The following is a 48,376-nucleotide window of genomic DNA, read 5'->3' on the forward strand; positions in this document are numbered from 1 at the left end:
TATGCCTGGCGGCCATAGCGTTGTGGAACCACCTGACTCCATGCCGAACTCAGTAGTGAAACGCAACCGCGCCGATGATAGTGTGGCAGCTGCCATGTGAAAGTAGGTCACTGCCAGGCACCCAATTTAGTACACTGACTATACAGCTTTTGCGGAGCGGTAGTTCAGTTGGTTAGAATACCGGCCTGTCACGCCGGGGGTCGCGGGTTCGAGTCCCGTCCGCTCCGCCATTATTTAAAACCCCAGCAGAAATGCTGGGGTTTTTTCGTTTAGGCTTCATTGCCCTTCAACGCCGGTACGTTTTTCTCCCGTTTAATTGACAAGAAGCCTCGATTTAACGATCGGGGCTTTTCTCAGTATGTCCCCTTATCTGTTCTGATAAAGAAAAACGTGTTGGTATAACACCTGCTGGAAATCCATTCTTTGCATTGCTATTCCTTCTTTAGCTTAAACATTATCTTGCTGCTATGTCTGCATGGCTACCTTCGTTAGCGTCTATTTTTCTAATTTCAGTGTTGATAGAGGCATATTTTATGGTCGCAGATCGAATTTAAGATCGGCATTCCACGCCATATTATAAGTACTACTTATTAAATATTGGGGTAACTTGATAGTGGGTGATGGAAGGGTACAAACAGGGTATATATCTGTGATTGGCAATTTGTATGGAGCTTTAATATGTCAATTATCCTTCCTCGTGATGACGGGCGCTGTGGCTGGTTTAAGTTGTTGAATACGGCTCGGCCAAGTCGGCAGATCCATGGTAAACAAAAGGCGGACATGGTAATTGTCGGTAGCGGGTTTGTCGGACTAGCTGCTGCTCGTGCCTATGCCGAGCTGCGACCGGATCACAGGGTAATACTACTTGAAGCTCTGAAAGTCGGTCAGGGAGCCTCGGGGCGAAACTCTGGCTTTCTTATTGATCTCCCTCACAAGCGAGATCTGGAATTTGGCAGCCTGGACAGAAAGCAAAAAATTTATCGTCTGAATCTGGAAGCAATTGCCGATCTGAAGAAAAGTGTTCACCAGCATGGTATTAATTGTGGCTGGGAAGAAGCTGGGAAATATCAGGTTGCGGTAGGTGATAGAGGAATAGGCTTCCTGCGAAATTACGCCACTCTGCTCGATAACTTCGATTATCCTTATCAATTGATTGAGGGGGATCCGCTTTCGGAGGCCCTTGGTACCCACTATTACAGCCAAGCTATTTATACCGATAAGTGTGTCTTAGTTCAGCCGGCGGCTCTGGTGAATGGGCTTGCCGATACTTTGCCGGCAAATGTCGAACTTTACGAAGAACATCCGGTACTGGATATTAAAAAGCAGGCTGCTCAGTTCTCGGTTCGTACTCAAGATGCAGTCTTCTCGACTCCGAAAGTCATCCTGGCAACAAACATCTTTGCCAAGGAGTTCGGCTACCTGCGCTCCCGAATGATCCCAACCATGACCTATGCCAGCATGACCAGACCGCTGACCGCTGAGGAAATGATGGTATTTCGTCATGAGAAGTCCTGGGGGGCAACCCCGGCTGATCACGGTGGAACCACCTTACGCTTGACCCAGGATCGTCGTCTGGTGATCCGCAATCGTTATCAGTTCGTGCCTCGTTATCACGATAACCTTGATGCTCGCCGGGCTGTACGGCAAGGTCACCTGGATGGATTACAGGCCCGGTACCCGCAATTTGACAACCTTACCCTTGAATATACCTGGGGTGGAGCCTGCGCGTTATCCCGAAATTATCAGGCGTTCTTTGGCGAGCTGGCTCCAAACCTGCTTTTTTCCGGTATTCACCAGAGTGTTGGAGCTACCCGCGGGAGTATCACTGGTAAGTTGCTGGCTCAATTGGCTCTAGGACAGGATTCTGAAAGTCTGGCTCATATGCTGGAAATTAGCCAAACGCCAGCTGTTAACCCTCCCGAACCATTCCTCAGTATGGGAGTTAAGACACGGATGGCCTACGCCCGGTATGAATCGGCCAGTGAGCTGTAAAGTTCTCACAAGGAAACTAAAAAGGAGTTTATGTTATGAATATCTGGGATTTTACTATTGATTTCGGTATTGCCAGCGGTTTGATCCTTCTGTGCAAGCTGATCCGGACTAATGTGGTTTTGGTACAGAAACTGTTTATGCCTGTGGCCTTGCTGGCCGGTCTGCTCGGCCTTGCACTGGGACCTCAAGGCGTTGATATTCTGCCCTTCTCTGAAGCATTTGGTGGCTATGGCGGTGTACTGATTGCCATCATTTTTGCCGGGGTTGGCTTGTCTACCGAGTTTCCCGCTCCCTCCGTGTTACTGTCACGCTCCGGCAAGCTGTGGGCCTTTAACCAAACAGCAACTGCGTCTCAGTGGCTGGTAGGTCTGGTGGCCGGCGCGCTTATTTTCACCCTATTCTGGCCTGAACTGTCACCAGCATTTGGTTTGATTATGCCTGCCGGCTTTATGGGCGGGCATGGTACTGCTGTGGCAATGGGGAATTCCTTTGCCGAGTTGGGCTGGGAAGATGCCACCACGCTGGCGATGACCTCTGCTACTGTGGGCGTATTTGCCGCTGTACTGATGGGGTTGGCCATTATTCGCTACGGTGTTAGGAAAGGGTACATCAGTGGTCTGACCCCTTTTGAGCAAATGGAAACACACCACCGCAAGGGACTTATCAATGCACCGGATCGGGTCGCCATCGGCAAGGAGACAGTATCTGCTTCTTCCATTGATGTGCTGTCCATGCACATAGCGCTGGTTTTACTTATTACTGTTGCCGCTTATTATCTGGGTTCTTACCTGTCCAGCTTCAATGATTTTATTTCAGTCCCTACCTTTGCCAGTGCTTTCCTGTTGGGCACATTGAGCCGTACGTTGCTCAAGCGTTTTGGTTTGCTGAAGCACTTCGATATCAAAATATTTACTCACATAGCCAGTACCGCGACTGATTATTTGATTGTATTTGGTATCGCCTCAATTAAGGTCATGGTGCTGATGGCTTACGCCGCTCCTCTGGTGGTGTTGATGTTGCTTGGGTTATTACTGTGTTTGGTGATGGTATTTTATGTGGCCCCGCGCATGCTTGGTGACCAATGGTTTGAGAAAGGTGTATTTTCATGGGGTTGGATGACAGGGACTGTCGCCATGGGAATCCTGTTGCTGCGTATTGCCGATCCGGATCGTAAAACTACAATTCTCGATGACTATGCGATTGCGTATGTGCCGGGAGCTGTGTTTGATATCATCCTGATTTCGTTTATGCCGGGGTTGATCATGCAAGGCTTCATATTTGAAGCGATTGCTGGATTGGTAGCCTATCTTGTGGTTGTCGGATTGATCAGCAGGACGTTGACAGCCAAAGCGGGTTACAAGAGGGTGGCTCAGTCCTGAATACATGCCGGCATGTGTGTGGGTGATAAGGAAGCATGGCAAAGGTTGACTTTGAATTAAAACAGATACAGGTGTTTACTGCTGTAGCAAAGACGCTAAGTTTTTCTGCTGCAGCTAAACAGCTTAATGTAAGTCAGTCCGCTATTTCTCAGCATATTGCCAAGCTGGAGTCCAGCTACGGAGTGCCGCTGATCCAGCGGCACTGCCGTCCGGTAACTCTGACGGATGCCGGTAAGAAACTGTTCAGGTTCGGTGAAGCCTGGCTGTCCCAGGCCATGAATATGCACAATGAACTGCAATTAAGTCACTCTTCGCATATGAGAGTGTTAAGGCTGGGAGTCATTGATTCACTGACTCCAGTCATGGCTCCGCTTGCCGTTGAACATTTCTCCGACAAAGTTCAGAGCCTGAGTGTACAGTCTGGGGTGATCACCGGCTTGAACTCGGCCTTCCAGGCTGGTGAACTGGATATGCTTATTACTGCCAGTATTGCGCCTGAATCAAATACACAGAATACATTTCTGCTGGCCAGAGATCCTTATGTGCTGATTGCTCCGTCCGACAAAGCCCGTCTTACGTTCAGTGAAATGGTTCAGCAATTAAGTTACATCGGTTACGACAAACGCTCTCAGATTGGTAAGAGCATCCAGTCGATCTTTCAGCAACATGACATCCAGGTGTCAAGTACGGTTTCTGTGGATTCGTTTGATACTCTTTCCAAGTTGGTCTCGTCAGGCCTTGGATGGGGGCTCGTGTCTGCTTTCAGTCTGCAGAGCATCACGGCGCTCTCTCCTTACCTCATCGTCAGAAATGTGCTCGAAGGTAATTATTCTCGGGATGTCTATCTTGTTACCAGCAGCACGTTGCCAAAAGACTTTGTAGATTACGCCCGAAAGCGGTTTCAAGGGCTCTTGACCAAGACGGTTAAAGGGGCAATACAGAAGCATTTTCCTCTTATTAGTTTCTTGGACTAGCGTGCCATCTCTCTGGACTTTACCTGGTTAGACACTGAAACAGTCGAAAGCGGCATCTCTACTGACCTCCATGAAGCACTCTTCTTCGTTTGAGCCAGTGTGACACTGAAATGACCTAATGTGTCGTTACTGCTGCACAGTACCGATAAAATTACTTACAATACCCCTCATGTTAAGGGGGACTTATGTCTATCAATTACAACAAGCTGGTGTTCTGGAATCTGGCAGCGTTTGCCGTGTTGGGGAGCTGGTTCTGGCTGCCGAATCATGGTTTCTGGTTTGAACTCGACAAAGCGGTCTTTTACTTTTTTAACCAGAAGCTGGGAGAAAGTCAGTTGTGGGTCAACCTGATCGCCGCACTGAATAACCGGGCCTTTGATGGTGTTGCTCTGCTGGCCATGGGAACCGTATATTACAGCGTGTATCGCCAAGCCGATGCCGGGCAGCGCCGGCAGCTGGTGATCGTTGGTGTCTTTATGCTGCTGACTGCCGTGGGACTGAATCAGCTGGGACGCGCAATTCCGGTAGAGCGACCGAGTCCGACCCTGACCTTTGACAATGTACTCAGGCTGACCGAGCTGGCACCGTTCAAGACCAAAGATGCTTCCGGTGACAGCTTTCCCGGGGATCACGGGCTGATGCTGATGATCTTTACCGCTTTTGCCTGGCGTTATCTGTCCTGGCGGGCGGGGCTCTGGGGCTGCCTGTTTGTCGTGGTGTTTTCTGCTCCGCGCGTCATGGGAGGAGCCCACTGGTTTACCGATATTTATGTGGGCGCGTTTGCTGTGGCCGCTTTTGGCCTGGCCTGGTTGTTGCAGACCGGGCTGATGGATGCCATGATTGCGCGGGTACAGGCCGCTCTGCCATCACGGATTTACTGAGTTTTTCCCTTGTTCCAGCAGGGCCGGCAGCTGGCGGATCAGCCAGCTCTTGGCCTTGCCCATGGCATCCCGGCGCCATGCCAGAACTACATCGGCGCTCTGGTATTCTGCTCCAGCTATTTTTTTCAGCTCTCCCCGTTCAAGCATTTCTCCCAGCCACGCTTGGGGCAGGGTGGAAATTCCCAGGCCTGCCTTGAGGGCATCCACTTTATCCTGCATGGTGCTGACCGTCAGCCGTGACTGCTTATTGAACAGGTGGTAGGTCAGTGGCGGTTTGCTACGAGCGGTGTCTGCCACGGCGATAGCCCGGTACTTTTGCAGTATTTCCGGAGTAATGGGGGCTGTTTCATGATGGATGGGATGATCGGGGTGAGCCACATAAACGAAGGTTTCCCGGTACAGCTGCTTGGTTTTGATGCTGGCATGCACCGGCAGGTCTTCCTGCAGAGCAGTAATAGCCAGGTCGGCCCGGCCGGTTTCCAGTGCTTCCCAGCTGCCGGCCAGGATTTCGTGAAACAGCCGGATGTCGGTATCGGTCTGACCCAGCAGGGCTTCAATGGCGGGAAACAGGTATTTGCATGGCAGAATTCCATCCACTGCCAGCGTAAGGTTGGTTTCCCAGCCTCGTTCCAGAGCGCGGGCAGACTCGACCAGCTGATTTGACGCCTGAAGCAAATGTCGCCCCTGATCCAGCAGCAGCCGGCCCACCGGAGTGAACCGGGTTTTGTGGCCGGAGCGATCAAAGAGTGTCAAGTCCAGCTCGTCTTCCAGTTTTTGAATGGTGTAGCTGAGTGCTGAAGGGACCTTCCCCAGCTCATCGGCGGCAGCGGCAAAGCTGCCTCGGCGTTCAATGGCATCGAGCACCCGCAGGGCATCCAGCGTCAGGGCTTTTTCCCGGGACATTATTATCTCGTGCAATAGGTCATACCAATACCATACGTGACTCTGGCGTGGCCCGCATCAAAACTTGCCCAGCGCCCCCAGCAGGGTGGCACCCAAGCTGGCAGTAAGCAGAGAGCCCAGTGTGGTGATGGCGATAATATTGGCAGCCAGCACGGCATTGCCTCCCATGGCCCGCACCATCACATAACTGGCGGCCGCAGTAGGTGAAGCGTTAATAAGAAAGAGCATCACCAGCTCTGCATCTCTGAAGCCCACTGCCCAGCCTCCCAGGGTAATCAGCCCCGGCACCAGTATCAGGCGCAGCAGCGTGATGACGGGCAACAGCCCGGTATCTTCCTTGCCGGATTTCAGGCTGAGACTGGCACCAGTGCACAGCAGGGCAAGCGGCAACGTCATCTGTGCCAGTGATGCCCCGGTTTTCATTAATATGTCAGGCAGCTGCCAGTCATTAAGGGCAAAGGGCAGGGCGGCCACAATGCCGATAATCAGCGGGTTTTTGATAATACCAAGCATGATAGCTTTAGGGCTCACGGTCTCGCCGGTATTCAGGCTGCGGCTAAGAGTGATGACGGCCAGTATATTAAAAAGAATGGTCAGGCAGGCCACGTAAAACGCCATGGCTGCTACTCCCTGGCTGCCATAGGCGTTGTGCACATAAGCCAGGCCAACAATGCCCATATTGGCACGAAAGGCACCTTGTACCAGAATGCCACGCAAGGCCTTTTGTGATGTCAGCCGGGTAGCCAGCAACTCCAGCAGGACATACACTATCAGGGTGGCGGTAATGCCATAAACAATTAATCCGGGGCTGGCCATCTGTGCGATATCGGCACTGACAATGCTGGTAAACAGCAGTACCGGTAGTGTGATATTGAAGACCAGTTTGCTGGCACCGTCGATAAAGCCTTCATTCATCATTTGCGTGCGGCGAAGGAAGAAGCCCAGCAGCAGTAAAAGACAGATAGGCCCGGTAATGGACAATGAAAACAACAGGCTTTCGGCAAGGGCGTTCATGATGTGATACACATGTGATTGAAGGCAGAGGGAAAGCATGCAGTGATGGGGCTGCCGGTGCAAGATGCCGGGGGTGTTTTCGTGACGTCATAAAAGGTAAAAAGGCGCGAGAATGCGCCTTTTTACCTTTTATGACTGATAATCACCGGCCCGCTCGGGCTGATATTCCACGTCGGTAATGGTCACCGTCAGCGGTTTGCCATTGGGGCCGGGCCATTCAATGCTCTGGCCTACTGCCAGACCAAGCAGGGCACTGCCAATAGGAGCCAGTACCGAAATTTTATCTTTGCTGCCGTCCATGTCCCGCGGAAAACACAGGGTTTTGGTAAAGGTTTCATCAGTACGGTTCATACTGAAACGAATGACCGAGTTCATGGTGACAATATTGTCGGGCATGTCCTGAGGGGCGACAACAGTCGCACGTTCCAGCTCATCTTCCAGCCGGCGTACCGCATCGGAGTCGGGTTGCTTTTCAATCAGCGCCTCAAGCCGGGCCAGATCCAGGGTAGAAATAATAACAGGCGGCAACTGGGCCATATTAACCTCCAACCAAAAAAATCAGGCAACGCCAAAAAAGCGCTGCCTGTATCCAATCCCTAAAGATATACCCCAAGCCGCAGGGTTTGACCAGTGGTTGCCGAGGCTATTTTTCATCCGGTGTAAACGCGCCCCGCTATTTGAAAAAGCAGCCTTAGTTTGCGTTAAATCAAAAAAGTTCCGCCTTTATTAAGGCACACTGGCCCCAGCTGAAAATTTCCTGATTAAAACGTTAAGGACAGAATATGAAAAAAGTTGCTCTTCTGGTTGCTGCTTCCCTGATGGCCCCTGCCGCTGCTTTCGCTCACCAGGCCGGTGATATTCTGGTCCGAGGTGGTGCTGTAATGGTTAGCCCGACTACCGGTACCGAGGACACTCTGGACGTGCAGTCCAACACACAGTTAGGCCTGACCCTTTCTTATATGGTGACCGATAACTGGGGTGTGGAGCTGCTGGCCGCCACTCCGTTCTCACACAGTGTAGAGCTGGGTGGTACCGAAGTTGCCAAAGTAAAACACCTGCCCCCGTCACTGATGGCGCAGTATTATTTCGGCAATGCGCAAAGCAAGGTACGTCCGTATATCGGTGCCGGTGTAAACTATACCTTCTTCTTTGATGAAGACGGCAAAGGGCCGCTCAGTGGCACCAATGTGAGTGCGGATGATTCCTGGGGATTAGCTGCACAGGCCGGCGTGGATATGGCTGTGACTGAAAATCTGTTTGTGAATGGTTCTGTCTGGTATATGGATATCGATACCGATGTAACGGTAAACGGTGTTCATGTAGACAACACCAATATTGATCCTATTGGTCTGATGGTTGGTCTGGGTTACCGTTTCTGATTGATTTGTAATATGGGTTGAGGGATGAAACCCCGGCAGTGTTTTTTTGGGCAGACCTTTGGTCTGCCCTTTTTTATTACTGAAAATAGAGGTTCAGACTTCGGCAACAGGCAGTTCAACCTGCTCTTTAATTTTATCGACGATGTAACCACCGATGGGAATAGCGGACGTCGCTGCCGGTGATGGTGCATTACACACATTCAGGGTGCGCTTGGTATTTACAAACAAAAAGTCATCGACCAGCTTGCCATCTTTGGATACCGCCTGTGCGCGGATGCCGGCGGGATAGGGGGTGAGATCGTCAACCTTGAGGCTGGGGCAGTACTTGCGTACCAGTTCCAGGTAGCCAGCTTTGTTAAGCGAGTTCTTCATCTCGGTCAGGCCGGGTTTGAGGTTTTTCATCAGTACCTTGAGGATGCCCGGATAGGTGAGCATTTCCAGGGTGTCACTCAGTGAAATATCACGCTTGTTGTAACCTTCGCGCTTGAATGCCAGCACGGCATTGGGGCCCACGGTGACGGTGCCGTCGATCATACGGGTCAGGTGCACCCCGAGGAACGGCATGTTCGGATCCGGGATCGGATAAATCAGGTGATTCACAATCTGATTGTGCTCGGGCTTCAGCAGATAGTACTCGCCGCGGAAGGGGCAAATCTTGAATTCTGGCTCCAGGCCCAGCATGCGTACCACTCTGTCAGCCATCAGGCCGGAGCAGGACACCAGGAACTTGCCCTGGAAGTCGCCCTGGGTGGTCTGCACCACTACCTGCTCCGCTTCCTCTTTAAGGCCGGTCACTTCGGTGCTGAAACGGATTTCACCGCCCAGACGCTCAAACTCCTTGCCCATGGCAGCTGTGACTTTTTTGTAGTCCACAATGCCGCTGGAGGGCACAAAAATACCGCCCAGGCCGGTGATGTTGGGCTCTCGCTCTTTCAGCTCGTCGGCATTGAGCCAGTAGCGCTCCAGGCCGTTGGCTTCACTTCGGTCCCACAGTGCCTTCATGCGATCCATTTCCAGCTCGTTGGTGGCAACCAGCAGCTTGCCGCATTCGTCAAAGGGTATATCGTGTTCGCGGCAAAAGGCCTTGGTGGCGAGGTTGCCTTCCAGGCAGAACTTGGCCTTCAGACTGCCGGGGGTGTAATACACACCGGCATGGATGACGCCACTGTTATGACCGGTCTGGTGACGGGCCGGGCCGCTTTCCTTTTCCAGCAACAGCATTTTGCTGTCGGGGTAGTTTTTTTTAAGCTGCCAGGCGGTAGACATGCCGACGATGCCGCCGCCGATAATAATAAAATCAAACACTGTGCTGCTCACTCTTTAGTAGAGAAGACAACGCCGGGCTGTCCCCGGCGGTCTTATATGGTTGCTTTGAATATCCGGGTGCCAGCGGCACCTTGTCAATGTTTTCAGCCCTGGTTAGGGTTTTTCAGGGTTTTGGCATGAGTGAAGTAACCGCGTTGGCGCATCAGCTCACGGCGCAGGCCATCGTGGGCGATAAACTTATCACGGCCGTGCAGCCAGAAGTGGTTGTTGATCAACAGGAAAGATCCGGTAGGCACCGGTACCGACAGGCGGTGGGCACTGGTTTCCAGGGCATCGGACAGGTCTGCCAGCCAGACACCTTCTTCATAGTTTTTCGGCTGCACAAACTGGTCGATGTAAGACATGATGGGCTTGCCACTGCGATCGGTGTCGAACACGGCATGATACACGTCTTTGGTGGTGTTCTTGCTGGGCGGTGCAGCCCAGCGCATTACCCGGCGGGCCATCGGATCGGCATAGAAACGCTCCAGATGCTCCCAGTCGTCCAGGTGCAGCAGCAGAGAGTTACCGCCTTCCATGTTTTGCTCGTCAATCTTCAGCATCAGCACATAGTCGGTGTCCTGCTCTACAAAGGTACCGTCGTTATGCAGTTCCATCACTCTGTGGGCCTGGCGCAGGTAGCTGTCGGAAGTGTCTTTGTTCTGCACAACAAAGCGGGCGTAATACTGGCCGCTCATGGCATCAAAATTAGAACGGCCAAAGAGGTGAGCCACGGCGGTGGTGAACTTGACCATGTCTTCGGCCTGCTCTACCTGGTTGAGTCCTTCCGGAGTGATCAACAGGCCGCCGGTGTTGCGATCCACCAGGGTGTTAATTAACAGCGGCTGCAGTGCCTGACCGCACAGATCATTGAGGATCTGGGCGACCCGGAAGCGCAGAAAGGATTTGTACTCCAGTGCCTGTACCGGCCACTCGGCAGTTGCTTCCAGATACGCTTTTACGGTTTTTTCATCAAAGCGCAGTTCCAGCAGACGTTCAGACTGGGTGGACGGAGCCAGGGTGAAACCCTGGTACTGATGGTTGGCGAAATCGGCGGTGGCGATATTAGACATGGGAGCTTCCTTGTATCGATACTTTGTTGACGAATGCGACCAATGTCGCTGTATATATAAAATGTCGACATTTTTGATTTATGTCAATCATTAGTGGTGATTTTATGATCTCCGTTACAATTTCGTTATAATGCGCGCATTCATTCCGAACGAGACACCACCATGAGCAACCTCGAGGCCCCGCGGGAAAATCTGGCCCGTACTGCCTATCAACAACTGAAACAGGACATCATTGAAAGTTACTTCAGCCCTGGCGAAAAGCTACTGATGAGTGGCTTGAAAACCCGTTATGGCCTGGGGGTAAGCCCGCTGCGGGAAGCGTTGTCGCAGTTGGTGTCGGAACGGTTGGTGACCGCCGAGAGTCAGCGAGGTTTTCGCGTCAGTCCGATGTCGGTGGCAGAGCTGCAGGATATTTATGATGCCCGCGCTCAGCTGGAAGGTCTGATTGTGGAGCTGGCCATGGCGCGGGGAGACGATCTGTGGGAGGCCGGAGTGGTGGCGGCTCATCATGCGCTGGCCAAGGTAACGCACCTGGATTCAGTGGAAGATCAGCTGAACCAGTGGGATGGCCGCCATCAGGCGTTTCATGAAGCGGTTGCGGCCGGCTGTAACTCGCCTCAGTTACTGGTGGTACGTCAGATGCTGATGGATCAGGCCGCCCGTTACCGGCATCTGTGGCTGAAACGCACGGTGTTCAGTGAACAGGCCCTGGCCGACAAGCAGCAGGAGCACCAGAGTCTGCTGCACGCTATTCTTGCGCGGGACCCTCAGGCGGCAGCCATGATGCGTGAACATCTGCAAAGTCCGGTGGCCATTATCACCCGGGTGCTGGCTGAACAGGGGATGGGCTGACACGTCCTTCTTGCTTCCTGTTATTCTTTCTCCTGATAAAACGGGCTTCCATGCGGAAGCCCGTTTACGTTGTGAGCATGTTCTTCCCTGGCTATTTCGGACATGTTTGGCCATAGACCCCGCCGGTTGTCGCTTTCTTTTATAGTTTTATCTCGATACAAATTAAGGATTTATTATTTTTTAAATGATGCTCTTGCACCTGCAAGTTCAGATGTGTAAACATTCGGATGCGTAGGTGTCTAGATGTCTATTTCTCAAAGGGAGTATGGAGAGCATATAATGGTCTTGTCACATAACCTGGGGTTTCCCAACATCGGTAACCGCCAACAATTGCAACTTTCGCTGGCGCCTTACTGGAAAGGGCAGTCCGGCTCCGATGAGCTGAGCACGATGGCCCTGCGAACCCGTCATGCCGCTGCGTAAGGCACAGCAACCTGCCTATCTGAACTGGGCCGAAAAAGCATTTCGCCTGAGTGCCTCTGCGGTAGCGAACACTACTCAGATCCACACTCATATGTGTTATTCTGAATTCAACGAAATTATCGAGTCCATTGCCCGCCTGGATGCGGATGTGATTACCATTGAAACGTCACGCTCAGACATGGAATTGCTGGATGTGTTCCGGGATTTTGCCTATCCCAACGAGATTGGCCCCGGTGTCTACGACATCCATTCTCCGCGTATTCCCACCGTGCAGGATATGGTCAAGCTGATCGAAAAAGCCGTGGCGCGTTTACCCAAGGAGCGTATCTGGGGTAATCCCGACTGCGGTTTGAAGACCCGTAACAGGGAAGAGACTCGTGCCGCCCTGGCCAACATGGTTGCCGCGACGTTTGAGCTGCGCCGTGCTTACGCCGACGTCAAGGCATAATGGATTCACTTGAATAAAAAGTAAGTTATCAGGAGACAATCATGGGTTTTCACAGTGCGCGTCATGTTGAAGCGCTGAATCAGTCGCTGTCCGAGCTGAATGGCGATATTAATGTGTCATTTGAGTTCTTTCCGCCCAACAGCGAAGCAATGGAGCAAACCTTGTGGAGCTCCATTGAGCGGCTGAAAACATTGCAGCCCAAGTTTGTCTCCGTGACTTACGGTGCTAACTCCGGCACCCGTGACAGAACCCATAAGGTAATCAAGGACATTCAGGATAAAACCGGCCTGATTGCCGCGCCGCACCTGACCTGTATTGATGCCAGCCGCGATGAATTACGCGGTATCGCCCGGGACTACTGGAACAACGGCATTCGCCAGATTGTGGCACTGCGTGGCGATCTTCCTCAGGGTATGGAAAAGCCCGACATGTATGCTGCCGACCTGGTGAGCCTGCTGAAGGAAGAGGCCGACTTCGACATCTCGGTGGCCGCCTATCCGGAAGTGCATCCTGAGGCGAAAAGTGCCCAGGCTGATCTGCTCAGCCTGAAGCGCAAGATCGATGCCGGTGCCAACCGGGCCATCACTCAGTTCTTTTTTGATGTGGAGTCTTACCTGAGGTTCCGGGATCGCTGTGCGACCGTCGGTATCGACGCGGAAATTGTGCCGGGTATCTTGCCGGTGTCCAACTACAGGACTCTGCTGAAGTTTGCTGGCTTTTCCAATGTCCGCATTCCGGCCTGGATGCATCAGCGCTTCGAAGGGCTGGATGACGATCAGAACACCCGGAATCTGGTCGGTGCCAGTATCGCCATGGATCAGGTGCGGGTACTGAGCCGGGAAGGCGTGAAGGATTTCCATTTCTACACCCTGAACCGCTCCGAGCTGACGTATGCCATCTGTCATAGTCTGGGTGTGCGTCCTCAAGAGCTGGTGAAGTAACCAGCAGGCCATAAAAATCCCCCGCCGGTGATGACGCCAGCGGGGGATTTTTTATCGTCAGTGTCAGCGTTGCAGGGCCATTAACGGGTCGGCCGCGCCCAGCAGATAGATAGCAGCCATGCCGAGCAGCCCCAGGACCGTCAGGTAGTACAGGGTCGGCAGTGCTGTTTTGCGCAGAGTGGTGCCTTCCCGTCCCAGCAGGCCCACGGTTGCCGAGGCCGCCACAACGTTGTGGATGGCCACCATGTTACCGGCGGCGGCCCCCACGGCCTGCAGGGCCACCATCATAGCGGTAGACAGACCCAGAGCCTGGGCAGTTTCGAACTGGAACTGGGCCAGCATCAGGTTGGAGACGGTGTTGGAGCCGGCGATAAAAGCTCCGAACGCTCCGATCACGCCACTGACGGCCGGGAAGAAGCCTCCCATCAGATCGGCGGCAAAGGTGGCGGTGGTCACAGGCATACTGGCGATGTCGGCCGCATTCACGCCCGAGTTGATGAAGATGCGCACCATGGGGACGGTGAACAGCAGCACGAAGCCGGCACCGACCAGGGTTTTACCCGACTCACCGATGGCTTTGCCCAGGGGAACCAGTGAGCGGGACTGGAGTAACGCCGCGATAATGGCGACCAGCAGCAGCAGGCCACCGGGCAGGTAGAGCGGCTGGATGCCGGCGCTGATACCCGACTCACCCAGGATGTTGCTGAAGCTGAAACTCAGGCTGGTCAGCCAGCCCTTGACGGTATCGTTAGTCCGGCTGAGAACCAGCAGGGCCGGCAGTAGTATATAGGGCAGCCAGGCCAGCACCAGGCTCATGGGTCGGCCCTTCCTTCTCTTCCGGAAAATCCCAGCGGCTGGCTGGGATAAAAAATCCCTTGCGTGCTGCCGTTACCACGATAGCCAGGCCAACGAGTCCGCCGAGCAAAGAAGGAAACTCCGGGCCGAGTAGTACGCCTGTCAGCGCGTAGGGGATGGTAAAGGCCAGGCCGGCAAAAAGTGCGAAAGGGGCTATTTCCAGACCTTCTTTCCAGCTTCTGTTCTTGCCGAAGAAGCGGGTCAGCATCATCGTCATCAGCACCGGCATCAGGGTGCCGGTAATGGCATGAAGAATGGCGACATTGCCGGTGACCAGTTGCAGATAGGCCGGCCAGTCGGAACCGACGCTGGCCAGCCCCGGAGCCATGGCCTGAGTGTCAAGGCCGCCGGTCACTCCCACTACGATAGGGGTCCCCACGGCACCGAAGGAAACGGGTGTACTCTGGATCATCATGCCCATCAGTACTGCTGCCAGGGCGGGAAAACCCAGTGCGACCATCAGAGGGGCGGCAACGGCCGCCGGAGTACCGAAGCCGGACGCACCCTCAATAAAAGAGCCGAAACACCAGGCGGCGATGATGGCCTGAACCCGGCGATCAGGGGAAATGGCGGTAAAGCCGTTACGGATGGCAGTGATGGCACCGGTGTGCTTCAGGGTGTTGAGCAGCAGGATGGCGCCAAAAATAATCCACAGCAGGGACACCGACATGGCGATGCCCTGCAGGCTGGAGGCGATGACGCGGGTGGCCGACATGTCCCATACAAACAGGGCGATGACCACCGTCAGCCCGAAGGCGAAGGGCATCGCCTTTTTGGCCGGCCATTGCAGCACCAGCAGCAAGATGGCGGCCAGCAATATCGGCGAAAACGCGAGTAGTGCTAACAGGGTGTTAGATATCATTCTTCAATTCCTTTTCAAGATGAAATGCAATGGCAGTGAAAGTCACTGCTGTGTCGACGGGGCTGAGAGCGGGCTGTTCCGTTGCCTGGCCGATAGCCTGGGGGTGAAACGTCCGGATAATTCCACCTGTCGATGGTTGTTATTATCCGGTTAATTTTTTGTTTTTATCTATGGTTTTGAGGGCTGGTGTAACCAGTTTCTAGAAGCAGCCTGATTTCTTTCTTATTAAAAGATATTTAAATACATGGGGTTATGTTGAAACCTGGCTAAGGTTTCAACATATTGCGTTGCTGGTAGTACCAGTTAGTCGGTCGTGGGCTTCTTACCCATCAAAGTGCGTTCCCAGCCACCGGAACGATCCAATCGCTGCTCTTCCTGCTCTATTTCCAGCAGTCGCTCACGGATATTGCGAATATGGGCGATGGCGGCCTTGCGCGCCCATTCCGGCCGCCGGCCGATCACTGCGTGGTAAATCTGGCGATGGTGGCGGTCTATCTGCTCCTTGTAGGGACCGCGATGGTAGAGGTTATTCACGGAGGCCAGTACGGTATTCAGCATCAGCTGCATCAGGCTTTGCAGGGTATGTACCAGCACCGGGTTATGGGAGGCTTCGCAGATCGACTGATGAAAGGCGTGATCAAGCCGGGCCGCCGCCATGGGATTGGCCTGAGCGGGCGGGGCCTGGTCAATGGCATTGAAGGCGTGGGTGATACGGTGGAAATCCTGTTCGGTACCACGGGTGGCAGCCATATAAGCCGCTTGTCCTTCAAGCAGCTCCCGTACCTCCAGCAGATCATAAAGTGTACGCGGATGATCGTTGAACAGGTAGGCCAGGGGGCTGTCGGTATCTTGCCTGGGCACCAGGCCGGTTACCACGGAACCCTGACCCTGGCGGGTTTCAATCAGTCCTCTTCCCCTTAACTCTTTCAGCGCTTCTCGTAATATGGTGCGGGAAACACCCAGTCGTTCCGACAGCTGGCGCTCGGAAGGAATTTTCTTGCCTGGCAGCAGGGTGCCGTCGAGGATCAATTGTTCCAGTCGTCGGGCGATGGCGCTGGAGATGGGTTCTCCAGCCGTTGAGATTGGTTCTACCACTTTAAGATCCTTCTCAAGTTACAATCTTTGTTAACATTTAACTTATTAATAAATATATCTTTTATTTTTTGTGTTAACAATTTTTAAAATAAAAAACTGGTATAACCACTGCAGATAACGTTGGACTGGCCGTCAGCGCGAATGTCACCCTTGCTCCACTTTCGGGGGATCCCGACACCTTGCTAACTTACAGGGAACGCAGAACGATGAGCAACACAGTGCACAAGGGGGATCTGCAGATCGCCGCCAATCTCTATCATCTGGTGCAGGATGAAATTCTGCCGGGAACCGGCATCGAGGCAGAGGCATTCTGGGCAGGCTTCGGTCGCCTGGTGCATGAGCTGGCTCCGCTGAACCGGGCTCTGCTGCAACGGCGTGACCAGCTGCAGGCCGAGCTGGACGAATGGTACCAGTCTCATCCCGAACGACCCTGGTCCCAGGTGGAATACCAGGCGTTTCTGGAGCGGACAGGTTATCTGGTACCGGAAGGAGATGACTTCACCATCGGTACCAGCAATGTCGATGATGAAATTGCCCGGGTGGCGGGGCCGCAGCTGGTGGTGCCGGTGAGCAATGCCCGATTTGCACTGAATGCTGCCAATGCCCGTTGGGGCAGTCTGTACGATGCGCTTTACGGCACGGATGCCATCGACGAGCAGCACGGTTGTGAGCGGAGTGGTGCCTTTAATCCCTTGCGTGCCGGCCGGGTGATTGAATGGACTCAGTCTTTGCTCGATCAATCCGTGCCACTGGCGGCAGGATCACATGCCTCTGTCAGTGCCTATCGGGTGGTGGAGAGCAATGGGCAGCGCCGGCTGGAGGCCTTATTGTCCAATGGTGACTGTACGGGCCTGCAGCAGCCTGAGCAATTTGCCGGTGTGGGTGGTGAGCAGGATGACATTATTCTGCTGCGTCATCACGATCTGCATATCGAGCTGCACATTGATCGCGAACATACCATCGGCCAGCTGAGCCCGGCCGGGGTCAAGGACGTGGTGCTGGAGTCGGCTCTGTCCACCATTCAGGATTGCGAAGACTCGGTAGCAGCGGTGGATGCCGACGACAAGGTCGGGGTTTATCGCAACTGGCTGGGACTGATGAAGGGAGATCTGAGCGAAACCTTTACCAAGAACGGTCGTCAGCATACCCGCACCCTGGCACCTGATCGCAGCTACCGGGATCCGGACGGTAACCCCTTCATCTTGCCAGGCCGGAGTTTACTGCTGGTGCGGAATGTGGGGCATCTGATGACCACAGATGCCATTCTGGACAATCAGGGCAACGAAATCCCTGAAGGCATCATGGATGGCGTAATTACCAGTCTGTGCGCCTTGCACGATCTGCAAAGCGGGCAACCACGCAATAGTCGTTGTGGCAGCGTTTACATCGTTAAACCGAAAATGCACGGCCCGGAGGAAGTCGCTTTTACCAACCGCCTGTTCGACCGGGTGGAGGATTTGCTGGGACTGGCACGCCACACGCTCAAGGTGGGAGTGATGGATGAAGAGCGGCGTACCACCGTTAACCTTAAGGAATGTATCCGGGCGGTGAAGGACCGGCTAGTCTTCATCAATACCGGATTTCTTGACCGGACCGGTGATGAAATTCATACCAGCATGGCGGCAGGTCCGGTCATGCCGAAGGAATGGAACAAAGATCAACCCTGGCTCAATGCCTACGAAGACGGCAACCTGGATATCGGGCTGGCGTGCGGGCTGCAGGGCAAGGCGCAGGTCGGCAAGGGCATGTGGGCCAAGCCTGATGAGATGGCACAGATGCTGGCCACCAAACAGGTTCACCCGCTGGCCGGTGCCAGTTGTGCCTGGGTTCCGTCGCCTACTGCTGCCACTCTGCATGCCACCCACTATCATCAGGTCTCGGTGCCGGTGCGTCAGCAGCAGCTGCGGCAACGTGAGCGTGCCCGGCTGGAAGAAGTACTGACGCCGCCTTTACTGGCAACCTCGCTGTCGGTGGAGCAGGTCCAGGCAGAGCTGGACAATAACGCCCAGGGCCTGCTCGGTTATGTGGTGCGCTGGGTGGACCAGGGCGTGGGCTGCTCCAAAGTGCTGGATATCAGCGGCACCGGACTGATGGAAGATCGTGCCACGCTGCGGATTTCCAGTCAGTTACTGGCCAACTGGCTGCAGCACGGCGTTTGTACGCAGGAACAACTGATGGAGACCCTGCAACGGATGGCGGCGGTGGTAGATGTTCAGAACGCGGCTGATCCGGCCTACCGCCCTATGGCTCCCGGTTTCGACGGGCCGGCTTTTCAGGCGGCCTGTGATCTGGTGTTCCATGGTGCCGAGCAACCTAACGGCTATACCGAGCCGGTATTACACGCCCGCCGGCGGCAGCGCAAGGCGATGGATGCCGTGCGGTGAAGACCCGGACATCACTGGCGTTGTATCAATCACTGAAAGGAATCAAAGAACATCATGCTTACCATTAACCGTTTAAGTCACGAAGATGCGTTGCTGCTGATCGAAGGCGCACGTTACAAGGCCATTGAGATAGGGGTGCCCATGTGCATTTCTGTGGTGGATGAGTCCGGTAACCCGATTGCGTTCGAGCGGATGGACGGCGGCAAGGTGACCAGTATTACCGTGGCGCAGGACAAGGCGTTTACTGCCGCCGCCGCGCGCAAGGCAACCCACGACTATAATGCCGCCTGCGTGCCGGGCAATCTGGTATTTGGCATCCATACTGCCCTGGGCGGCCGGCTGAGCGTGGTCGGTGGCGGTCTGCCGGTGCTCGTGGATGGCCAGGTGGTTGGGGGAATAGGACTGAGCTCGGGGACCCCCCAGCAGGATATGGAATGCGCCGAGGCCGGTATCCGCTATTTGCTGGCCCGGCTCGGTTAACTGACCAAGGAGATGGCCATGAGCAGCCAGACAATGGACAAAGATGCCCTGGCCCGGGCTTTTCGGGCCTTTATCGAGCCGGAATATGTGATTTCCGACGCGGAAACCCAAAAGCCCTATGAGTGTGACGGGCTTTCCATGTATTGCGAGATGCCGCTGCTGGTTGTGCTGCCGGCGACGGTGGAGCAGGTGCAGAAGGTGCTGCGTCTGTGCCACCAGCATGGGATCCCGGTGGTGGCACGGGGAGCGGGCACCGGCCTGTGCGCCGGTGCCATGCCCAGCGCCGACGGCGTACTGCTGTCCCTGGCACGGTTCAAGCACATTCTGGAGATTGATCCGCTGGCCCGCACCGCCCGGCTACAGCCGGGAGTACGTAACCTAGCCATCAGTGAAGCGGCGGCGGCCCATGGTCTTTATTACGGACCGGATCCGTCCTCCCAGATCGCTTGCACCATAGGTGGCAATGTGGCGGAAAACTCCGGCGGTGTGCACTGTCTCAAATACGGCCTTACCGTACATAACCTGCTCAAGGTGGAAGTGCTGACGGTCGAAGGGGAAAAGCTGGTGCTGGGTGGTGACGGGCTGGATAACCATGGCCCGGATCTGCTGGCATTATTCACTGGCTCTGAAGGGTTGCTGGGAGTGGTGACCGAAGTGACCGTGAAACTGCTGCCGTTACCGGAGCAGGCTCAGGTGGTCATGGCCGGTTTCGACAAGGTGCAGCAGGCCGGTGATGCGGTAGGGGCGGTGATTGCCGGCGGTATTATTCCGGCGGGGCTGGAAATGATGGACTCCCATGCCATTGTTGCCGCCGAGGCTTTTGCCAGAGCCGGTTACCCGACCGAAGCCGAGGCACTTCTTCTGTGCGAGCTGGACGGCACAGAGGAAGAGGTGCGGGAATATATTGAACGGGTAGAAGCTATTTTCCGCGAGCAGGGAGCAACCACGGTGCGGGTGTCCCGGAGTGAAGCGGAACGGGCCCTGCTGTGGAAGGGGCGTAAATCGGCTTTTCCCGCCGTGGGACGGATCTCGCCTGATTATTACTGTATGGACGGTACGATTCCCCGCAGCCAACTGGCTCATGTACTGACAGAGATGCAGCGGATGTCGGCGCATTACGGCCTGCGGGTGGCCAATGTGTTTCACGCCGGCGACGGCAATTTGCACCCGCTGATCCTGTTCGACGCCAATGTGCCCGGCGAGTTTGAGAAAACAGAAGAATTTGGCGGCAAAATCCTGGAGCTGTGTGTGGAAGTGGGTGGTTGTATCACCGGTGAGCACGGCGTCGGCATTGAAAAAATTCGCCAGATGACGGTGCAGTTCAGCGAGCAGGAGCTGGCTCAGTTCCATGCCATTAAAGCGGCGTTTGATCCGCGTGGCACGCTTAATCCGGGCAAGGGGATCCCCTTGCTCAAGCACTGTCAGGAATATCGCTCGCTGGATCACAAGGAGGCGCACTGATGCAGGATTTGACTTCGCAACTTACCGAACGGGTACTCCAGGCCCGGGCCGATGGCGGCAAGCTGAACATCGTGGGCGGTAACAGCAAGGCATTTATGGGACGTGTTGCCGAAGGCGAGCCGGTAGCGCTGGCCGGTCATACAGGCATTGTCAGCTACCAGCCGGTTGAGCTGGTGCTGACCGCCCGTGCCGGCACCTCGCTGGCCGACATCAATGCGGCCCTTGCCGAACACGGCCAGATGCTGGCCTGCGATCCGCCTCTGTTTGATGGCAAGGCTACCCTGGGCGGCACCCTGGCCAGTCACCTGTCCGGACCGGGCCGGCCCTGGTGTGGTTCTATCCGGGATCATGTGCTGGGCCTCAGGTTGATCAATGGCCGGGGAGAGCTGCTGCGTTTCGGCGGTCAGGTGATGAAAAACGTGGCCGGCTATGACGTCTCCCGGCTGCAGGCGGGTGCCATGGGGACACTTGGGATCATGACCGAAGTGAGCCTTAAGGTGATGCCCAGACCCGCGCTCAGCCTCACCCTGGTACGTGAAATGGGGGCTGATGAAGCCATCACCGAAATGAACCGGCTGGCAGGGCAGCCGCGGCCACTCACTGCCGCCTGCTGGCTCGACAACCGGCTGTACCTGCGTTTATCCGGTGCTGCCAGTGCGGTACAGGGCACAGCAAGCCAGTGGCCGGGCGAGGTGCTGGAGCAAGGTGACGACTTCTGGTATGACCTGCGTGAACAGCGTCTGGCTTTTTTCGCCGGAGACAAGCCGCTGTGGCGTTGCTCGGTGGCCTCCACCGCCAAGCATTTTCTGCCCGCTGCCGACTGGTTACTGGACTGGGGTGGCAGTCAGCGCTGGTTGCGCGGTGAGTTCGGGCAGGCCGAACTGGAGCAGCAGGCCGAGCGGGCCGGGGGGCAGGTCGGCCTGTACCGGGGCGGTAACCGCCAGGGTGAAGTGTATCACCGTCAGTCAGAGCCGCTCAGGCAGCTGCAGCTCAGGCTGAAGCACGCCCTGGACCCGGACCGGATATTTAATCCGGGCCGTCTTTACAGCTGGATGTAACAGGAAGAATTTATGCGTACTCAGATCAACGTCAAATACCTGGACCATCCGGAAGTCCAGGAAGCCGAATCCATACTGCGCAGTTGTGTGCACTGCGGTTTCTGTACGGCTACCTGCCCTACTTATCAGGAGCTGGGGGATGAGCGGGACGGCCCGCGCGGGCGGATTTACCTGATCAAGCAGATGCTGGAAAGCGGGGAAGTCAGTGACAAGTCCCGTCACCACCTGGATCGCTGCCTGAGCTGCCGTAGTTGCGAAACCACCTGCCCCTCCGGGGTGCAATATGGCCGCCTGGCCGAGATTGGGCGCGGTATGGTGGAAGAAGAGCTGGAACGCCCCGCCGGGCAACAGCTGGTGCGCTGGCTGTTGCGCAAGGTGCTGCCTTATCCGTCCCGGTTCGGCCCGTTGCTGGCCCTGGGCCGGTTCGCCCGGCCGCTGTTGCCTGCGGCGCTGGCCGCCAAGGTGCCGCCGGCACAACCGGCTGGTCCCTGGCCTGAGGCCCGTCATCCCAGAGTGATGCTGGCGCTGGGTGGCTGTGCCCAGGCGGTGGCCACGCCCGATACCAACGCTACCGCAGCGCGGGTACTGGATCGACTCGGGGTCAGCCTGGTGCAGGCTCCTGGCGCAGGTTGCTGTGGTGCGGTGAGTTATCACCTTTCTGCTCATGAGGAAGGACTCGGCTTTATGCGGCGTAATATCGATGCCTGGTGGCCGTATATAGAAGCCGGTGCTGAATCCATTGTGATCAGTGCGTCCGGCTGTGGCGCCATGGTACAGGAGTATGGTGACAAGCTCAGGGATGATCCTGTCTACGCCGACAAGGCGAAACGGGTGAGCGAGCTGGCGAAGGACTTGAGTGAGGTCCTGGATGGGGAAGAGTTGTCACGGCTGAATCTGGCCGGCAGCGGCCGGAAGACGGCGGTACATTGCCCCTGTACCTTGCAGCATGCGCTCAAGCTGGGCGGCCGGGTGGAGGACATTCTGCGCAAGGCGGGAGTGGAGCTGACGTCGGTCAAGGACGGTCATTTGTGCTGTGGTTCGGCCGGTACCTACTCGGTGCTGCAGCCCGAACTCAGCCAGAGCCTGCTGACCAATAAGCTGGCGGCGTTGACGGCAGATCAGCCCGAGCAGATTGTGACTGCCAATGTCGGCTGTCAGCTGCACCTAGCCAGCAAGGCGGAGGTGCCGGTGAAACACTGGATAGAGCTGCTCGATCCCCGGAATTAAACAGGACAGGATTTTTGTCTGTTTGCCCGGGCCCGACAGGGCCCGGGCAGTTATGGCGAACTGTATCAGGTATCAACCGGGTTGAGCGGGCTTCCTTGCTGGTAAGGAGTCTTCCGGCTCCGGTTTGTGGTTGACTTTTCAAAGCTCTTCACTCCACTATGGCAGACCGTCGTGTCGCCTGACTTTCAGCAGAATTTTCTTCTGTCAGCCACGACAGGAATGATTAATACAATAACGACAGAAAGGATCTCTTATGCGAGTTAAACAGGCCGCTGTGGCCATCAGCGCTGCCCTCAGCTTGACGCTGGCTGTTCCTGCCTTTGCGCAGGAAAGTCGTGAATTTTCCGTTTCCACCGTGCTGTCCGACGCCTTTCCGTGGGGACAGGCCGCCACCAAGTGGGCGGAGCTGGTCGATGAGCGTTCCGAAGGACGCATTATCCTCAAGGTTTATCCTAATGCCCAGCTGGTGTCAGGCGATCAAACCCGTGAGTTTTCTGCCATGCGCAGTGGTCTGATCGACATGGCGGTTGCCTCCACCATTAACTGGTCACCTCAGGTACCGGAGCTGAACCTGTTTTCTCTGCCGTTCCTGATGCCAGATGAAGCGGCAATTGATGCTATTACTCAGGGCAGTGCCGGTGAGAAAATATTCAATGCCATCGATAAAAAAGGTGTCGTGCCGCTGGCTTGGGGCGAGAACGGGTTTCGTGAACTGTCCAACTCCAAGAAGCAAGTTGATGGTCCTGAAGATCTGAAAGGGCTCAAAGTGAGGGTGGTGGGCTCGCCCCTGTTCCTCGACACCTTTAATACCTTGGGTGCGAATCCTACTCAGATGAGCTGGGCGGATGCTCAGCCGGCGCTGACCACCGGGGCTATCGACGGCCAGGAAAATCCCTTGTCAGTATTTGATGTTGCCCGGGTGGATCAGGTAGGGCAAAAGTACCTGACCCAATGGCATTATATGGCTGATCCGCTGATTTTCGGGGTGAACAAGCGGGTATGGAAATCCCTCTCCGCAGAAGACCGGGAATTGCTGCAGCAGGCGGCTATCGATGCCGGCGCCTGGGAAATAGAAAAATCCCGTCGCGAGCTGTCTGATACTCTGGCTGCCATTCGTGAGCGTGGTGTGGAAGTGACCGAGCTGACTCCCGAGCAGCACCAGGCCTTCGTGGATGCTACCGCTGAAGTGTATGAAAAATGGACCCCGCGCATCGGTGCCGAGCTGGTGGCGGAAGCCAAGGCGGCAATCGAAGCCCGTTGATATATGCTCCGGGTGCCCGGGTGGGCACCCGGGGTTTCTGTTGTTGTTTTCGTGAGTAGTATTCATGTCCCGATCTGCCCCCGATGCCGGCCCTGAGCGCTGGCTGGCGGCGCTTGCCCTGCTGGCTATCTGCGTGATCAGCCTGGGCAATGTGGTGGTACGCTATGCCACTGATGCCTCCTTTGCCTTTACCGAAGAGTTCTCCGTTTTTTTGCTGGTGGTGCTGACCTTTTCCGGTGCAGCCCTGGCGTCCCGTCGCCATACCCATATCCGAATTGAGCTGATAGAAAACAAGCTGCCCCCCAGGCTGCGGGTAGTCTTGTATCTGCTGCAATGGGCTGCCAGTGTGCTGCTGCTGGCGCTGGTCGTCTGGTATGGCGGCCTGCTGACCTGGGAGGAGTACAGCTGGGAGTCGTTGTCTCCCGGTCTGGGCTATCCCACCTGGATTTATATTATCTGGCTGCCGTTGTTGTGCCTGGCCATTATTTGGCGGCTGACCCAGAGCGTGTTGGCGCGCAGCCGGGCCTGTCTTAAGGAGCAGACTCATGAGTCCTGATCTGCTGATGCTGCTGGTGTTTGGAGCGGCCATGTTGCTGGGCGTACCTGTCGCCTTTGCGCTGGGCCTGGGCGGAGCCGCCGGCATTGTCGCCGGGCTGTCACCGGATATGCTGGCCACCCTGGGCACCAATACGTACAACAGCATTGCCAAATACCCCCTGATTGCCATCCCGCTGTTTATTCTTACCGGGCTTATTTTTGAACGGGCTGGGGTGGCGGCGAGCCTGGTGCGCTTTGCCCAAGCGCTGATCGGTCCGCGTCATGGCGGCCTTGGCCTGGTAGTGGTGCTGGTGTGTCTGATTATGGGAGGCATGAGCGGATCCGGCCCGGCCGATGCGGCGGCGGTAGCCATGGTTATGCTGCCCAGCATGACCCGGGCCGGCTACCCCAAGCCTTTTTCAGCAGCCCTGATCGCTTCGGCATCATCGACGGCCATTCTGATCCCGCCCTCCATCGCCCTGATCCTGTATTCGATCGTGGTGCCGGGAGTAGACCTGCGAGCCCTGTTTGCTGCTGGTCTGGTACCCGGGGTGCTGGCCGGTATGTCGTTATTGCTGCCGGTGTGGTGGCTGGCAAGGCGCAATGGCTGGGAAGACCCGTCTCAGGGTGAGCGACCACCGCTGAAGGAGAGTTTTATCCGTGCCTTGCCGGCGTTGTTTGCTCCGGTACTGATCCTAGGCGGGCTGCGCTCCGGCCTGTTTACTCCCACTGAAGCGGCGGTAGTGGCGGTGACTTATGGTCTGCTGGTGGGGGTCTTTGTTTACCGCCAGCTCAGCCTGAAAGATATCTGGGGCCTGCTGGGAGAGGCGGGTATGGTATCCGGGGTGGTGATGATCATTATCTCGCTGGCAGGTATTTTTGCCTGGGCCGGCACCACGCTGGGCACCTTCCAGCATTTGGCCGAGGCGATGTTGTCGTTATCCGACCAGGGCTGGGTGCTGATGATCCTGATTATGGTGCTGGTATTGCTGGCGGGCATGCTGCTCGACGCCATCTCCATTTACCTGATCATCACGCCGATATTGGTCCCGTTGATGCAGCATTTTGGCTGGAACCCCATCTGGTTCGGTATTCTGCTGGCGATGAATATCGCGATCGGACAGTTTACTCCGCCGGTGGCGATTAACCTGATGGTGACCACCCAGATAGCGGGCATCCGGCTGGAGAAGACCTTTGGCTGGGCGCTGTTCTTTATGCTGACCATGCTCAGTGCACTGGTATTGGTGATGGTGTTCCCGGGGCTGGCGCTGTGGCTGCCGGAACGCATGGGCTTTGTGGTGGGCGACTGGTAACCGGCCCTCGCACCGCCATGACAAAATCCGATGATCACTGGTCATCGGATTTTTTATTCTGCTTGCATAGGGATTTGCCTCAAGCGTACCGTGGCAGAACACATACCCACCAGAACGAAAAATGCCGCTCACCTGAGTGAGCGGCATTGCGCAGCTTGCTGCGGCTTTTTACTTTAGGCTTTTTTCAGCGCTTTCTTCAGCTTTTTCAGTTTGCCTTCGTGCTTGGCAATTTTCGCCTTGCGTGATTTGATGGCTTGCTTCAGCTTTTTGGTATCAGCCTTGCTCATTATCGTTCTCCTTATCGATGGCGCGAACGCCCGTTAATGGAACCCCAGGGTTCACTACGTGATTGAACCGCCTGGTTCAATGTTGATTCTGTTCGGCTTCTTGGGCAGGTGAGTGACGCGCCACAAAGTCACGCATAAAGCGACGTATTTCACGTGCGGCGCTGGTATCCAGCGCTTCGCACAGGCTAATAAACGCATCTCTTTCTTCGCCGTTAACGCGCAGAACCAGCTGACTGTCTTTTCTGCTTTTCTTGTTCCGGCCCTGCTTGCTGCGAAGATTACTCACCGTGAGTCCAAATTGTAATGCAATGTATATACACCATACATACACGGAGCCTCTTTTGAAAATGAAACTTTTATGACAGTTTTGTTTCAGTTTAATGAATTTCGCCGTGGTTTCTGGTTTTTTCCTTGCTGGATGGTGGTTGTTTACCGGCGGTAAACCTCAGCAGCCGCAGGGCATTGAGGGTCACCAGAGCGGTGGCGCCGGTGTCTGCCAGTACCGCCAGCCAGAGCCCGGTGACACCTGTAATGCTGGTCACCAGGAAGATAGCCTTCAGTCCCAGCGCCAGGGTGATGTTCTGGCGGATATTGGCGCTGGTGGCTCTGGACAAGTGGATGGCATCGGCCAGTGCGGTGAGCCGGTTGTGGGTCAGAGCGGCGTCAGCGCTGTCCAGTGCCACATCGGTACCCTGTCCCATGGCGATGCCGACACTGGCCTGCCTGAGTGCAGGAGCATCATTAATGCCGTCTCCCACCATGCCAAGGACGTGCTGTTTGCTGAGCCGGGTTATTTCCTGCAGCTTATGTTCGGGTTTGAGTCCTGCGCGGTAATCCATACCCAGTTCGGCGGCAATATGCCGTGCCGTCAGCTCATGATCTCCGGTCAGCATCAGGCTTTTCACTCCCAGGCCGTGCAATGCCGTCAGGGCCGCTCCGGCATCACGACGCAGGGGATCCTGCAGTGCGAACAGGGCGGCGACCCGTTCATCGACCACCAGTACCACCAGGGTGCAGGCAGCGGCCCGTAACCGTTCTATGTCTGCAGCCTGAGCGGGAGTAAACATGCTGTGATTAAGATGATCCGGTGAGCAGATAAGCAGCGGCCGGCCCTGCCATTCGCTTTGGATGCCGGCACCGGGCAGGGTGTGCTTCTCGCCGGTTTCAATGGCCTCAACGTTTTCGGTGGCGGCAGTATTGACCAGTGCTTTGGCCAGTGGATGGTGCGATCCGCTTTCCAGTCCAGCTGCCAGCGCCAGTACCTGGCTGCGCTCGAAGGAATCATACAGGCACATTTCGCGCAGCACCGGTTGCCCTTGGGTCAGGGTGCCGGTTTTGTCAAAGGTCAGCATATCCACCTTACCCAATTGCTCCAGGGCCGCTCCTCCCTTGATCAGCACACCCATGCGGGTGGCGGCAGCCAGGGCGGAGGTGACGGCTGCCGGAGTGCTGATGACCAGAGCGCAGGGGCAGCCGATCAGCAGCAGCACCAGGCCCCGGTAAGTCCAGGTTTCCCAGTCGGCACCCAGCCCTAACGGGGGGAGTACTGCGACCAGGATGGCGATGACGATCATGGCCGGGGTATACCAGCGGCTGAAGCGATCGATAAAACGGGCGATAGGGGCTCGATTTGCATCGGCTTCTTCCATAAGGTGGAGAATCCGGTCCAGCGTGCTGTTACCTGGCTGCGAAGACACTCTGATACGCACTGCTTTGTCCACCACCAGGCTGCCTGCCGCCAGTCTGTCGCCGCTGTCATGCTCGACGGGCATTGACTCGCCGGTAATGGCGCTTTCATCAAAGGATGCCCGGGTATTCAGCAAGATGCCGTCGGCGGGCAGCCGGCCGCCGGGGTGTATTTCTATTTCGTCACCGGGTTTCAGTTCACTGACGGGCACATCTTCGGTGCCATGGGGCATGATCCGCCTGGCTTGCTCCGGTACCAGCGACATCAGGGTTTTGACTCCCTGACGGGCGCGGCCTGCCGCCAGGCTCTCCAGTTTTTCGCCAATGGCAAACAGCAGCAGTACCATGGCGGCCTCGGCGGTTTCTCCGAGAAACAGCGCTCCCGTTGCGGCTACTGTCATCAGCATTTCAATGGAAAAAGGGGAACCGCTGTGTGCCAGTCGCCAGGCCTGGCGCGCAATGGGGATCAGGCCCCAGAGGGTGGCCAGCGTAAACAGCCAGAGTGCGCTCTCGGGTCGCCATAACTGGGTGGCACCGGCCAGCAGCATCAGCAACAGCAGGCTCAGCAAGGCGAAATGATGTTTCCAGAAAGGAGTCTCTGCAGCCAGCGCTGCCTGCTCATTAAAGGGGGTAAAACCGGTGGCGTGAATGGCCCGCACTACCTGTTCCCGGTTACCTTCAGCGGTAAGCTGTACGCTCAGCCGCTCTGTGGCAAAGTGAACATCGGCACGGTAAACACCGGGCAGACGGCGTACGGCGGTTTCTATTTTTCCGGCACAGCTTGGACAGTCCATGCCGTGAATACGCCAGCGGTGCTCTGTGGTGCTGGCGTCCGGCAAGCCGTTGCCGGGGTTCTTGCCAGTGGTAACTGGCTGATGGTGTGTCTGAGGATCACAACAATGACTCATGGTTTGCTCCTTTGGAATGCACTGAACAGAGTGTAAACCCTGGAGTTTGGTCAAGAGTCAATGGCGGTTATAAAAAAAGAAGGCACCGTCGGGTGCCTTCTTTTTTCTTGCCAGGGAGCTTGCTGGCAGCGGCCGTTTCATCAGGAAGTCTGACGCGGACCGGCGGTGTGCGACGACTGAGGCGCGGGATGAATTACGCCTGCAGTGCCTGCTCCAGATCGGCAATGATGTCGTCAGCGTGTTCAATGCCGATGGACAGCCGGATCATTTCCGGTTTCACCCCGGCCTGAGCCTGTTCGGCGGCACTCATCTGACGGTGGGTGGTGGAAGCCGGATGACAGGCCAGAGACTTGGTGTCACCGATGTTGACCAGCCGTTTGATAAGCTGGAGTGCATCATAGAAACGTACGCCGGCTTCGTAGCCGCCCTTGAGGCCGAACGACATGATGGCCGACGGCTTGCCGTTCATGAATTGCTGAGCACGTTCATAATCCGGATGGTTTTCCAGGCCGGCATAGTTCACCCAGTCTACCGCTGCATGGTTCTGCAGGAACTCGGCCACTTTAAAGGTGTTTTCTACATGGCGTTCCATGCGCAGAGGCAGGGTCTCGAGTCCCTGCATCAGCAAAAAGGCGTTGAGCGGTGCCAGAGCGCTGCCGGTGTTACGCAGCGGCACGGTACGGGCGCGGGCAATAAAGGCGGCAGGGCCGAAGGCCTCGTTATAAACCACGCCGTGATAGGCCGCTTCCGGGTTACTGAACTGAGGGAAGCGTGCTTTGTGCTCGGCCCAGGGGAACTTGCCACTGTCCACAATAATGCCGCCGAGGGAGTTGCCGTGGCCGCCGATGTATTTGGTGAGCGAGTGCACGACGATATCGGCACCGTGTTCAATAGGTTTGCACAGCACCGGGGTGGCTACGGTGTTATCCACCACCAGAGGCACGCCTTCGGCATGGGCCACCTCGGCCAGACCGCGGATGTCGGCCACGTTGCCAGCCGGGTTGCCGATGCTTTCGCAGTATACCGCTTTGGTATTGGCATCGATCAGTTTGGCGATGGCCGCCGGGCTGGCATCTTCGGCAAAGCGTACTTCAATGCCCATATCGGGCAGCATGTGTGCCAGCAGGGTGTAAGTGCCGCCATAAAGCTGAGGGGTAGTGACGATGTTATCGCCGCTCTTGGCCAGCGTGATCAGTGCATAATGAATGGCGGCGCTGCCTGCGGATACCACCAGGCCGGCGATGCCGCCTTCCAGCGCGGCCACGCGTTTTTCCAGCACGTCGTTGGTGGGGTTCATAATGCGGGTATAAATGTTGCCCGGCACTTCCAGGTTGAACAGATCGGCACCGTGTTGCGCGCTTTCGAATTCATAGGCCACGGTCTGGTAAATAGGAGTAGCCACCGCTCTGGTGGTGGGGTCGGTGGTGTAGCCGTGGTGTATGGCCAGCGTTGCGTCTTTCATGGGGGGCGTCCTTGTATTTCATTCGAAGCCCATCAATGTAGGCAGTTTGCCGGAGGGTGTAAAGACCGGGTGTGCCGGGTCGGTGCATCGCTGACCCGGCTGACGCCACGGTGCCGGCCGGCAGAAGTGATGATGGTTAATGCGGCAGGATGACGGTGGCCAGCAGGCCGCCGCGGGAGTGGTTGGCCAGGTGCAGTTCACCGCCGTGCTGGTGAATAAGGGTGCGGGCAATGGCCAGGCCCAGGCCGATGCTGCCGTCTTCCAGGTTGCGGGCACTGTCAAGGCGGGTAAAGGGTTTGAATACTTCTTCCAGCTGATCGTCGGCAATGCCCGGGCCGAAATCGCGGATCAGAATGCGGATATGACCGGGTTCATCGAGCAGGCGCACTTCCACTCGCTCGCCATACTTAATGCCGTTTTCCAGCAGATTCTGCAGTGCCCGGCGCAGGGCCTGGCTGCGGCCACGAAACAGAATGGGTTCACGCTCCTCAAGGCTGACCAGGTGGCCGGCATCCTGCAGATCGTCACACAGGCTTTGCACCAGACTGGACAAATCCAGATCGCGCATGGGCTCGTCCTGAGCGTCGTCCCGGGCGAATCGCAAGGTGGCATTAAGCATTTGCTCCATGCGTTTCAGCCCCTGTTGCAGTTTGTGCTTGTCTTCTCCCTCGGGCAAAAACTCGCAGCGCAGTTGCAGGCTGGTCAGGGGCGTACGCAGATCGTGGGAAATGGCCGCCAGCATGCGGGTTCGGTCGGTAACAAAGCGATCCAGTCGTTCCTGCATGCGGTTAAAGGCCGACAGGGTGTCACGGATTTCGCTTGGTCCGGTTTCCGGCAGCGGATTGACCTTGTCACCCCGGCCCAGGCGCTCGGCGCGCCGGGCCAGTTGCTTGAGCGGCTGTGTGGTGCGTTGCAGCAGCCAGATCATCAGGCCCGTCAGCAGGGCTGCCAGCAAGATCAGGGACAATATGGCCTTAACTGACCAGCCCGGGCTGTCGGCATCCACCAGAGAAGTAAAATGCAGCCAGCGGCCGTCGCTCAGTTCAATGCCGCCATAAAGGCGAATATCGGGGCGACGGGTGTGGGGAGGATAGCGATGGCGTCGTTCGGACGGCGGCGGCAGGGCCTGGCCCTGGCCGGTCTCGGCATTAATACGAATGTCCAGTTCCGGCGCATAATCCAGCCGGCTACGTACAATATGTTCAAAAAGACGGCTGCGCTCCCCGTCAGTCGGTACCTGGCGGCTAAGGCTCAGCAGCAGGGTTTCGCTACGGCTGGCCCGCAAAATTTCCCGGTGTAGTTCGGGAGGTGACTGATGCAGCAGCCTGGTGACCGCCATCAGTCGCTGCAGGGTAAAGCGGCTGTTCACCAGCCCCAGTGTTTCTTCCCGTTCCAGCCGGTAGATTTGCAGGCTGACCAGCTGTACTAGTACCAGCGCACACAGGGCCACCAGAATGATTTGTCCGGTCAGACTGCCCAGCCAGTAGCGGAGCCGATCAGTCTTCATGATGCACCTCGGCAGCCAGCATATAGCCACCTCCCCAGATGGTTTTAATCAGTTCGGGGTTTCTGGAGTCGGTTTCCAGCTTGCGCCGCAGCCGGCTGACCAGGGTATCGATAGCCCGGTCAAAAGCCTGCGCTTCCCGGCCCCGGGCCAGATCCAGCAATTGATCCCTGCTCAGCACTCTGTTCGGATGTTGAGTGAACACCCGGAGTAAGTCGAATTCGGCGGTGCTCAGACTGATGGTGACCCCTTGCTGACTGGTCAGCTCACGCCGTGCCGTGTCCAGCAGCCAGTGGCCAAAACGCAGCTTCTGCGGCATGTCGGTGCCGGTGGGCTGCTCACCGCCGGACTGGCGGCGCAGGACGGCCTTGATGCGTGCCAGTAATTCACGGGGGTTGAACGGTTTGGGCAGATAATCGTCGGCACCCATTTCCAGGCCCACAATACGGTCGGTATCTTCGCCCATGGCGGTCAGCATGATGATGGGAACATTGTTGCCTTTGCCCCGCAGCTCCCGGCACAGAGTCAGGCCATCATCACCGGGGAGCATTAAATCCAGAATAATCAGGTCCGGCTGGTGGCGGAGCAGATGCTGGCGCATGGCGTTGCCGTCGCGTACGCCATGTACCTTGTAACCATGCTGCTCCAGAAAGCGGCTGAGCAAATCGCGAATCTCGCCATGATCATCCACCACCAGTAACTCTTTGCCCTTGTTCATTTCGGATCTCCTGCCATGTCCGGCTCAGTATAAGTGCAGGCCACAGAGAAATAATGTCAAAGTGTGTCATGGCGTTGTGCTGTGACACTTTGTTGCAAACGGGTGTGCTGCCGACACACTTTACTGACAGGCAGCTGCTTTAATGACTAGTGTCAACCAACGAGAGGACATCATTATGAAAACGCATCGTCATGCTTTATTGCTGGCTGCCACCCTGCTGGCTGTTCCTGCGCTGGTCAGCGCTCACGGCGGAAGGGGCCCGATGATGGATGAAAACACCGGTGAACGCATGGGGCCCGGACGGGAGCATGTCCAGGAGCATATGGGGCCAGGTCATCATGAATGGGGACATGATGGCAAGCGCCATCATGGCGGCAGACAGATGGAGCCGGCCCGGTTTGAGCAGCGGCTGAAGGCTCGCATGGAAAAACTGGACTCGCCCGAGCTCAAAGCCCAGTATCTTGCCACCCAAAAGGCCCGTCTCGATATGATGGAGCAAAACCTGAAACTGCACCGGCTGATGGCCGAAAACGAGGCCAGCAGTGAAACCAATGCCGAGCTGAAAACGGCCACTCTGGAAAAAATTGCCGCCGACAGCAAACTCAAGCAAGAAAAGCTCAGGCTGATGCGCGAAATGGTCAGCAAAATGGAAAACTGAATCAGGGCGTGACGTCCCGATCAATCGGCTGCTGCAGCGAGATCAGTGTTTCGGTGGACTGAATTTCCTCAATGGGCTGCAGCCGGTGAATCAGTACCTGCTGCAACTCGTCGATGGAGTGGGTCATGACCTTGATAAAGATGTTGTAGTGGCCAGTGGTGTAGTAGGCCTCGACTACTTCTTCCAGCGCCTCCAGCTGAGCCAGCGCCCGCGGATAGTCCCGGGCGCTTTTTAGTATGATGCCGATAAAGCAGCAGACGTCATACCCCAGCTTCTTGGCGTTTACCTGCACCCTGGTACCTTCAATAATTCCTGCCTGTTTCATTTTTTCCACCCGCACGTGGATGGTTCCGGGACTGACACCAAAACGTTTAGCCAGTTCGGCATAGGGTGTGCGTGCATTGTCCATCAGGGCCATCAGGATGGATTTGTCCAGATTGTCGATTCGGTAATGAACGTCGCCTTTTTCCATGTGCATTTGAATATTCCTTAAAAAAAGTGGTTTATTTTGATGAATTTAATTCTGTAATTGAGTTTTTTCCACTAGTTATTGAATTTCATGTTCGAATGCCTGAGTATTCATCAAAACCAATCAGCAACTCCAGGTGGATGAGATGAAAAAAGCCTATATTGAACGCCAACGCCAAATCCGTTTTGTAAAAGAATACTTTTCCGGTCAGCTGGCGCAGCAGCTCAATCTGCTGGAAGTGCAGGCTCCTATTCTCAGCCGTCTGGGCGATGGTATGCAGGACAACCTGTCCGGATCCGAAAAAGCGGTGCAGGTGAAGGTAAAAGCCATTCCTGGTGAGTGCTACGAAGTGGTGCACTCCCTGGCCAAGTGGAAGCGTCATACCCTGGGGCGTTTCGGTTTTGAGCCGGGTGAGGGGATTTACACCCATATGAAGGCGCTGCGTCCCGACGAAGATCGGCTCAGCCCGATTCACTCAGTTTATGTGGATCAGTGGGACTGGGAGCAGGTGATGGGTGCCGAAGACCGCCATGAAGGCTTCCTGGTGCAGACAGTTGAGCGCATCTACGGAGCCATCAAGCGTACCGAGCAGGCCGCGGCAGCCGAGTTTGGTTTCACTCCCTTCCTGCCGGAAAAAATCCAGGTGCTGCACGCCGAAGAGCTGCTGGCCCGTTACCCGGACCTAGATGCCAAAGGTCGTGAACGTGCTATCGCCAAGGAACTGGGTGCGGTGTTCCTGGTCGGCATTGGCGGTAAGTTGAGCCATGGTGACATTCACGATATGCGTGCCCCGGACTACGACGACTGGTCCACCGAGGGGCAGAGCGGTCTGGCTGGTCTGAACGGCGATATTCTGGTGTGGAACCCGGTGCTGGAAGACGCCTTCGAAATCTCTTCCATGGGTATTCGCGTAGACCAGGAAGCACTGCGTCGCCAGCTGGCGCTTACCGGACATGAAGATCGTGCCGGCCAGGAATGGCACCAGGCACTGCTGGCGGGTGAACTGCCCCAGACCATTGGCGGTGGCATTGGTCAGTCCCGCCTTGCCATGCTGTTGCTGCAACTGAGCCATATTGGTCAGGTACAGTGTGGTGTATGGCCGGCAGAACTTAGCGAAACCGTGGATGGCCTGCTGTAAGCAGCCGGGAATCATTGCAAAACAAAGGGGCACGTTCGTGCCCCTTTGTTATTGCATGCTGATGATCAGGTGGCCAGGCAGGTTTTGAGCTGGTTATTCAGAAACGTCATTACCTGATGACGGGTGACCATCCCAATCACCTTGTTGTCTTCTACTACCGGGTAAAGCTTGGGTTTGGGGCCGCCCATGGTGCGGGCCAGTTCAAATACGTCGGTTTCAGCGGTGACACTGAGCGGGTCGTTACGCATCAGGTCGGAGACCACCACCCGGTTATCGCAGTGATAACTGGCACCCAGCAGCTTGGGTATACAGTCCTGTTCTGACAGAAAGCCAATCAGATGACGCTGGCTGTCTACCACCGGCAAGCCGCTCAGGCCGGAGTCCAGCATACGATCCAGCGCCTCCGACATCGACATGCTTGTGGTCAGCATGGGCAGACTGTGCCGCATAATTTCACCAACTGTTGCCATAGCCATTCTCCCTTAAGTGACTGATAAACCGATTGTGGCAGGCATTCTGCTACACGGCCAATAGGCCTTTCCTTTGTTATTGATAGCCGAACAGTGAGTCTGATATCAGCATAGCCCGTTGGCGGATGGGTAATCCAGTACATTCTTTAATCCGTATTTATCGCTAATTTTGCTATTCTGACCCGCTTAATAATCAGCACCAAAGGAATCAGAAGCAGATGACAAAAGCGGCCAGGGGATTCGCACCCCGCTCATTACTGCACTTGGTGTTGATTGCTTTTACTCTGGTATTGCTACCGCTTATTTTGCTGGTTATTCAGAACAGCCGCACCCTGGAAAGGGTGAACCGGCTGGCAGAGGAAGGTATGCAGAGTGCTGTGACCGACACCCGGCGGGCATCCGACATGAATGATCTGGCGCTGGATATGGAGCGGACCATTCGTCGCTATGCCGTGCTGGAGGCACCCGAGTTGCGGCTGCATTATCTGCGTCTGCTGGAACGCTATCGCAAAGAAATGGAACCCTTGCTCCGGGCGGTGGATGCCGGTGAGCTGGATGTCGCACTACGGGACCAGCTGATTGAGCTGGTGGATCTGGCCCAGGCCAGCGGTGCAAAAATTCGCGAACGGGTAGAGATTTTTGATGCCTTCAACCAGGCCAATGTGGAGCTTGATAGGCTGGCCCGGGAACAGATTGATGTGCGTATTAACCGTATTCGTGAGCAGGTGGCCGAGGTACGCCGGCGCATGTGGCTGCTGAGTGGCAGCCTGGGCGGAGCCAGTCTGGTACTGGTATTGTTGTTTACCTATCTGATTATTCGTCCGGTGCGCCAGCTGGAGCGTCGAATCCTGGGGCTGGGGGCCGGCGTTGACCCCGATGAACGGCCGATAAGAGGCCCTGCCGAGCTGGTAGAGTTGGGGGAACGGCTGCACTGGCTGCATCATCGTCTGAGAGAACTGGAAGCACAGAAGCTGCAGTTCTTGCGGCATTTATCTCATGAGCTGAAAACCCCGCTTGCCAGCTTGCGGGAAGGTGCCGATCTGCTGGCGGAAAAAGTGACCGGCCCGCTGACTGTCGAGCAGGAAGAAATTTGTGGACTGCTGGTGGACAACAGTTACCGGCTGCAGGGGCTGATCGAACAACTGCTGGATTACAATCGTATTCAGCAGGTACAGGTATATCATCAGCCGGTGGATTTAAAGCCGTTACTGGATGAAAGCATTGAGGCGCACCGGCTAACCCTCGAAAACAAGGGTATGAGGGTGCTGCTGGAGCTGGACGACAGACAACCACTGGCAGATAACCACCGGCTGCGGTTAGTACTGGAAAACCTGATTTCCAATGCGGTGAACTACGGTGATGAAAGCGGCGAAATTCGCATTTACACCCGTGCCAGTGAGCAGGAATATGTGCTGAGTGTTGCCAATACCGGCCAATCGATTCCAGAGGCGGATCGGGAGCGTATTTTTGAACCTTTTGTCCAGGGCAGTCAGGAACGCAAAGGCGTGCTGAAAGGCTCGGGCATCGGTCTGAGTATCGCTCGCGAATCGGCAATCAGCATGGGCGGCCGGTTGGCGCTGGATTCAACAAAAACAGGGTGGGTTCGCTTTGAGCTGGGCCTGCCTGTCTATGAGAGCAAGGAACAGATAAATGAATAAATTTCTGGCATGTGGCGTGCTGGCACTGCTTTTAACAGGTTGCGGCAGTACGGGGCCGTTTTCATTTGATGAAATACATATGCCCAAGGCGCTGGAAGGCAGCAAGCATGATGATCTGGTGTATTGGCTGGAACTGTCGCATACCATAGTGCAAAGCACGGAAACCGAGCGCCTGAATGAAATCAAACGATTGCAACAGTCGCCGGCGCAGGATGAACTGCTACTGGCGCTGTGGCTCAGTCACCCCAAAGCCAATCTGGCTCAGCGCCAGCAGGCTCAGCAATTGTTTAACAAGGCGGTTCCTGGCGTTAATACCCGGTTGCAGCAGTTCTTTACCATTCATCAGTTGTATAACCAGGAGTTGATTACCTTTAACCGGGTGATCACCGACCGTCAGCAGCAGATCAATGCGCTTAGCCATAAGCTGAATGAGCTGGCCACCATCGATGAGCAAATTAACGAGCGCCGCTATCAGGGGGAAGAGCAATGACGCGCAAAGCCCGCATACTGCTGGTTGACGACGACGTCAGTCTGCTCAAGCTGCTGGGTCTGCGTTTACGCAGTGAAGGCTTTGAGGTGGCCACCGCTACTTCGGGAGCAGAAGCGCTGGAATGGCTGGAGCAGCACCGGCCTGAACTGGTGCTGAGTGATTTGCGGATGGATGGCATGGATGGCCTGGCACTGTTTGAGCGGATCCAGCACAAGCATATTGGCCTGCCTGTGGTGATTATGACGGCCCACGGCTCCATTACCGATGCCGTATCCGCCACCCGTTCCGGCGTATTCGGTTTTCTGACCAAGCCTATCGATAAGGAAGCCCTGCGCAAGACCATTAATGAAGCGCTGGCGGTGTCGCTACCGGCTTTTGAAGGCGACTGGCAACATAATATGCTGACCCGTAGTCCGGCGATGACGGGGGTCCTGGAGCAGGCCCGGCGTATTGCCCCCCTCGATATCAGTGTGTTGATCACCGGCCCGGCAGGAGCGGGTAAGGCGCTGATGGCCCGGACGCTGCATCAGGCCAGCCCGCGCCGGGATCACCCCTTTATGGTGCTTAACTGCGGCTCATTAACCGAGCCCTTGCTGGAATCGGAGCTGTTTGGCCATGTACGCGGTGCCTTTGACGGGGCCGATGCGGACTATTCAGGCGCCCTCATCACTGCCCGTGGCGGTACTCTGTTGCTGGAAGAAGTAGATGAACTGCCGCCACGATTGCAGGCCCGGTTGCTGCGGGCGCTGGAACAGCAGGAAGTGCGTCCTCGTGGCAGTGAACACAGCATAAAAACGGATGTGAGGGTGTTGTCGGCGACCAGCCGGGACATGGTGGGTGCCATGGAGCAGGAACGCTTCCGGGAAGACTTGTTCTACCGGCTGAACGTGGTGAACCTGGCACTTCCGGCATTGAAAGAGCGCCCTGAAGATATTCCGCTGCTGGCCCGTCACTTTCTTGAACAAATTCGTCAGCGCCAGCACACGCAAGTCACCGGTTTTGCACCGGATGCACTGTCTTTGCTGGCGGCGGCACCCTGGCCGGGAAATGTGCGCGAGCTGCTTAATCTGGTTGAACAGGCAGTAGCGATGGCCTCGGCGCCGGTGATCAGTGCCCAGCTGGTGGAAGGTATTCTTTCCGGCAGTAGTGAGCAGTTTCCTACCTTTAATGAAGCCCGGGCCGAATTTGAGCGTATGTATCTCAACAAGGTACTGCGTATGACCGAGGGCAATGTCACTCAGGCGGCGGGGCTGGCAGGGCGTAACCGTACCGACTTTTACAAGTTGCTCAGCCGGCACGGTATTGAAGCCGGTGCCTTTAAAGGCAAAGGTGACTGACGAAAGTTTTTTCCGGCTGTCATGCTCCTGTATACAAAACACGTCTGCAGGAGTATTCATGCTAATCAGGGTTCGAAAAACGTCAGCACTCAGTGAACACCAGGTGACACCGGAACGTGTTTACCTTCAGCGCCGTCGCATTATTCAGGGGCTTGGCCTGGGAGCTGCGGCCCTCAGTCTGCCTGCCGGGGCCAGTGTGTTCGGCAATTTGCTGGGCAAGGAAAAAGCGCCGCCTGTGCCGAACCAAATGACGTTGTCTTATGACCGGCCGGAGGCTTATCAGCCGGCATTCAACCCTACCGCCGAACAGGTGGCCACCAGCTATAACAATTTTTATGAATTCGGTACCGACAAGTCGGATCCTGTGCGTCACGCACAGGGGCTGAAAGTCAGACCCTGGACCATAAAAATTGATGGTGAAGTGGAGAAGCCCCAAACCATCGATGTATGGGCCTGGATGGAACAGCAGCGGCTGGAAGAACGGATTTATCGTCACCGCTGTGTGGAAGCCTGGTCCATGGTTATTCCCTGGCTGGGGGTGCCACTGGCCGGCATTATAAAAGCGGCCAACCCCACCTCAAAGGCGAAGTATGTAGCTTTTGAAACTCTGTATGATCCCGAGCAGATGCGAGGTCAGGCATCCCGCTATGTGGGGGGAGGCATTCAGTATCCCTATGTTGAAGGTCTCCGTATGGACGAAGCCATGCACCCGCTCAGCCTGATGGTGGTGGGAATGTACGGTAAGACCCTGCCCAACCAGAACGGAGCTCCAGTGCGGCTGGTGGTGCCTTGGAAGTACGGCTTTAAAGGTATTAAATCCATCGTGCGCATCAGCCTGACCGAACGTCAGCCACCCTGTACCTGGAATCAGCTGGCCCCTTACGAGTATGGCTTTTATGCCAATGTGAATCCCGGAGTGGATCATCCGCGCTGGAGTCAGGCCAGTGAGCGGGCCATCGGTGAAGGGGGACTGTTTGGCAGTGAACGCAAACCCACCCTGATGTTCAATGGCTACGAAGAAGAAGTGGCTGCGCTCTACGCCGGCATGGATCTGAGGAAGTTCTACTGATGCGGATTGACGCTATTCGTCTGCACCGGCTGCGCATCCTGGTGCACCTGCTGGCGGCCCTGCCATTACTGTGGTTGCCGTGGGGCTTTGCCACTGGCCACTTCAGCGCCGATCCAGTCCCCGAGCTGCTGCACTACCTCGGTATCTGGGCCTTACGTCTGTTATTGCTGACACTGTGTGTCTCGCCTCTGGCCAAGCGCTTCCGGCTTGCTCCTCTGGTGCGGCTGCGCCGGGCGATGGGGCTCTGGTGTTTTGCTTATGCCAGCTTGCACCTGCTGGCCTGGATACTGCTGGATCTGCAGCTGGCCTGGGGGCTGATTGGTGAAGAGGTGCTCAAGCGGGGCTTTATCACCCTGGGCATGGCCGCCTGGATAATACTGTTACTGCTGGCCATCACTTCCACGCAGGGCTGGCAACGCCGGCTGGGCCGGCGCTGGCAAACGCTGCATCACTGGATTTATCCCGCAGTCGTGATTGTGTGTGTGCATTTCTGGTGGTCGGTGAAGTCGGGCTGGATTGAACCATTGGTCTACTTGCTGACCGGACTGCTGCTGCTGTTTTTGCGGCGCGAACGGTTGCTCCGGCTGTTTCGGTGATGATGTCGTTATTTTCCGTTACACTGGCGGCAGTTTAACCTTCTGCCGCCATGGAGTAACCGATGGACGATCAATTATGGGCCCTGTGTTTTCTCGATGAAGGAGTGGCATTGTCTATCATCAGTCGCAAGGAAACCCGCTGCCAGTGGCTGGCAGGTGAAGAGCAGGCCCGGGAATTTGTGCTCACCGACTACCTGCAGCATGTGGCCGAGCTGGGTGAGCTGGACCCGGATCAGCATATCGCCGCCCGGGAGCGCTTTGAGCTGCTGATGGCTCAGTACCCGGATCCCCAGGTGCTCACCGAATACCTCAACGATCTGACCTCCGGCCTGACCCGCATCATCTGGTTTGGCCCGCTGCAGGCGTTGGCCGAGGATTATTCCGACTTTGCCCTGGCCCTGCGTGCCCACTACTGGGACGAATATGGCGAAGGGGATGAAGACCCGGTGACGCCGGTGCCTGAAAGCGACTGGTCCTATCTGGTAGAAGCGATGGACGACTTTTTGCTGAATGAGGATTACTGAGCCGGCTTGCTTTGGCCAACTTTCACAGTAGTTGCAGACAACCAGCATGATTCTTTATATCGCTGAAAAACCCAGCCTGGCCCGGGCCATGGCCGAAGTATTGCCCAAGCCCCAGCAAAAGGGTGAGGGGTTTATTCGTCTGGCCAACGGCGACGTGGTCAGCTGGTGTATCGGCCACCTGCTGGAGCAGGCCGAGCCCGATGCCTACGATCCTGTCTTTAAACAATGGCGGCGCGAGCACCTGCCGATCATTCCCGACGACTGGAAACTGGTGGCCAAGCCGAAGACCAAAAAGCAGCTTGCCGTGCTCAAGAAGCTGCTGAAAGAGGCCGATGCCATTGTCCATGCCGGCGATCCGGACCGCGAAGGTCAATTGCTGGTGGACGAGGTCATCAGCTACTGCAAGGTGCCTGCCACCAAGCGTGAAGCGGTGCAGCGCTGTCTGATCAGCGATCTTAACCCGACGGCGGTCAAGAAATCCCTGGCTGCGCTTAAACCCAACAAGGAATTTGTGCCCTTGTCGGTGTCGGCACTGGCCCGTTCCCGGGCCGACTGGCTCTACGGCATCAACATGACCCGGCTCTGTACCCTGGCCGGGCGCAGCGCCGGCTATAACGGTGTGCTTTCGGTGGGCCGGGTGCAAACCCCGGTGCTGGGACTGGTGGTACGCCGGGACAGGGATATTGCCGACTTTAAGCCCAAGCCGTTTTATGAAGTACAAGCATTGCTGCAAACCGACAGCGAGGAGCAGTTTCGTGCCAAATGGCAGCCCAGTGAAGCCTGCCAGCCGTGGCAGGACGAAGAGGGCAGGGTGCTGTCCCGGGCCCTAGCGGAAAACGTCATCCGCCGCATTACCGGTCAGCCGGGCACAGTACTGGCCGCCGACCGCAAGCGCCAGCGCATCCCACCGCCACTGCCCTATAATCTGTCGGCGCTGCAGATAGACGCCGCCCGTCGTTTCGGGCTCAGCGCCAAGCAGGTGCTGGATGTGTGTCAGGGGCTGTACGAACGGCACAAGCTGATTACCTATCCCCGCTCCGACAACCGTTACCTGCCCGCCGAGCATTTCGGCCAGGGGCCGTCGGTGCTGGCGGCCATCGCCGTTGTCTGCCCGGCACTGGCACCGGCGGTGGCTCAGGCCGATACCGGCATTCGTGGCCGGGCCTGGAACGACAGCAAGGTGGAAGCCCATCACGCGATTATTCCCACCACCCGCAAAACCGACGGTGCACGGCTGTCCGGCACAGAGCGGCAAATTTATGAGCTTGTTGCCCGTCAGTATGCGGCCCAGTTTTATCCCCATCAGGAGCTGGATGAGAAAAAGGTGGAGGTGGAGATCGCCGGTGGCCGGTTTCTGGCCAAGGCCCGCCAGCAGATGGTGCCGGGCTGGAAAGCTCTGTTTAGCCAGAGTAAGGACGAGCAGGAAGAGGACGACGAGCTGCAATCCCGGCTGCCGGCGCTGAAGGCGGGGGATAGGGTGCAGTGCCTACAAGGCGAGCTGCAGGAAAAGCAAACCCAGCCTCCACGGCCCTTCACCGATGCCACCTTGCTGTCGGCCATGACTCATATTGCCCGCTATGTGACTGACGGGGAGCTGAAAAAAATTCTGCGGGACACCGACGGTCTGGGCACAGAGGCGACCCGGGCGGGGATTATTGAGCTGCTGTTTACCCGTGGTTTTCTCGAGCGCCAGGGCCGGCAAATCCACGCCACCGAGGCGGGCTGCCGGCTGATTGCCAGTCTGCCTGAGTCGGCTACCACCCCCGATATGACCGCTCGCTGGGAAGCGGTGCTGGATGCCATCAGTCGCAAGCAGGCGGGCTATCGTCAGTTTATGGAGCAATTACAGGGTCAGCTGCCGATGCTGATTGATAGCGTACGGCCCGAGACGTTTCGTGGTTTGCAGGGGGGAAAGCCTCCGCGCAAACGCAAGAGGGCGGGCAAGCGCCGGGCCTGATACTGCTATGCTTAAGCTTTCCATTCCATTCGTAGCGGAAAGCCCATCATGAAAAGCCGCTTGTCTGTGTTGCTGGTGTTGTTGCTGCTGGCAGGATGTGGCGTGATAGCCGGGGCACAGCAGCAGGCTGATGATACTTCCCGCCTTTCCGGCTATCACCGAAGTACCTTTGATGATGACAACGCTGCAGCTGCCGACGGGCAACCGGACGCCCAGTATCGGCTGGCGCAAAGGTACCTTGAGGGAGAAGGTAAAGCACAGGCCATTATCTGGCTGGAACGGCTGAGCAAGAGCCGGGATCCGCAGTGGCAGGTTCTGGCTCATGCATTGCTGGGGGAGCTGTATGCCGGCGATGACTCTGCCGGCCGCAGCAATAATTTACGGGCAAAGCATCATTTTTCAGTCTGTGCCGCTCTGGGAGATAGTGACTGTGACCGTCGTCTGGCGCTGCTGACCCCTCCCGGACTGCAACAGGTAGCACAAGCCGGAGCAGCCATGTCGGCCGCCAGTTTGTATGAAGCTCGCAGCCCCGCTGTATATAAGGTGGTGGTATACCGGCAACTGAATGCGGGTCTGGAACCCCTTAGTCTGGGCTCAGCGGTGGCCATTGATACGTACCGGGCGGTAACCAGCCGTCATCTGGTGGCGCAAGGCGGGGTGCCGGTGAGTATTAACCGACAAGAGGATAACCTGGTGCGGGAGTCGGATATTCTGATCTGGCAGGTGCTATATACCGATACCCGCCGGGATCTGGCGCTGCTGGCACTGAAAGACGGACAGCGGCTGACGTTCAGCAACCGTGCGCGGTTCAGTGACAGTGTGCAGGTGGGGGGAAAGTGCTGGCGATTGGTGCACCGGCGGGTTTTGATAAAACCCTGACCGAAGGCATTGTGTCTGCCCGGCGCAGCGAGAACGGCGTGGGTTTTGTGCAGACCACGGCCCCCATCAGTTATGGCTCGTCCGGAGGCGGTCTGTTTGATGAAAGCGGCAACCTGGTGGGAATTACCATCAGAGGAGTGAAGGCCTGGGGCAATTTCAACTTTGCCGTCGCTGCTGACGAGGTTCAGGCTTTTCTGGAAGACAGCACCCGCCACTGAGGGTGCCCCGGTTAACCCGGGGGGCGTCTTGGGGTACACTGCACCGGCATTTTCTCAGGATTCAACACCATGCCGAGCAACGCCCGTTCTCTTTTACCTTTTAATACCTTTGGCCTGTCGCAGACGGCCGATGACATCGTGATCCTTGACCACAGAGATCAGCTGACCGGGCTCTCCGGTTATCAAGGGCCCCGGCTGGTGGTGGGAGAAGGTTCCAATCTGCTGTTTACCGTCCCTTTCAGGGGGCAGGCAGTGGTGAACCGGCTGAAAGGTATCGAGGTGACCGGCACCCCTGATGACTGGCTGCTGACGGTGCAGGGTGGGGAAAACTGGCATGAGCTGGTGTGTTATTGCCTGGAACACGATATGCCCGGACTGGAAAACCTGGCACTTATCCCGGGCACCGTCGGGGCCGCTCCGATTCAGAATATTGGTGCCTATGGCGTAGAGTTGTCCCGTTTCTGCGAGCGAGTGGAAAGTTATGACTGGCAGAGCGGTGAAACCCGTTACTGGACGGCGGCCGAGTGCGCGTTTGGCTATCGGGACAGTGTGTTTAAACATCAGGCCCGGGAGCACCTGATTTTGTCGGTCACGCTGCGCTTGCCCAGGGTCTGGCAACCGATGCTGGGTTACGGTCCATTGGCAGAGCTGGGTGAACATGCCACCGCACATCAAGTATTTGAGCAAGTGTGTGCTACCCGCCGGGCCAAGTTACCGGACCCGGCCGAGCTGGGTAATGCCGGCAGTTTTTTCAAAAACCCCAAGGTAATTCCGGCACAGGCTGAAGCACTGAAGCTGGCCTGGCCCGACTTGCCGGTGTATCCGGCGGAAGGAGGTCAGGCCAAGCTGGCCGCCGGTTGGTTGATCGAAAAAGCCGGTCTGAAAGGAACGGCGGTGGGGAGCGCTGCCGTACACGAGCGGCAGGCTCTGGTACTGGTAAACCGGGGGGAGGCCACCAGTGAAGATATTCTGCGGCTGGCGGCGCTGGTACGGGATCGGGTCAGCGGTCAGTTTGGTGTTCAGCTGGAACCAGAGGTACGAATGATTGGTGCCGAGGGTGAAACTCATCTGGACGAGGCGCTGTCATGGCTGAACTGACCCCATTACGTGAGGCACTGTTGCGTTTGCTGGCCGATGGCCAGTTTCATTCTGGTGAGCAACTGGGAGAGGAGCTGCATGTGAGCCGGGCTGCGGTCAGCAAACATGTACAGGCACTCAAGCAACTGGGGCTGGATATCTACAGCGTCAGTGGCAAGGGTTACCGGCTGGCGGTCCCACTGCAATTGCTTGATCCGGTGCGCCTTGCCCGTGAGCTTGCCCCGGCCAGAGTGGAGGTGGTGCCGGTGATTAGCTCGACCAATCAGCGCTGGCTGGAGTCGGTTGAGCAACTGAGCAAGGGAGACCTGTGTCTGGCTGAATGTCAGACCTCGGGACGTGGCCGGCGTGGCCGCAGCTGGGTGTCACCCTTTGGCGGCCAGCTGGTGATGAGCATGTACTGGCGGCTGGAGCAGGGCATGGCGGCAGCCATGGGGCTGAGTCTGGTGGTGGGGATCGCGGTGGTAGAAGCCCTGGAAGCCGCCGGTTTTGCCGGAGTCGCGCTGAAATGGCCCAACGATCTGTACCTTAATGGCCGCAAGCTGGCAGGTATTCTGGTGGAAATGTCCGGCACCGCTGGTGGTCCTTGTCATCTGGTGATTGGCATGGGACTGAATCTGACTCTGCCCGCTACCGAGCAGGACAAGATTACTCAGCCCTGGGCCGAGCTGGCTGAGCTTGGTGACATTACTGATCGCAATGCGCTGGTGATTGAGCTGGCCGTTGCCTTGCAGAATGCGCTGATTCATTTTGAGCAGGAAGGCATTGCCGGCTTCCGCGAGCGCTGGAACCGGCTGGATTATTTCAATGGCAAGCCAGTGCGGATCCTGATGGGGGAGCAGCAGGTGCCCGGTATCGCCCGGGGAATTGATGAACAGGGTGCCTTGCTGCTGGAACTGGAAAACGGTGAAATAAAGCGTTATCTGGGCGGGGAAATTTCGCTGCGGGGCGAACAGCAGCCGTAAGCTGCCAGCTTTAAGTAAAAACACCGGAGTGTGTATCTGCTACTTTAGCCAGTTAACATGATAGGCCTGCATCCATTGACCAAACCCATCTGATCTTAAAGGTGGTTCTAAACAGCCCGCTCCACCATTTATTGCTGATAGCTTACGGCCTAAAGCTATTTCTTGAGCCAGATCTGTTCTATCTGATGATCCTGCCCCTTGGTCAGGATTAACTCGGCCCGATCCCGGGTCGGCAGTATGTTCTGTTTCAGGTTCTTGTAGTTGATTTCCTGCCAGATGCGGCTGGCGGTGGCCACTGCTTCTTCTTCGCTAAGCCGGGCATAGTGGTGAAAATAGGACTCGGGATCCGCAAACGCGCCTGAGCGCAACTTGAGAAAGCGTTCCACATACCAGGTTTTCAGCAGCCGCTCATCGGCGTCCACGTAAATGGAAAAGTCCACGAAGTCGGAGACGAACACCCGGTGGGGGTCGTGCGGGTAGTCCATACCACTTTGCAGTACGTTAAGCCCTTCGATAATCACAATATCTGCCTGCTCCACCACCACTTCCTGGCCGGGCACTATGTCGTAAGTCAGATGGGAATACACCGGTGCTTTTACTCCGGGTTTGCCGGACTTGATGTCGGACACAAATTGCACCAGCCGGCGCATATCGTAGGACTGGGGAAAGCCCTTTTTCTTCATCAGCCCGCGGCGCTCCAGCTCGGCATTAGGGTAAAGAAAGCCGTCGGTAGTTACCAGGGTCACCCGCGGATGCTGGGGCCAGCGCTCCAGCAGGGTTTTCAGAATACGGGCGGTGGTGCTTTTCCCCACCGCGACTGAGCCGGCCACACTGATCACATAGGGCACATGATGATGTTCATTACCCAGAAACTGATCCAGTACCCGGCTGCGCCGTTGCTTGGCTTTGATATACAGGTTCAGCAAGCGGGACAAAGGCAGGTAAATATCCCTGACTTCGGCCAGGGAGATGCGATCGTTCATGCTGCGTAAGCGCATCAGGTCGTCTTCGCTAAGCGGAAGCTGCACGGATTCGCGCAGTTCCGACCAGGTTTGGCGGGAAAAGGCCAGGTAAGGAGAATGGGTGTCTGTCTTCATCAAGGGGTGTCCTGTGAGTTGCCGTCCGACCATACACCAAAGCCGCGGTGTTCAACAAGGCAACAAGGTGACCGCTATTGGTCGTATTGTGCACTGGCTCTCATCAGGGACAGCGGGTAATAGAAGGAGTTCTGGTGTTTTTTTGCCCGAACAGTCTTATCCTTGCAAAAACTTGTCAAAAGGGTATTGCATAGCACCATGCCCATGCCCTATAGTTCGTCCCGCTCGTGTGCCGGCATAGCTCAGTTGGTAGAGCAACTGACTTGTAATCAGTAGGTCGAGGGTTCGACTCCTTCTGCCGGCACCATTTAAAATTTGGAGGGGTTCCCGAGTGGCCAAAGGGATCAGACTGTAAATCTGACGGCTCCGCCTTCGCTGGTTCGAATCCAGCTCCCTCCACCAAGTTTCAGTGTTCGTCCCCGACGGGCATTAAAAAGCGGTTTGAGGTCGTTCAAGTAAAGACCACCGCGGGCATCGTATAATGGCTATTACCTCAGCCTTCCAAGCTGATGATGCGGGTTCGATTCCCGCTGCCCGCTCCAGTGCTGATATAGCTCAGATGGTAGAGCGCACCCTTGGTAAGGGTGAGGTCCCCAGTTCGATTCTGGGTATCAGCACCACTTCTTTACTAAAACACCCTCAGGCCTTTTTTGTTATATACTTCCTGCTTGTGATTCGCGTGGTATAGCTCACCACCCAACCAGTTAGAGGGACGAGCATGTCTAAAGAAAAATTTGAACGTACAAAACCGCACGTTAACGTTGGTACTATCGGTCACGTTGACCACGGTAAAACGACTCTGACCGCTGCCATTACTACTGTACTGGCCAAGAAAATGGGTGGCTCTGCCCGCGGTTACGATCAGATCGACAACGCTCCGGAAGAAAAGGCCCGTGGTATCACCATCGCAGCTTCTCACGTTGAGTACGATACCGAAACTCGTCACTACGCCCACGTTGATTGCCCCGGTCACGCTGACTACGTGAAAAACATGATCACCGGTGCTGCCCAGATGGACGGCGCGATCCTGGTAGTAGCTGCCACCGACGGCCCCATGCCGCAAACCCGTGAGCACATCCTGCTGGCCCGCCAGG

General features: G+C 56.4%; 46 protein-coding genes, 5 tRNA genes, 1 rRNA gene and 1 pseudogene. 37 read left to right on the plus strand and 16 right to left on the minus strand.

Annotated elements, in window-relative coordinates:
• The first annotated feature begins 4 nt into the window (after positions 1–4).
• The 6 genes from rrf to B6S09_RS17135 all read left to right on the plus strand — a co-directional run bounded on the left by rrf (position 5) and on the right by B6S09_RS17135 (position 5,226).
• Positions 5–119 (plus strand): 5S ribosomal RNA (gene rrf / locus B6S09_RS17110).
• A 34-nt stretch (positions 120–153) separates the two neighbouring features.
• A tRNA-Asp gene (locus B6S09_RS17115) sits at positions 154–230 on the plus strand.
• Positions 231–678: 448 nt separating this feature from the next.
• Entirely contained in the window at positions 679–1,992 is a 1,314-nt protein-coding gene (locus B6S09_RS17120) for an NAD(P)/FAD-dependent oxidoreductase (protein ID WP_208321799.1), read from the plus strand.
• Positions 1,993–2,027: 35 nt separating this feature from the next.
• A complete protein-coding gene (locus B6S09_RS17125; RefSeq protein WP_094279705.1) occupies positions 2,028–3,371 on the plus strand; it encodes a sodium/glutamate symporter in 1,344 nt (447 codons plus the stop codon).
• A gap of 35 nt (positions 3,372–3,406) precedes the next feature.
• Positions 3,407–4,345 (plus strand): LysR family transcriptional regulator, encoded by a 939-nt coding sequence (locus tag B6S09_RS17130; protein WP_094279706.1) that lies wholly within the window; start codon positions 3,407–3,409, stop codon positions 4,343–4,345.
• Positions 4,346–4,530: 185 nt separating this feature from the next.
• On the plus strand, positions 4,531–5,226 hold the full coding sequence (locus tag B6S09_RS17135; RefSeq protein ID WP_094279707.1) for a phosphatase PAP2 family protein: 696 nt from the start codon (positions 4,531–4,533) through the stop codon (positions 5,224–5,226).
• On the opposite strand, the gene B6S09_RS17140 is transcribed toward B6S09_RS17135, so the two are convergent.
• The 3 genes from B6S09_RS17140 to rnk all read right to left on the minus strand — a co-directional run bounded on the left by B6S09_RS17140 (position 5,212) and on the right by rnk (position 7,680).
• Positions 5,212–6,129, minus strand: coding sequence for a LysR family transcriptional regulator (locus B6S09_RS17140; protein ID WP_094279708.1), 918 nt, complete (start codon positions 6,127–6,129; stop codon positions 5,212–5,214). The two genes, B6S09_RS17135 and B6S09_RS17140, sit on opposite strands and share 15 nt — an antisense overlap.
• Before the next feature lie 57 nt (positions 6,130–6,186).
• Entirely contained in the window at positions 6,187–7,143 is a 957-nt protein-coding gene (locus B6S09_RS17145) for an AEC family transporter (RefSeq protein ID WP_094279709.1), read from the minus strand.
• A 129-nt stretch (positions 7,144–7,272) separates the two neighbouring features.
• Complete coding sequence (gene rnk, locus B6S09_RS17150; protein WP_094279710.1) at positions 7,273–7,680, minus strand: nucleoside diphosphate kinase regulator; 408 nt, start codon at positions 7,678–7,680, stop codon at positions 7,273–7,275.
• Between the two features lie 245 nt (positions 7,681–7,925).
• Between rnk and B6S09_RS17155 the strand changes: the two genes are divergently transcribed.
• A complete protein-coding gene (locus tag B6S09_RS17155; protein WP_094279711.1) occupies positions 7,926–8,522 on the plus strand; it encodes an OmpW family outer membrane protein in 597 nt (198 codons plus the stop codon).
• A 93-nt stretch (positions 8,523–8,615) separates the two neighbouring features.
• On the opposite strand, the gene lhgD is transcribed toward B6S09_RS17155, so the two are convergent.
• Positions 8,616–9,827 (minus strand): L-2-hydroxyglutarate dehydrogenase, encoded by a 1,212-nt coding sequence (gene lhgD / locus B6S09_RS17160; protein WP_094279712.1) that lies wholly within the window; start codon positions 9,825–9,827, stop codon positions 8,616–8,618.
• A 104-nt stretch (positions 9,828–9,931) separates the two neighbouring features.
• Entirely contained in the window at positions 9,932–10,900 is a 969-nt protein-coding gene (gene glaH / locus B6S09_RS17165) for a glutarate dioxygenase GlaH (protein ID WP_094279713.1), read from the minus strand.
• A gap of 162 nt (positions 10,901–11,062) precedes the next feature.
• Between glaH and csiR the strand changes: the two genes are divergently transcribed.
• The 4 genes and pseudogenes from csiR (at position 11,063) to metF (ending at position 13,564) form a co-directional block, all read left to right on the plus strand.
• Positions 11,063–11,752 carry a DNA-binding transcriptional regulator CsiR gene (gene csiR / locus B6S09_RS17170; RefSeq protein WP_094279714.1) on the plus strand — a complete coding sequence of 230 codons (690 nt, stop codon included), beginning with the start codon at positions 11,063–11,065 and terminating at the stop codon, positions 11,750–11,752.
• Between the two features lie 279 nt (positions 11,753–12,031).
• On the plus strand, positions 12,032–12,175 hold the full coding sequence (locus B6S09_RS18350) for a hypothetical protein (protein WP_166670367.1): 144 nt from the start codon (positions 12,032–12,034) through the stop codon (positions 12,173–12,175).
• A pseudogene (locus B6S09_RS17175) lies at positions 12,162–12,623 on the plus strand (5-methyltetrahydropteroyltriglutamate--homocysteine S-methyltransferase); the annotation flags it as partial. The gene B6S09_RS18350 and the pseudogene B6S09_RS17175, both read left to right, overlap by 14 nt.
• A gap of 41 nt (positions 12,624–12,664) precedes the next feature.
• Entirely contained in the window at positions 12,665–13,564 is a 900-nt protein-coding gene (gene metF / locus B6S09_RS17180) for a methylenetetrahydrofolate reductase (protein ID WP_094279716.1), read from the plus strand.
• 63 nt (positions 13,565–13,627) lie between these two features.
• On the opposite strand, the gene B6S09_RS18770 is transcribed toward metF, so the two are convergent.
• The 3 genes from B6S09_RS18770 to glcC all read right to left on the minus strand — a co-directional run bounded on the left by B6S09_RS18770 (position 13,628) and on the right by glcC (position 16,376).
• Positions 13,628–14,380, minus strand: a complete 753-nt coding sequence (locus B6S09_RS18770) for an L-lactate permease (RefSeq protein ID WP_341802698.1) — start codon at positions 14,378–14,380, stop codon at positions 13,628–13,630.
• Positions 14,313–15,281 carry an L-lactate permease gene (locus B6S09_RS18775; RefSeq protein ID WP_341802697.1) on the minus strand — a complete coding sequence of 323 codons (969 nt, stop codon included), beginning with the start codon at positions 15,279–15,281 and terminating at the stop codon, positions 14,313–14,315. The genes B6S09_RS18770 and B6S09_RS18775 overlap by 68 nt, the downstream gene beginning before the upstream one ends.
• A 303-nt stretch (positions 15,282–15,584) precedes the next feature.
• Positions 15,585–16,376 carry a transcriptional regulator GlcC gene (gene glcC, locus B6S09_RS17190; RefSeq protein ID WP_243832904.1) on the minus strand — a complete coding sequence of 264 codons (792 nt, stop codon included), beginning with the start codon at positions 16,374–16,376 and terminating at the stop codon, positions 15,585–15,587.
• A 206-nt stretch (positions 16,377–16,582) separates the two neighbouring features.
• Here glcC and B6S09_RS17195 point away from each other — a divergent pair, with 206 nt between their 5' ends.
• The 8 genes from B6S09_RS17195 to B6S09_RS17230 all read left to right on the plus strand — a co-directional run bounded on the left by B6S09_RS17195 (position 16,583) and on the right by B6S09_RS17230 (position 26,097).
• Complete coding sequence (locus B6S09_RS17195; protein WP_094279717.1) at positions 16,583–18,760, plus strand: malate synthase G; 2,178 nt, start codon at positions 16,583–16,585, stop codon at positions 18,758–18,760.
• 54 nt (positions 18,761–18,814) lie between these two features.
• Entirely contained in the window at positions 18,815–19,240 is a 426-nt protein-coding gene (locus tag B6S09_RS17200) for a GlcG/HbpS family heme-binding protein (protein WP_094279718.1), read from the plus strand.
• A gap of 18 nt (positions 19,241–19,258) precedes the next feature.
• Entirely contained in the window at positions 19,259–20,701 is a 1,443-nt protein-coding gene (locus B6S09_RS17205) for an FAD-linked oxidase C-terminal domain-containing protein (protein ID WP_094279719.1), read from the plus strand.
• Positions 20,701–21,759, plus strand: a complete 1,059-nt coding sequence (gene glcE, locus B6S09_RS17210) for a glycolate oxidase subunit GlcE (protein ID WP_094279720.1) — start codon at positions 20,701–20,703, stop codon at positions 21,757–21,759. Before B6S09_RS17205 ends, glcE begins: the two co-directional genes overlap by 1 nt.
• Before the next feature lie 12 nt (positions 21,760–21,771).
• On the plus strand, positions 21,772–22,986 hold the full coding sequence (gene glcF, locus B6S09_RS17215; protein WP_094279721.1) for a glycolate oxidase subunit GlcF: 1,215 nt from the start codon (positions 21,772–21,774) through the stop codon (positions 22,984–22,986).
• Positions 22,987–23,239: 253 nt separating this feature from the next.
• Entirely contained in the window at positions 23,240–24,247 is a 1,008-nt protein-coding gene (locus B6S09_RS17220; RefSeq protein ID WP_094279722.1) for a DctP family TRAP transporter solute-binding subunit, read from the plus strand.
• Positions 24,248–24,311: 64 nt separating this feature from the next.
• Positions 24,312–24,803 (plus strand): TRAP transporter small permease, encoded by a 492-nt coding sequence (locus B6S09_RS17225; RefSeq protein WP_094279723.1) that lies wholly within the window; start codon positions 24,312–24,314, stop codon positions 24,801–24,803.
• Positions 24,793–26,097: a TRAP transporter large permease gene (locus B6S09_RS17230; protein WP_094279724.1), complete on the plus strand. Its 1,305-nt coding sequence runs from the start codon at positions 24,793–24,795 to the stop codon at positions 26,095–26,097. Before B6S09_RS17225 ends, B6S09_RS17230 begins: the two co-directional genes overlap by 11 nt.
• Positions 26,098–26,460: 363 nt before the next feature.
• On the opposite strand, the gene B6S09_RS17235 is transcribed toward B6S09_RS17230, so the two are convergent.
• From B6S09_RS17235 to B6S09_RS17255, 5 genes are all read right to left on the minus strand, one after another.
• A complete protein-coding gene (locus tag B6S09_RS17235) occupies positions 26,461–26,670 on the minus strand; it encodes a hypothetical protein (RefSeq protein ID WP_094279746.1) in 210 nt (69 codons plus the stop codon).
• Positions 26,671–26,761: 91 nt separating this feature from the next.
• Entirely contained in the window at positions 26,762–28,978 is a 2,217-nt protein-coding gene (locus tag B6S09_RS17240) for a heavy metal translocating P-type ATPase (RefSeq protein ID WP_094279725.1), read from the minus strand.
• Between the two features lie 193 nt (positions 28,979–29,171).
• Positions 29,172–30,440: an O-acetylhomoserine aminocarboxypropyltransferase/cysteine synthase family protein gene (locus B6S09_RS17245; RefSeq protein WP_094279726.1), complete on the minus strand. Its 1,269-nt coding sequence runs from the start codon at positions 30,438–30,440 to the stop codon at positions 29,172–29,174.
• Positions 30,441–30,576: 136 nt separating this feature from the next.
• The gene (locus B6S09_RS17250; RefSeq protein ID WP_094279727.1) at positions 30,577–31,947 is read right to left on the minus strand and encodes an ATP-binding protein; all 1,371 of its coding nucleotides are present in this window, start codon (positions 31,945–31,947) and stop codon (positions 30,577–30,579) included.
• Positions 31,937–32,662 carry a response regulator gene (locus B6S09_RS17255; RefSeq protein WP_094279728.1) on the minus strand — a complete coding sequence of 242 codons (726 nt, stop codon included), beginning with the start codon at positions 32,660–32,662 and terminating at the stop codon, positions 31,937–31,939. Before B6S09_RS17255 ends, B6S09_RS17250 begins: the two co-directional genes overlap by 11 nt.
• A gap of 175 nt (positions 32,663–32,837) precedes the next feature.
• Between B6S09_RS17255 and B6S09_RS17260 the strand changes: the two genes are divergently transcribed.
• On the plus strand, positions 32,838–33,320 hold the full coding sequence (locus tag B6S09_RS17260; RefSeq protein WP_094279729.1) for a hypothetical protein: 483 nt from the start codon (positions 32,838–32,840) through the stop codon (positions 33,318–33,320).
• Position 33,321: 1 nt separating this feature from the next.
• On the opposite strand, the gene asnC is transcribed toward B6S09_RS17260, so the two are convergent.
• Positions 33,322–33,798: a transcriptional regulator AsnC gene (gene asnC / locus B6S09_RS17265; RefSeq protein WP_369329646.1), complete on the minus strand. Its 477-nt coding sequence runs from the start codon at positions 33,796–33,798 to the stop codon at positions 33,322–33,324.
• Positions 33,799–33,934: 136 nt separating this feature from the next.
• Here asnC and asnA point away from each other — a divergent pair, with 136 nt between their 5' ends.
• Positions 33,935–34,927 carry an aspartate--ammonia ligase gene (asnA, locus tag B6S09_RS17270; RefSeq protein WP_094279730.1) on the plus strand — a complete coding sequence of 331 codons (993 nt, stop codon included), beginning with the start codon at positions 33,935–33,937 and terminating at the stop codon, positions 34,925–34,927.
• 65 nt (positions 34,928–34,992) lie between these two features.
• On the opposite strand, the gene B6S09_RS17275 is transcribed toward asnA, so the two are convergent.
• Entirely contained in the window at positions 34,993–35,397 is a 405-nt protein-coding gene (locus B6S09_RS17275; protein ID WP_094279731.1) for a CBS domain-containing protein, read from the minus strand.
• Positions 35,398–35,615: 218 nt separating this feature from the next.
• Between B6S09_RS17275 and B6S09_RS17280 the strand changes: the two genes are divergently transcribed.
• The 11 genes from B6S09_RS17280 to birA all read left to right on the plus strand — a co-directional run bounded on the left by B6S09_RS17280 (position 35,616) and on the right by birA (position 46,185).
• On the plus strand, positions 35,616–37,055 hold the full coding sequence (locus B6S09_RS17280; RefSeq protein ID WP_094279732.1) for a sensor histidine kinase: 1,440 nt from the start codon (positions 35,616–35,618) through the stop codon (positions 37,053–37,055).
• A complete protein-coding gene (locus tag B6S09_RS17285; RefSeq protein ID WP_094279733.1) occupies positions 37,048–37,545 on the plus strand; it encodes a hypothetical protein in 498 nt (165 codons plus the stop codon). The genes B6S09_RS17280 and B6S09_RS17285 overlap by 8 nt, the downstream gene beginning before the upstream one ends.
• Positions 37,542–38,882, plus strand: a complete 1,341-nt coding sequence (locus B6S09_RS17290; protein WP_094279734.1) for a sigma 54-interacting transcriptional regulator — start codon at positions 37,542–37,544, stop codon at positions 38,880–38,882. The genes B6S09_RS17285 and B6S09_RS17290 overlap by 4 nt, the downstream gene beginning before the upstream one ends.
• 58 nt (positions 38,883–38,940) lie before the next feature.
• Positions 38,941–39,951, plus strand: a complete 1,011-nt coding sequence (msrP, locus tag B6S09_RS17295) for a protein-methionine-sulfoxide reductase catalytic subunit MsrP (RefSeq protein ID WP_094279735.1) — start codon at positions 38,941–38,943, stop codon at positions 39,949–39,951.
• Positions 39,951–40,547 carry a protein-methionine-sulfoxide reductase heme-binding subunit MsrQ gene (gene msrQ / locus B6S09_RS17300; protein ID WP_094279736.1) on the plus strand — a complete coding sequence of 199 codons (597 nt, stop codon included), beginning with the start codon at positions 39,951–39,953 and terminating at the stop codon, positions 40,545–40,547. The genes msrP and msrQ overlap by 1 nt, the downstream gene beginning before the upstream one ends.
• Positions 40,548–40,609: 62 nt before the next feature.
• Positions 40,610–41,071, plus strand: coding sequence for a hypothetical protein (locus B6S09_RS17305; RefSeq protein WP_094279737.1), 462 nt, complete (start codon positions 40,610–40,612; stop codon positions 41,069–41,071).
• Positions 41,072–41,117: 46 nt separating this feature from the next.
• A complete protein-coding gene (locus B6S09_RS17310; RefSeq protein ID WP_094279738.1) occupies positions 41,118–43,028 on the plus strand; it encodes a DNA topoisomerase III in 1,911 nt (636 codons plus the stop codon).
• 48 nt (positions 43,029–43,076) lie between these two features.
• On the plus strand, positions 43,077–43,907 hold the full coding sequence (locus B6S09_RS17315) for an SEL1-like repeat protein (protein ID WP_094279739.1): 831 nt from the start codon (positions 43,077–43,079) through the stop codon (positions 43,905–43,907).
• Positions 43,865–44,125 carry a trypsin-like peptidase domain-containing protein gene (locus tag B6S09_RS17320; protein ID WP_094279740.1) on the plus strand — a complete coding sequence of 87 codons (261 nt, stop codon included), beginning with the start codon at positions 43,865–43,867 and terminating at the stop codon, positions 44,123–44,125. Before B6S09_RS17315 ends, B6S09_RS17320 begins: the two co-directional genes overlap by 43 nt.
• A gap of 69 nt (positions 44,126–44,194) precedes the next feature.
• Positions 44,195–45,223, plus strand: coding sequence for a UDP-N-acetylmuramate dehydrogenase (gene murB, locus B6S09_RS17325; protein WP_094279741.1), 1,029 nt, complete (start codon positions 44,195–44,197; stop codon positions 45,221–45,223).
• Positions 45,211–46,185: a bifunctional biotin--[acetyl-CoA-carboxylase] ligase/biotin operon repressor BirA gene (gene birA, locus B6S09_RS17330; RefSeq protein ID WP_094279742.1), complete on the plus strand. Its 975-nt coding sequence runs from the start codon at positions 45,211–45,213 to the stop codon at positions 46,183–46,185. The genes murB and birA overlap by 13 nt, the downstream gene beginning before the upstream one ends.
• Before the next feature lie 155 nt (positions 46,186–46,340).
• Here the strand turns inward: birA and coaA are convergent, their stop codons facing one another.
• A complete protein-coding gene (gene coaA, locus B6S09_RS17335; protein ID WP_094279743.1) occupies positions 46,341–47,282 on the minus strand; it encodes a type I pantothenate kinase in 942 nt (313 codons plus the stop codon).
• 231 nt (positions 47,283–47,513) lie between these two features.
• On the opposite strand from coaA, the gene B6S09_RS17340 reads away from it, so the two are divergent.
• The 5 genes from B6S09_RS17340 to B6S09_RS17360 all read left to right on the plus strand — a co-directional run.
• Positions 47,514–47,589, plus strand: a tRNA-Thr gene (locus B6S09_RS17340).
• A gap of 10 nt (positions 47,590–47,599) precedes the next feature.
• Positions 47,600–47,684 (plus strand) — tRNA-Tyr (locus B6S09_RS17345).
• A 65-nt stretch (positions 47,685–47,749) separates the two neighbouring features.
• Positions 47,750–47,824, plus strand: a tRNA-Gly gene (locus tag B6S09_RS17350).
• A 2-nt stretch (positions 47,825–47,826) separates the two neighbouring features.
• Positions 47,827–47,902 (plus strand) — tRNA-Thr (locus B6S09_RS17355).
• Positions 47,903–48,000: 98 nt separating this feature from the next.
• On the plus strand, positions 48,001–48,376 hold a 376-nt coding region (locus B6S09_RS17360; protein WP_211281093.1), incomplete at its 3' end, for a GTP-binding protein.

It is taken from the genome of Oceanimonas baumannii (assembly GCF_002245495.1).
Taxonomy (GTDB): Bacteria; Pseudomonadota; Gammaproteobacteria; order Enterobacterales; family Aeromonadaceae; genus Oceanimonas; species Oceanimonas baumannii.

Coding starts and splice junctions, on each gene's coding strand:
- B6S09_RS17245 (WP_094279726.1), bottom strand. CDS start 30,440: ATGAAAGACGCAACGCTGGCCATACACCACGGCTACACCACCGACCCC.
- msrQ (WP_094279736.1), top strand. CDS start 39,951: ATGCGGATTGACGCTATTCGTCTGCACCGGCTGCGCATCCTGGTGCAC.
- asnC (WP_369329646.1), bottom strand. CDS start 33,798: ATGCACATGGAAAAAGGCGACGTTCATTACCGAATCGACAATCTGGAC.
- B6S09_RS17140 (WP_094279708.1), bottom strand. CDS start 6,129: ATGTCCCGGGAAAAAGCCCTGACGCTGGATGCCCTGCGGGTGCTCGAT.
- birA (WP_094279742.1), top strand. CDS start 45,211: ATGGCTGAACTGACCCCATTACGTGAGGCACTGTTGCGTTTGCTGGCC.
- B6S09_RS17240 (WP_094279725.1), bottom strand. CDS start 28,978: ATGAGTCATTGTTGTGATCCTCAGACACACCATCAGCCAGTTACCACT.
- B6S09_RS17250 (WP_094279727.1), bottom strand. CDS start 31,947: ATGAAGACTGATCGGCTCCGCTACTGGCTGGGCAGTCTGACCGGACAA.
- B6S09_RS17280 (WP_094279732.1), top strand. CDS start 35,616: ATGACAAAAGCGGCCAGGGGATTCGCACCCCGCTCATTACTGCACTTG.
- rnk (WP_094279710.1), bottom strand. CDS start 7,680: ATGGCCCAGTTGCCGCCTGTTATTATTTCTACCCTGGATCTGGCCCGG.
- B6S09_RS17220 (WP_094279722.1), top strand. CDS start 23,240: ATGCGAGTTAAACAGGCCGCTGTGGCCATCAGCGCTGCCCTCAGCTTG.
- B6S09_RS17310 (WP_094279738.1), top strand. CDS start 41,118: ATGATTCTTTATATCGCTGAAAAACCCAGCCTGGCCCGGGCCATGGCC.
- glcF (WP_094279721.1), top strand. CDS start 21,772: ATGCGTACTCAGATCAACGTCAAATACCTGGACCATCCGGAAGTCCAG.
- B6S09_RS18770 (WP_341802698.1), bottom strand. CDS start 14,380: ATGAGCCTGGTGCTGGCCTGGCTGCCCTATATACTACTGCCGGCCCTG.
- B6S09_RS17120 (WP_208321799.1), top strand. CDS start 679: ATGTCAATTATCCTTCCTCGTGATGACGGGCGCTGTGGCTGGTTTAAG.
- B6S09_RS17145 (WP_094279709.1), bottom strand. CDS start 7,143: ATGAACGCCCTTGCCGAAAGCCTGTTGTTTTCATTGTCCATTACCGGG.
- B6S09_RS17195 (WP_094279717.1), top strand. CDS start 16,583: ATGAGCAACACAGTGCACAAGGGGGATCTGCAGATCGCCGCCAATCTC.
- B6S09_RS17225 (WP_094279723.1), top strand. CDS start 24,312: ATGTCCCGATCTGCCCCCGATGCCGGCCCTGAGCGCTGGCTGGCGGCG.
- B6S09_RS17130 (WP_094279706.1), top strand. CDS start 3,407: ATGGCAAAGGTTGACTTTGAATTAAAACAGATACAGGTGTTTACTGCT.
- B6S09_RS17285 (WP_094279733.1), top strand. CDS start 37,048: ATGAATAAATTTCTGGCATGTGGCGTGCTGGCACTGCTTTTAACAGGT.
- msrP (WP_094279735.1), top strand. CDS start 38,941: ATGCTAATCAGGGTTCGAAAAACGTCAGCACTCAGTGAACACCAGGTG.
- asnA (WP_094279730.1), top strand. CDS start 33,935: ATGAAAAAAGCCTATATTGAACGCCAACGCCAAATCCGTTTTGTAAAA.
- murB (WP_094279741.1), top strand. CDS start 44,195: ATGCCGAGCAACGCCCGTTCTCTTTTACCTTTTAATACCTTTGGCCTG.
- B6S09_RS17230 (WP_094279724.1), top strand. CDS start 24,793: ATGAGTCCTGATCTGCTGATGCTGCTGGTGTTTGGAGCGGCCATGTTG.
- B6S09_RS17260 (WP_094279729.1), top strand. CDS start 32,838: ATGAAAACGCATCGTCATGCTTTATTGCTGGCTGCCACCCTGCTGGCT.
- B6S09_RS17125 (WP_094279705.1), top strand. CDS start 2,028: ATGAATATCTGGGATTTTACTATTGATTTCGGTATTGCCAGCGGTTTG.
- metF (WP_094279716.1), top strand. CDS start 12,665: ATGGGTTTTCACAGTGCGCGTCATGTTGAAGCGCTGAATCAGTCGCTG.
- glaH (WP_094279713.1), bottom strand. CDS start 10,900: ATGTCTAATATCGCCACCGCCGATTTCGCCAACCATCAGTACCAGGGT.
- B6S09_RS17200 (WP_094279718.1), top strand. CDS start 18,815: ATGCTTACCATTAACCGTTTAAGTCACGAAGATGCGTTGCTGCTGATC.
- glcE (WP_094279720.1), top strand. CDS start 20,701: ATGCAGGATTTGACTTCGCAACTTACCGAACGGGTACTCCAGGCCCGG.
- B6S09_RS17205 (WP_094279719.1), top strand. CDS start 19,259: ATGAGCAGCCAGACAATGGACAAAGATGCCCTGGCCCGGGCTTTTCGG.
- B6S09_RS17255 (WP_094279728.1), bottom strand. CDS start 32,662: ATGAACAAGGGCAAAGAGTTACTGGTGGTGGATGATCATGGCGAGATT.
- coaA (WP_094279743.1), bottom strand. CDS start 47,282: ATGAAGACAGACACCCATTCTCCTTACCTGGCCTTTTCCCGCCAAACC.
- B6S09_RS17135 (WP_094279707.1), top strand. CDS start 4,531: ATGTCTATCAATTACAACAAGCTGGTGTTCTGGAATCTGGCAGCGTTT.
- B6S09_RS17315 (WP_094279739.1), top strand. CDS start 43,077: ATGAAAAGCCGCTTGTCTGTGTTGCTGGTGTTGTTGCTGCTGGCAGGA.
- B6S09_RS17155 (WP_094279711.1), top strand. CDS start 7,926: ATGAAAAAAGTTGCTCTTCTGGTTGCTGCTTCCCTGATGGCCCCTGCC.
- B6S09_RS17275 (WP_094279731.1), bottom strand. CDS start 35,397: ATGGCAACAGTTGGTGAAATTATGCGGCACAGTCTGCCCATGCTGACC.
- B6S09_RS17305 (WP_094279737.1), top strand. CDS start 40,610: ATGGACGATCAATTATGGGCCCTGTGTTTTCTCGATGAAGGAGTGGCA.
- B6S09_RS18775 (WP_341802697.1), bottom strand. CDS start 15,281: ATGATATCTAACACCCTGTTAGCACTACTCGCGTTTTCGCCGATATTG.
- csiR (WP_094279714.1), top strand. CDS start 11,063: ATGAGCAACCTCGAGGCCCCGCGGGAAAATCTGGCCCGTACTGCCTAT.
- B6S09_RS18350 (WP_166670367.1), top strand. CDS start 12,032: ATGGTCTTGTCACATAACCTGGGGTTTCCCAACATCGGTAACCGCCAA.
- B6S09_RS17290 (WP_094279734.1), top strand. CDS start 37,542: ATGACGCGCAAAGCCCGCATACTGCTGGTTGACGACGACGTCAGTCTG.